Source organism: Streptomyces sp. NRRL F-6676, assembly GCF_000725625.1.
Taxonomy (GTDB): Bacteria; Actinomycetota; Actinomycetes; order Streptomycetales; family Streptomycetaceae; genus Streptomyces.
The window spans coordinates 56,744-114,414 of the sequence record NZ_JOHS01000001.1; the positions used below are offsets into that span (position 1 = coordinate 56,744).

At 73.2% G+C, this 57,671-nt stretch carries 42 protein-coding genes and 2 pseudogenes (2 of these 44 running past the window's edge); 17 read left to right on the forward strand and 27 right to left on the reverse strand.

Annotated features, from left to right (window positions below):
* On the forward strand, positions 1–225 hold the 3' end of the coding sequence (locus tag IO29_RS00255; RefSeq protein ID WP_030381178.1) for an SOS response-associated peptidase. 513 nt of this gene lie to the left of the window's left edge; the window shows 225 of its 738 coding nt (coding positions 514–738); its start codon lies beyond the left edge, outside the window; the stop codon is at positions 223–225.
* A gap of 13 nt (positions 226–238) precedes the next feature.
* Here the strand turns inward: IO29_RS00255 and IO29_RS00260 are convergent, their stop codons facing one another.
* Positions 239–496 carry a hypothetical protein gene (locus IO29_RS00260; protein WP_033226161.1) on the reverse strand — a complete coding sequence of 86 codons (258 nt, stop codon included), beginning with the start codon at positions 494–496 and terminating at the stop codon, positions 239–241.
* Positions 497–695: 199 nt separating this feature from the next.
* On the opposite strand from IO29_RS00260, the gene IO29_RS00265 reads away from it, so the two are divergent.
* Positions 696–989, forward strand: a complete 294-nt coding sequence (locus tag IO29_RS00265; protein ID WP_030381180.1) for a hypothetical protein — start codon at positions 696–698, stop codon at positions 987–989.
* A 23-nt stretch (positions 990–1,012) separates the two neighbouring features.
* On the opposite strand, the gene IO29_RS00270 is transcribed toward IO29_RS00265, so the two are convergent.
* A complete protein-coding gene (locus tag IO29_RS00270) occupies positions 1,013–1,882 on the reverse strand; it encodes a helix-turn-helix transcriptional regulator (RefSeq protein ID WP_051707837.1) in 870 nt (289 codons plus the stop codon).
* A gap of 78 nt (positions 1,883–1,960) precedes the next feature.
* Between IO29_RS00270 and IO29_RS00275 the strand changes: the two genes are divergently transcribed.
* The gene (locus IO29_RS00275) at positions 1,961–2,680 is read left to right on the forward strand and encodes an SDR family NAD(P)-dependent oxidoreductase (RefSeq protein ID WP_030381182.1); all 720 of its coding nucleotides are present in this window, start codon (positions 1,961–1,963) and stop codon (positions 2,678–2,680) included.
* Positions 2,681–2,693: 13 nt separating this feature from the next.
* Here the strand turns inward: IO29_RS00275 and IO29_RS00280 are convergent, their stop codons facing one another.
* From IO29_RS00280 to IO29_RS00290, 3 genes are all read right to left on the reverse strand, one after another.
* Positions 2,694–2,972: a hypothetical protein gene (locus tag IO29_RS00280; RefSeq protein WP_030381183.1), complete on the reverse strand. Its 279-nt coding sequence runs from the start codon at positions 2,970–2,972 to the stop codon at positions 2,694–2,696.
* 151 nt (positions 2,973–3,123) lie between these two features.
* Entirely contained in the window at positions 3,124–4,692 is a 1,569-nt protein-coding gene (locus tag IO29_RS00285) for a glycerol-3-phosphate dehydrogenase/oxidase (RefSeq protein WP_037840510.1), read from the reverse strand.
* Positions 4,689–5,324, reverse strand: a complete 636-nt coding sequence (locus IO29_RS00290; RefSeq protein ID WP_030378097.1) for a TetR/AcrR family transcriptional regulator — start codon at positions 5,322–5,324, stop codon at positions 4,689–4,691. The genes IO29_RS00285 and IO29_RS00290 overlap by 4 nt, the downstream gene beginning before the upstream one ends.
* A gap of 118 nt (positions 5,325–5,442) precedes the next feature.
* On the opposite strand from IO29_RS00290, the gene IO29_RS00295 reads away from it, so the two are divergent.
* The 3 genes from IO29_RS00295 to IO29_RS00305 are packed head-to-tail and all read left to right on the forward strand — an operon-like array spanning position 5,443 to position 8,540.
* Positions 5,443–7,113, forward strand: coding sequence for an FAD-binding oxidoreductase (locus IO29_RS00295; protein ID WP_234307421.1), 1,671 nt, complete (start codon positions 5,443–5,445; stop codon positions 7,111–7,113).
* A 12-nt stretch (positions 7,114–7,125) separates the two neighbouring features.
* Positions 7,126–8,019, forward strand: a complete 894-nt coding sequence (locus IO29_RS00300) for a diacylglycerol kinase family protein (protein ID WP_030378099.1) — start codon at positions 7,126–7,128, stop codon at positions 8,017–8,019.
* Positions 8,020–8,072: 53 nt separating this feature from the next.
* Entirely contained in the window at positions 8,073–8,540 is a 468-nt protein-coding gene (locus tag IO29_RS00305; RefSeq protein WP_030378100.1) for a hypothetical protein, read from the forward strand.
* 77 nt (positions 8,541–8,617) lie between these two features.
* Here the strand turns inward: IO29_RS00305 and IO29_RS00310 are convergent, their stop codons facing one another.
* Both IO29_RS00310 and asnB read right to left on the reverse strand, forming a co-directional pair.
* Entirely contained in the window at positions 8,618–9,763 is a 1,146-nt protein-coding gene (locus tag IO29_RS00310) for a serine hydrolase domain-containing protein (protein WP_030378101.1), read from the reverse strand.
* Positions 9,764–10,028: 265 nt separating this feature from the next.
* Positions 10,029–11,873 carry an asparagine synthase (glutamine-hydrolyzing) gene (asnB, locus tag IO29_RS00315; RefSeq protein ID WP_030378102.1) on the reverse strand — a complete coding sequence of 615 codons (1,845 nt, stop codon included), beginning with the start codon at positions 11,871–11,873 and terminating at the stop codon, positions 10,029–10,031.
* A gap of 333 nt (positions 11,874–12,206) precedes the next feature.
* On the opposite strand from asnB, the gene IO29_RS00320 reads away from it, so the two are divergent.
* Positions 12,207–12,668 carry a hypothetical protein gene (locus IO29_RS00320; protein ID WP_030378103.1) on the forward strand — a complete coding sequence of 154 codons (462 nt, stop codon included), beginning with the start codon at positions 12,207–12,209 and terminating at the stop codon, positions 12,666–12,668.
* A 54-nt stretch (positions 12,669–12,722) separates the two neighbouring features.
* Here the strand turns inward: IO29_RS00320 and IO29_RS00325 are convergent, their stop codons facing one another.
* Positions 12,723–14,960 carry a beta-glucosidase gene (locus IO29_RS00325; protein ID WP_051707065.1) on the reverse strand — a complete coding sequence of 746 codons (2,238 nt, stop codon included), beginning with the start codon at positions 14,958–14,960 and terminating at the stop codon, positions 12,723–12,725.
* Between the two features lie 288 nt (positions 14,961–15,248).
* On the opposite strand from IO29_RS00325, the gene IO29_RS00330 reads away from it, so the two are divergent.
* On the forward strand, positions 15,249–16,283 hold the full coding sequence (locus tag IO29_RS00330; protein ID WP_030378105.1) for a LacI family DNA-binding transcriptional regulator: 1,035 nt from the start codon (positions 15,249–15,251) through the stop codon (positions 16,281–16,283).
* Between the two features lie 62 nt (positions 16,284–16,345).
* On the opposite strand, the gene IO29_RS00335 is transcribed toward IO29_RS00330, so the two are convergent.
* The gene (locus IO29_RS00335) at positions 16,346–17,383 is read right to left on the reverse strand and encodes a LacI family DNA-binding transcriptional regulator (protein WP_234307415.1); all 1,038 of its coding nucleotides are present in this window, start codon (positions 17,381–17,383) and stop codon (positions 16,346–16,348) included.
* Positions 17,384–17,409: 26 nt separating this feature from the next.
* Entirely contained in the window at positions 17,410–20,049 is a 2,640-nt protein-coding gene (locus IO29_RS00340; protein ID WP_051707066.1) for a glycoside hydrolase family 78 protein, read from the reverse strand.
* Positions 20,050–20,415: 366 nt separating this feature from the next.
* Here IO29_RS00340 and IO29_RS00345 point away from each other — a divergent pair, with 366 nt between their 5' ends.
* The 3 genes from IO29_RS00345 to IO29_RS00355 all read left to right on the forward strand — a co-directional run bounded on the left by IO29_RS00345 (position 20,416) and on the right by IO29_RS00355 (position 23,563).
* Positions 20,416–21,372, forward strand: coding sequence for a carbohydrate ABC transporter permease (locus IO29_RS00345; protein WP_051707068.1), 957 nt, complete (start codon positions 20,416–20,418; stop codon positions 21,370–21,372).
* Positions 21,369–22,190 carry a carbohydrate ABC transporter permease gene (locus IO29_RS00350; protein WP_030378109.1) on the forward strand — a complete coding sequence of 274 codons (822 nt, stop codon included), beginning with the start codon at positions 21,369–21,371 and terminating at the stop codon, positions 22,188–22,190. Before IO29_RS00345 ends, IO29_RS00350 begins: the two co-directional genes overlap by 4 nt.
* 104 nt (positions 22,191–22,294) lie before the next feature.
* The gene (locus tag IO29_RS00355; RefSeq protein WP_030378110.1) at positions 22,295–23,563 is read left to right on the forward strand and encodes an ABC transporter substrate-binding protein; all 1,269 of its coding nucleotides are present in this window, start codon (positions 22,295–22,297) and stop codon (positions 23,561–23,563) included.
* 48 nt (positions 23,564–23,611) lie between these two features.
* On the opposite strand, the gene IO29_RS35400 is transcribed toward IO29_RS00355, so the two are convergent.
* The 4 genes from IO29_RS35400 to IO29_RS00375 all read right to left on the reverse strand — a co-directional run bounded on the left by IO29_RS35400 (position 23,612) and on the right by IO29_RS00375 (position 26,887).
* Positions 23,612–24,721 (reverse strand): LysR family transcriptional regulator, encoded by a 1,110-nt coding sequence (locus IO29_RS35400; RefSeq protein ID WP_051707070.1) that lies wholly within the window; start codon positions 24,719–24,721, stop codon positions 23,612–23,614.
* Positions 24,722–24,862: 141 nt separating this feature from the next.
* On the reverse strand, positions 24,863–25,624 hold the full coding sequence (locus tag IO29_RS00365) for a GNAT family N-acetyltransferase (RefSeq protein ID WP_234307416.1): 762 nt from the start codon (positions 25,622–25,624) through the stop codon (positions 24,863–24,865).
* A 138-nt stretch (positions 25,625–25,762) separates the two neighbouring features.
* Entirely contained in the window at positions 25,763–26,134 is a 372-nt protein-coding gene (locus IO29_RS00370) for a transglycosylase family protein (RefSeq protein ID WP_030378113.1), read from the reverse strand.
* Positions 26,135–26,206: 72 nt separating this feature from the next.
* Positions 26,207–26,887, reverse strand: coding sequence for a hypothetical protein (locus tag IO29_RS00375; RefSeq protein WP_033224388.1), 681 nt, complete (start codon positions 26,885–26,887; stop codon positions 26,207–26,209).
* Positions 26,888–27,455: 568 nt separating this feature from the next.
* Between IO29_RS00375 and IO29_RS00380 the strand changes: the two genes are divergently transcribed.
* Genes IO29_RS00380 through IO29_RS00390 form a run of 3 tightly spaced genes read left to right on the forward strand, consistent with a single transcriptional unit; the run spans position 27,456 to position 36,904 of the window.
* On the forward strand, positions 27,456–30,101 hold the full coding sequence (locus tag IO29_RS00380) for a beta-L-arabinofuranosidase domain-containing protein (protein ID WP_030378115.1): 2,646 nt from the start codon (positions 27,456–27,458) through the stop codon (positions 30,099–30,101).
* A gap of 60 nt (positions 30,102–30,161) precedes the next feature.
* On the forward strand, positions 30,162–33,605 hold the full coding sequence (locus IO29_RS00385; RefSeq protein WP_078618107.1) for a glycosyl hydrolase: 3,444 nt from the start codon (positions 30,162–30,164) through the stop codon (positions 33,603–33,605).
* 50 nt (positions 33,606–33,655) lie between these two features.
* The gene (locus IO29_RS00390; protein ID WP_030378117.1) at positions 33,656–36,904 is read left to right on the forward strand and encodes a family 78 glycoside hydrolase catalytic domain; all 3,249 of its coding nucleotides are present in this window, start codon (positions 33,656–33,658) and stop codon (positions 36,902–36,904) included.
* A gap of 132 nt (positions 36,905–37,036) precedes the next feature.
* Here the strand turns inward: IO29_RS00390 and IO29_RS00395 are convergent, their stop codons facing one another.
* Positions 37,037–37,828 carry an SAM-dependent methyltransferase gene (locus IO29_RS00395; RefSeq protein ID WP_030378118.1) on the reverse strand — a complete coding sequence of 264 codons (792 nt, stop codon included), beginning with the start codon at positions 37,826–37,828 and terminating at the stop codon, positions 37,037–37,039.
* 166 nt (positions 37,829–37,994) lie between these two features.
* Here IO29_RS00395 and IO29_RS39190 point away from each other — a divergent pair.
* From IO29_RS39190 to IO29_RS00405, 3 genes and pseudogenes are all read left to right on the forward strand, one after another.
* A pseudogene (locus IO29_RS39190) lies at positions 37,995–38,111 on the forward strand (lipoate--protein ligase family protein); the annotation flags it as partial.
* Between the two features lie 212 nt (positions 38,112–38,323).
* Positions 38,324–38,629, forward strand: a pseudogene (locus IO29_RS36090) (chitinase); the annotation flags it as partial.
* 131 nt (positions 38,630–38,760) lie between these two features.
* Positions 38,761–39,825, forward strand: a complete 1,065-nt coding sequence (locus IO29_RS00405) for a lipoate-protein ligase LplAB (protein ID WP_030378120.1) — start codon at positions 38,761–38,763, stop codon at positions 39,823–39,825.
* A gap of 196 nt (positions 39,826–40,021) precedes the next feature.
* Here the strand turns inward: IO29_RS00405 and IO29_RS39955 are convergent, their stop codons facing one another.
* The 12 genes from IO29_RS39955 to IO29_RS00455 all read right to left on the reverse strand — a co-directional run.
* Positions 40,022–40,147: a hypothetical protein gene (locus IO29_RS39955; RefSeq protein WP_267881964.1), complete on the reverse strand. Its 126-nt coding sequence runs from the start codon at positions 40,145–40,147 to the stop codon at positions 40,022–40,024.
* A 197-nt stretch (positions 40,148–40,344) separates the two neighbouring features.
* Positions 40,345–42,093 (reverse strand): non-ribosomal peptide synthetase, encoded by a 1,749-nt coding sequence (locus tag IO29_RS35405; protein ID WP_051707071.1) that lies wholly within the window; start codon positions 42,091–42,093, stop codon positions 40,345–40,347.
* A gap of 21 nt (positions 42,094–42,114) precedes the next feature.
* Positions 42,115–43,458: a condensation domain-containing protein gene (locus IO29_RS35410; protein ID WP_030378122.1), complete on the reverse strand. Its 1,344-nt coding sequence runs from the start codon at positions 43,456–43,458 to the stop codon at positions 42,115–42,117.
* 12 nt (positions 43,459–43,470) lie between these two features.
* Positions 43,471–45,159, reverse strand: a complete 1,689-nt coding sequence (locus tag IO29_RS00415) for an acyl-CoA dehydrogenase family protein (protein WP_051707073.1) — start codon at positions 45,157–45,159, stop codon at positions 43,471–43,473.
* Complete coding sequence (locus IO29_RS00420; protein ID WP_051707074.1) at positions 45,156–45,932, reverse strand: thioesterase II family protein; 777 nt, start codon at positions 45,930–45,932, stop codon at positions 45,156–45,158. Before IO29_RS00420 ends, IO29_RS00415 begins: the two co-directional genes overlap by 4 nt.
* A complete protein-coding gene (locus tag IO29_RS00425; RefSeq protein WP_051707076.1) occupies positions 45,925–47,205 on the reverse strand; it encodes an MFS transporter in 1,281 nt (426 codons plus the stop codon). Before IO29_RS00425 ends, IO29_RS00420 begins: the two co-directional genes overlap by 8 nt.
* On the reverse strand, positions 47,202–50,066 hold the full coding sequence (locus IO29_RS00430) for a type I polyketide synthase (RefSeq protein ID WP_051707078.1): 2,865 nt from the start codon (positions 50,064–50,066) through the stop codon (positions 47,202–47,204). The genes IO29_RS00425 and IO29_RS00430 overlap by 4 nt, the downstream gene beginning before the upstream one ends.
* Complete coding sequence (locus IO29_RS00435) at positions 50,063–51,904, reverse strand: non-ribosomal peptide synthetase (RefSeq protein WP_158709263.1); 1,842 nt, start codon at positions 51,902–51,904, stop codon at positions 50,063–50,065. Before IO29_RS00435 ends, IO29_RS00430 begins: the two co-directional genes overlap by 4 nt.
* Before the next feature lie 606 nt (positions 51,905–52,510).
* Positions 52,511–54,409 (reverse strand): AfsR/SARP family transcriptional regulator, encoded by a 1,899-nt coding sequence (locus tag IO29_RS00440; protein ID WP_051707081.1) that lies wholly within the window; start codon positions 54,407–54,409, stop codon positions 52,511–52,513.
* 568 nt (positions 54,410–54,977) lie between these two features.
* The gene (locus IO29_RS00445) at positions 54,978–56,174 is read right to left on the reverse strand and encodes an FAD-dependent monooxygenase (protein ID WP_030378129.1); all 1,197 of its coding nucleotides are present in this window, start codon (positions 56,172–56,174) and stop codon (positions 54,978–54,980) included.
* 5 nt (positions 56,175–56,179) lie between these two features.
* Entirely contained in the window at positions 56,180–57,397 is a 1,218-nt protein-coding gene (locus IO29_RS00450) for an FAD-dependent monooxygenase (RefSeq protein WP_030378130.1), read from the reverse strand.
* An 18-nt stretch (positions 57,398–57,415) separates the two neighbouring features.
* Positions 57,416–57,671, reverse strand: the 3' portion of a protein-coding gene (locus IO29_RS00455) for a hypothetical protein (RefSeq protein ID WP_030378131.1). It continues 59 nt past the right edge of the window; 256 of the gene's 315 nt are visible here — the last part of the coding sequence; the start codon falls outside the window, past its right edge; the stop codon is at positions 57,416–57,418.

Genomic DNA, 57,671 nt, shown 5'->3' on the forward strand with positions numbered 1-57,671 from the left:
ACCGAGGCGACCGACGAGGCCGGCCGGGTCCACCCACGCATGCCGCTCGCCCTGACCCCCGAGCACTACGACGCCTGGCTCGACCCCGCCCACCAGGACCCCGACGCCCTGCGCGCCCTGCTCTCCCGGCCCGCCGAGGGCCGGCTCGACGCCCGCGAGGTCTCCACCGCCGTCAACAACGTCCGCAACAACGGACCGCACCTGCTGGACGCGGTGGGCCGGTGACTGGGGCCCGCCGTCAGCGCCCCCGGCGCCGCAGCGCCGCCGCCCGCAGGACCGCGGTCACCGCCAGCAGGACGCACGCGACGGAGCAGTAGCTCCACGCGGCCGTGCCGCGCACCGCGCCGACCGCGCTCCAGACCGTCCACAGCACCAGCACGGTGAACAGCGCCGTCCAGGCGATGTCGGTGAGACGGGCGCGCAGTTGCGACCGCTGCCGGGTGCCGGGCCCGAGTGTGCCGAGCCGCGCACCCCGCACCGCCGGCCCCGAACGCACCGCCGGCCCCGAACGCGCCGTTGACCTCGAAGACCCCGGGATGTCACGAGCGGGCCCCTTCCATGGAGGGAATGTCCGGCGGGCGCCGGTGCGGCGCCCTGTCGCCGGACCGGGTTCCCGCCCGCTGGTCGTACATGCGTGCGGGGCGGCGGGGTCGGGGGAGGGGTCACTGTCAGTGGTGGATGCGAAGCTGCCCGGTATGGATGAGCTGGAGTTCATGCGCGGCAGGGTCTACGGCGCCGACCCCGAGGACGGCGGGCCGCGACCGGGGCGGTCCTACGCCCAGCTGGTGGGCGGCCCGCTGGACGGCCTGCTCCTCGACGTCACCGACGTCACCGACGTCGAGGACGCCGCAGGCGGCCCCGGGGCCGGACCGGGGCGCGGCGTCGCCCTGCCCACGGAGATAGGCCGCTTCGGCCCGGGCGGCCGCGCCCAGTACGCCCCACGGACCGACGACCCGCGCCGCTTCGACTGGCACGGTGACATCCCATGAGGACCGGGCCCACGGCCCCCGGATCAGCCGGTCCCGTTCGCGCCCCCGCCCGCGCTGGCGGAAGCGGCTGCCTGCCCGGCCGTCTCCGCCGTGAGGGCCGCGAGCCGGTGGAACGAGCGCGCGGTGGACGATCCGGCGTCCGCCGTGATCAGCACGACCTCCTGGTCCTCCTCCGGCACCAGCAGCACATCGCAGTTGAGGCGCAGCCGCCCCGCCGTGGGATGGTCGAGTGTCTTCGCACGGTGCCCGGGGGCATGGACGGGCCGCTCCTCCCACAGCTGCCGGAACTCCTCGCTGCCGGCGTGCAGTTCGGCCAGCAGGGCGGCCAGCGCCGGGTCGCGGGGATACCGGTCCGCCGACCGGCGCAGCCGGGCCACCGCGATCCGCCCGAACTCCTCGGCGCCGGTGCTGAAGTGGCCCTGCCCCCGGCCGAGGAAGCGGCGCCGGGCCAGGTTGCTCTCCCGGCCGAGGTCCTCCCCGACCAGCGCGCGGGCCAGGGGGTTGCAGGCGACGACGTCGTAGGCGGCGTCGGTGACGACCGCGCCCGTGTCCGGCAGCCGGCGCAGCATGTCGGCCACGTGCGGGCGCACCCGCCGCACCGCGCGGGTGCCCGGCGGCGCGCTCGTTCCCGCGAGCCGGAACAGGTGGCTGCGCTCGGCCGGGGCCAGCCGCAGTGCCCCGGCCAGTCCGTCCAGGATGCGCGGTGACGGGCGCGGCCCGCGGGCCTGTTCGAGCCGGACGTAGTAGTCGACGGACATATGGGCGAGCTCCGCCACCTCCTCGCGGCGCAGCCCGGGGGTGCGGCGGTGGTCGTCGGCGGGCAGCCCCAGCTCCTCGGGGCGCAGTCGTGCGCGGCGGTCCCGCAGAAAGCGGGCCAGTTCCTGCCTCGGCATGCTCTCTCCTGGGGCGTTCGGCTGCCTGGTACAGGTTGTCCCTGGCGGGCCGCACGCGGTCGGGGAATCGTCGATGCCATGAACGATCGCACAGCACTGGTCACCGGTGCCAACAAGGGAATCGGCAAAGAGATCGCACGCCTTCTGGCCGCCGAGGGCTGCACCGTGTACGTGGGCTCGCGGGACGCCGAACGGGGCGAGAAGGCGGTCCAGGACATCGGCGGCACCGCCCGGCTCCTCGTCCTCGACGTCACCGACGCCGACGGCATCGCCGCCGCGGCGGAGCAGGTCGACCGGCTGGACGTCCTGGTCAACAACGCGGGTGTCGTCGTGGACGACAGCCGGCCGCCCGAGCTGAGCCTGGAGGGCATGCGCCGCACCTACGAGACCAACCTGTTCGGCGTCCTCGCCGTCACCAACGCCTTCCTGCCCGCGCTGCGCCGCTCCCCGGCGCCCCGGATCGTCAACATCTCCAGCGGCACCGGCTCCCTGGACTGGAGCGCCGACCCGGAGCGGGAGTTCGCCGCCTTCCGGGGCCAGGGCGCGGCCTACCGTTCCGGCAAGGCGGCGCTCAACGCGCTGACCCTGTACTACGGGCAGGCCCTGGCGGACGAGGGCTTCAAGGTCAACGCCATGGCCCCCGGGCTGCGGGCGACGGATCTGCACCCCCGGGCGGCCCTGGCGGCGGCCGGGGACCCGGCGGAGGCGGCGGCGGGCGCGGTCCGGCTCGCCCTGCTCCCGGAGGACGGCCCCACCGGCGGCTTCTTCTCCTGGGACGGCACGCCGATGCCGTGGTGAGCGGGGGACGGCCCTACTGATCCGCCGGCGGGTGCCGGGCCGTCCGCTTGACGTCCTCCTCGACGGAGTTGCGCGGCTTCTCCTCGTCCTTGGCGTACTGGGTCACCGCGGCCTGTACGTCCCGGGCGAGGTCCCGCCAGGCCCGCCAGGCGGTTTCGTAGGTGTCCGTCTGGACGTCGGTCCACGCGGCGTGCGCGGGCGGCCCGAAGGAGTCGCGCAACTCCTCGACGCGGTTGCGCGCCTGATCGGCGGCGCGCTGCATCGCCACGAGTTCTTCGAGCGTGTGTGCCACATTCGGATCGTAAGCAGCGAAGGAGCGGCGCGCGCGCCGAGACAAAGCCGGGACAAAAGGGGCGCGGGGCCGTGTCGGTATGCGGCTGCGCCGCCGGCGCGAAAAACCAGGCCGTCACCCCCCCGTCCGGCTCAGCCCCCACCCGCCCCGCTCAGCCCCCCACCCCGCTCAACACCTCCCGCGCCACCCCCACCGCGACCTCCCGGTCCCCGGCGACGAGCCCGACCCGGCAACGCCGGTCCAACAGATCCCCCACGTCCAGCGCCCCCTCGTGCCGCACCCCCCACCACAACTCCGCCCGCGTCACGGGATACCCGGGAACCACCGGTTCCCGCAGCTCCTCATCCGCCGCCCCCAGCGCGTGCACGGCCGCCGCCTCCGCCCCGTACCGCCGCACCAGCCGCTCCGGCACCCCGGCCTCCGCAGGCGCCACCGCACCCGCTCCCACCAACGGCACCCCCACCGTCCGGGAGGGCCCCGCCACGACCCGCCCCCCGGCCACCACCGCGTCGACCGCGTCCTGCGCCATCCGCCGGTACGTCGTCAGCTTGCCGCCGACCACCGTGACCACCCCCTCCGGCGACGTGAGCACCGCGTGCCGCCGCGAAAGATCGGCGGTGCCGCCCCCGGGGCCCGCCCCGCCGTCCAGCAACGGCCGCAGTCCCGCGAACGCCCCCACCACGTCCGCCCGCCGCACCGGCACCTCCAGCGCGCTCCCCACCACGTCCAGCAGGAACCCGATGTCGGTCTCCGGCACCTCGGGCACGTCCGGGACGGCGTCCCCCGCCACGGGTTCGTCGGTGAGGCCCACGTAGACGCGCCCGTCGCCCTGCGGCAGGACGAGCACGAACCGGTTGGTCTCGCCGGGGACCGGGATGTGCAGCCCGGCCGGCAGCGGGCCGAGGTGCTCCCCGCGCAGGACGAGATGGGTGCCGCGCGAGGGCCGGATGCGTACGCCGTCGACGAGGCCGCCCGCCCACACCCCGGCGGCGTTGACCACGGCCCGGGCCCGGATCACGCCCTCCTCGCCGGTGAGTTCGTCGCGCACCCGGGCGCCGGAGCCGTCGAGCTCCAGCGCCCTGACGCGGGTGAGGACCCGTGCGCCGTGGCCCGCCGCGGTGCGCGCGAGCGCGGTCACCAGGCGGGCGTCGTCGACCAGCCGGCCGTCCCAGGACAGCAGCCCGCCACGCAGCCCGGCAGTCCGCAGCGCGGGCGCCGCGTGCCGCGTCTCGACGGCGGTCAGCCGGCGCGGGGCCGGCAGGGTGGCGCGGGCGGTGCGCGCGGCGGCCCGCAGCGCGTCACCGGCGCGGAACCCCGCCCACGCCAGGGCGGCGCCGCCGCGCGACACCAGCGGGGTCAGCGGCAGCACGAACGGCTGGGCGCGGACCAGATGCGGCGCGGTCCGCTCCATCAGCACCCCGCGCTCCACCGCGCTCTCGTACGCCACGTCGAACTGCCCGGCGGCGAGGTAGCGCAGTCCGCCGTGGACCAGCTTGGAGCTCCAGCGGGAGGTGCCGAAGGCGAGGTCGTGGGCGTCGATCGCGGCCACCGAGAGCCCCCGGGAAGCGGCGTCCAGGGCGACCCCGGCGCCGGTGACGCCGAGGCCCACGACCAGGACGTCGACGGCCGGGCCGCCGACGGTCGCGGCCAGTTCGCGGGTACGGCGGGCGGCGGACAGGGAGGTCGGGGCGGCCGGGGGCGGGACGGTCGGGGCGGTCACGGGGCGAGGGTCCTCTCCAGCAGGGTGCGCAGCTCGGCGGTGAGGGCCACGGCGGTCAGCTCCGGGTCGTCCTCGTCGGTCATCGTGCGCAGCGACAGCGTGAACGACTGCACGACCAGCAGCAATGCCCGCGCCTGCCGTGCGGCGTGCCCGGGGCGTACGGAGCCGTCCGCGTGGCCCTCGCGCACGGCCGCGGTGAGCAGTTCGAGGAGGGCGTCCTGGCTCGCCCCGCGCCGGTCCAGTACGTAGGGCAGCAGCAGTTCCGGATCGACGTCGACGATCTTGCGGAAGAGGGGGTGCGCCCGGAAGGCGCCGACCCCGTCCACCAGCGAGGCGACGATCCGGTCGCGTGCGGAGAGGTCCGCCGCCGGTGCGGGCATCGCCGCGGTGGCCACCGCGATCCACTCCCGGGTCATCAGATCGCCGACCAGGCTCCGTACGTCGGGCCAGCGCCGGTACAGCGTCATCCGGGACACGCCCGCACGGCGGGCCACGTCGGTGAGGGTGGTGCGGCGGACCCCGACGGCCAGGACACGGTCCCGCACCGCGTCGAGCACCGGATCGCTGTCCGCACCCCCGCGACCGTCCGCGCCGGCAGTACCGTCCGAACCATTGTGACGAATAGGCGTCATGTGTCACAGTGTAACGCCGGGTGGCGGGCCGCACACAAGACGGGTCGTACGACAGGACCCCGCCTGACCGGACGACGTACGGACGACGACGCACCAACGACCGGTGAGGACACCCACGATGGACATGCTGTGGAGCGGCTGGGGCGACCCGGCCCGGGCGACCGCGCTGCCCGAGCCGGTCACCGGCCTGCTGCGCGACCTGCTCGGCGTCACCCCGCGCACCGACCCGCCGCTCACCCTGGACGACCTCACCGTCCCCGCGTCGCCGCTGACCCCGGCCGCCCGTGCCGCCCTGGCCGCCGCCGTCGGCGACGAGCCGGCGCACGTCCGCACCGACACCGAGAGCCGCGTCCGGCACACCCGCGGCAAGTCCACCCCCGACCTGCTGCGCCTCCGGCGGGGCGACACCGCCGCGGCCCCGGCCGCCGTCGTCCTCCCGGCGAGCCACGACGAGGTGCTCGCCGTCCTGCGGGCCTGCGCGGAACACGGCCTGGCCTGCGTCCCGTTCGGCGGCGGCACCTCCGTCGTCGGCGGCCTCGCCCCCGACGGCCGCGGCCCCTTCGTCGCCCTGGACCTGCGCCGCATGGACCGGCTGCTCGACCTCGACCCCGTCTCCCGCACCGCCACCCTCCAGCCCGGCCTGCGCGCCCCGGACGCCGAGGCGCTCCTCGCCGCGCACGGCTTCACCCTCGGGCACTTCCCGCAGTCCTACGAGTGGGCCACGATCGGCGGCTTCGCCGCGGCCCGCTCCAGCGGGCAGGCCTCCGCCGGGTACGGCCGCTTCGACGAGATGGTGCTTGGCCTCACCCTCGCCACCCCCGAGGGCACCCTGGAAGCAGGCCGCGCCCCCCGCTCCGCCGCCGGGCCCGACCTGCGCCAGCTCGTCCTCGGCTCCGAGGGCGCGTTCGGCGTGATCACCTCCGTGACGGTGCGGATCCGCCCCGTGCCGCCCACGCGTGTCTACGAGGGCTGGCGGTTCGCGTCCTTCGAGGAGGGCGCCGCCGCCCTGCGCCGGCTCGCCCAGGACGGGCCCCGGCCCACCGTGCTGCGGCTCTCCGACGAGACGGAGACCCTCGTCGGCCTCGCCCGGCCCGGGCACCTCGGCTCCCCGGACGCGCTCAAGGGCACCGGCTGCCTCGCCGTCACGGGATACGAGGGCACCGAGGAGGACACCGCCCACCGCCGCCAGCGCGCCGCCGCCGTCCTGCGCGACTGCGGCGGAACGTACCTCGGCGAGGAACCCGGCGCCCACTGGGCCGAGGGCCGCTACGCGGCGCCGTACCTGCGCGACTCCCTGCTCGACGCGGGCGCGTTCGCCGAGACGTTGGAGACCGCCGCGTTCTGGTCCCGGCTGCCGGGCCTCTACGCCGCCGTCCGCGAGGCGCTCACCGCCACGCTCACCGGGGCCGGGACGCCGCCGCTGGTCATGTGCCACATCTCCCACGTGTACGAGAACGGCGCCTCGCTCTACTTCACCGTCGTCTCGGCCCAGGGCGCGGACCCGGTGGCGCACTGGACGCCGGCCAAGCGGGCCGCGAGCGAGGCGATCCTCGCCGCGGGCGGCACGATCAGCCACCATCACGGGATCGGCACCGACCACCGGGACGGATACGCGCACGAGGCCGGCCCCCTCGGCATCGAGGCGCTGCGCGCCGTCAAACGCCGACTGGACCCCGGCGGGGTCCTCAACCCGGGCGTCCTGCTCCCCGGCGACCGGCCCGGCGGCGGGTTCGACGACCGGCCCGACGACCGGCCCGCCGGTTCGCCCGTCCCCCCGTCCGCCGGCTGAGGAGGCGCCCCGATGCCCCACCCCACGCGACGGTTCACCGCCGTCGTCAACCCCACCGCGGGCGGCTCCACCGCGGCCGCGGCCCTGCTGAAGCTGGCCCGCCCGCTGCGCGAGGCGGGCGCCGAGCTGGAGACCGCGTACAGCCGCAGCCTGCCGCACGCCCAGGAGCTCGCCCGGCGCGCCGGGGAGGACGGCCGGGTGGTGCTCGCCGTCGGCGGGGACGGCATCGCCGGCGGCATCGGCGGAGCCCTCAGCGGCACCGGCACCGTGCTCGGCCTGGTGCCCGCCGGCCGCGGCAACGACTTCGCCCGCGCCCTCCACCTGCCCGCCGACCCCGCCGCGCTCGCCCGGGTCCTGCTCCACCACGCACCGCGCCCCGTCGACGCCGTAGAGGTCGAGTCCGCCGTCCACCACCGCACCGTCGTCCTGGGCAGCGTCTACGCGGGCGTCGACGCGCTGGCCAACCGGCACGCCAACCACGCGGCACTGCTGCGCGGCGCCGTCTCCTACTACGCCGGGGGCCTGCGCGCGGTCACCACATGGCGGCCCGCCCGGTACCGCGTCACGGTCGACGGCGAGGAGCACGCCCACCGCGGTTACACCGTCGTCGCCGCCAACTCGCCGTACTACGGCTCCGGCCGGCTCATCGCGCCCGGCGCCCGCGTCGACGACGGCCTGCTGGAGGTGGTGCTGATCAGCCACGCACCGCGGCGGCTCTTCTTCACCCTCATGCGCGAGCTGCGGACCGGCGCCCACGTCGACCGCCGCGAGGTGCGCGTGCTGCGCGGCCGGGAGATCCGCATCGAGGCCGACCGCGTGGTTCCCTACGGGGCGGACGGCGAGGTCGAGGCCGTCCTGCCCGTCACCGCACGGGTGCTGCCGGGCGCGCTCGGCATGCTGTACTGACGCCGACGGCGCCCCGCCGGTTTCGGCGGGGGTGGCGGGGAACCCGTCGGGGCATGTTCCAGACCCTCGCGCGGGGCTGCGCAGCGGGAGCTGCCGGCACGACCGCGCTCAACGCCGTCACCTACGCCGACATGGCGCTGCGCGGCAGGCCCACCAGCAGCGCCCCGGAGGACGTGGTCGACAAGGTCACCACGGACACCGGGCACCCGGTCCCCGGCGCCGGGGACCAGCGGGACAACCGGCTCTCCGGCCTCGGCGCCCTGTCCGGCATCGCCGTCGGCGTCGCGGCCGGGGTCGCCGTCTCGCTCGTCCACCGCGCGGGCGTCCGCGTCCCGGTGTGGCTGGGCGGGCCGGTCACCGGTGCCCTGGCCATGGCCGCGACCGACCTGCCGATGGCCCGCATGGGGGTCAGCGACCCCCGCGAGTGGTCGGCCAAGGACTGGCTCTCCGACGTCGTCCCGCACGTCGCCTACGGGCTCGTCACCTACGGCATCGTGTCCGCCGACGGCCACCGGGGCTGAGCGCACCCCGCACCGCACTCCGCACAGGACCCGTACCGCACCCCGTACCGGACCTCACGCGCACCCCGTACCGGACCTCACGCCCGGGCCGCGTACCGCCAGAAGTCCCGCATGATCTCCTCCGGGACCGGGCCGCCCATGGCCCGCTGGGTCATCAGGAGGGCGACCGTGCCGGTGGCGGGGTCGAGATGGGCCGTGGTGCCCGTGCCGCCGACCCAGCCGTAGCGGCCGGGGGAGTTCCACGGGTCGCGCTCCGCGATGTCCACCGAGCCGCCGAAGCCCCAGCCCTGCCCCTGGAGGAACAGCTCGCTCGCGGCACGCTGGCCGGCGCTCGTGTGATCGGTGCGCATCAGCCGTACCGAGGCCGCCGAGAGCACCCGTCGCCCGTCGGGTGCCGCACCGTCGGCCAGCAGCATCCGGGCGAAGGCCAGATAGTCGTCCACGGTCGAGACGAGCCCGCCGGCGCCGGAGGCGAACACCGGCTCCTCGCTCCACATGCCGTCGGGACCGTCGGCCGCCGTCAGACCGCCGTCCGGAGTGGGCTGGTAGTACGTGGCGAACCGGCCACGCCTGCCCGGCGGCACGGAGAAGCCGGTGTCCGCCATGCCGAGCGGTGCGAGGATCCGCTCGGCCAGGAACTCCGGCAGCGGCCGTCCGGTCACCCGCTCGACGAGCATCCCCTGCACATCGGAGCAGGTGTTGTACAGCCAGGCGTCGCCCGGGTGGTGGAGCAGCGGCAGCGCCCCGAGGCCGGCCAGCCAGTCGTCGGGGGCGGGGTAACCGGCCGGCTCCCACCCCTTCTGGAGCGCGAACAGCCCGCGCAGCTGCGGCAGCGAGAAGTCCGCCGGGAACCCGTAGCCCGCCTGCGAGGCGAGCAGATGGAACACGGTGATCGGGCGGGCCGCCGGCACCGTGTCGTCGATCTCGCTCCCCGGCGTCCGTACGACGCGCGGCTCCGCCAGCTCCGGCAGCCAGGTGGCGACCGGGTCGTCCAGGGCGATGCGGCCGTCGTCGACCAGCAGCAGCACCGCAGCGGCGGTGACCGGCTTGGTGAGCGAGGCGAGCCGGAACAGGGTGTCCCGGGTCATCGGATCGGGACCGTCGACGGCCCGCGTGCCGACGGCCGCGGTCTCGACCCGGTCGCCCCGGGCCACCAGCGCCACCGCCCCCGGCACCCAGCCCTTGCCGACGTGCTCCGCCAGCAGGTCCTCCAGCGTCGTCATGCTCCCGCCTCCGCTTCTCTCCGGTCGTCCCGTCCGGGACACCACCGGCCGTGCGGCGGCGTCCGGACAAGTAGACCGGTTCCGCGCCCCGGACTCATCGGTCATGGCGGAGAAAAAAACCGGCGGCCGCGGGCAGGGAGACCGGCGGCCGTCCGCAAGGCAACCGGCGGCCGTCCGCAAGGCAACCGGCGACCGCCCGCAAGGCAACCGGCCGCCGTGCGCAGGGGAGCCGAACGGCCGGCCCGGGCGCGGAGCCCTCGTCCCCTCACTCGTCCAGGACGAGTTCCGGTCCGTACAGGTCCATCCACACCGCCAGGTCCAGCGTCTTCTCCAGACCGCGGCGGGCCGCCTGCGTGCCGACCGGGGTGTCACGGTGGGCCAGTTCGCGCAGCCGCTCCCGGTCCACGAGGTCGAAGACCGGGTGCGAGGGCCTGGAGAGCAGATCCTTGGCGTGGTCCTGGAGGGCGAGGCCGTACTTCGGGTCCTGCGTGGACGGATACGGGCTCTTGACCCTGTCGTACACCGACTTGGGCAGCACGTCCGCCGTCGCCTCCCGCAGCAGGCTCTTCTCGCGGCCGTCGAACGACTTCAGTGCCCAGGGCGCGTTGTACACGTACTCGACGAGCCGGTGGTCGCAGAACGGCACCCGGACCTCGAGCCCGACGGCCATGCTCATCCGGTCCTTGCGGTCGAGCAGCACCCGCACGAACCGGGTCAGGTGCAGATGGCAGATCTTCCGCATCCGCCACTCGAAGTCGCTCTCCCCGTCCAGGCGTTGGATGCCCGAGACGGCGGTGCGGTAGCTGTCGGCGACGTATCCCTCCAGATCGAGGGAGCGCGTCAGCTCCGGACGCAGGACGCCGCTGTCGTCACCGAAGTGACGGCCGAACTGCACGAGCCAGGGGAAGGCGTCCGCGCGCCGGGCCTCCTCGTCGAAGAATTGCAGATAGCCGCCGAACACCTCGTCCGCCGACTCCCCGGACAGCGCGACCGTGGACTGCGCGCGGACCGCCTTGAACAGCAGATACAGCGAGGCGTCCATGTCGCCGAAGCCCGCGGGCAGATCGCGGGCGCGCACGACCCGCGCGCGTACCTCGGGGTCGGCGAGGGTCTGCGCGTCCAGGACGATGTCCTGGTGCTCGGTGCCCGAGGTGCGGGCCACGTCGTGCACGAACGGGGTGTCGGGGGTGCCGCGCAGTTCGTCGGCGACGAAGTTGTCGGTCTGCCCGGCGAAGTCGACGGCGAAGCTGCGCACCTTCTCCCCGTGCTCGCCGAGCTGCCGGGCCGCGAGCGCCGTCATCGCGGAGGAGTCCAGGCCGCCGGAGAGCAGGGTGCAGCGGGGCACGTCGGCGACGAGCTGGCGGCGCACGATGTCGTCGAGCAGCGTGCGGACGGTGGCGATCGTGGTGTCCCGGTCGTCGGTGTGCGGGCGGGTCCGAAGCTCCCAGTAGACGCGGGTGCGCACCCCGTCGCGGTCGACGGTGACGACCGTGCCCGGCTCGACCTCGTGGATGCCGTCCCACACGGCGTGCCCCGGCGTCTTGACGAATGTGAACAGCTCGCGCAGGCCGTCCAGGCGGACCCGGCGGGAGGACAGCGGGTTGGCGAGGATCGCCTTGGGCTCCGAGCCGAACAGGACGCCGTCGGCGGTGGGGGAGTAGTAGAAGGGCTTGATGCCCATGCGGTCGCGGACCATGACGAGCCGCTGCCGGCGGCCGTCCCAGAGCGCGAAGGCGTACATGCCGTTGAGCCGCTCGGCCAGCGCGTCGCCCCACTCCAGATAGCCGCGCAGGACGACCTCGGTGTCGGAGTCGGTGGTGAACCGGTGCCCGCGGTCGGTGAGTTCGCGGCGCAGCTCGGTGAAGTTGTAGGTCTCCCCGGAGTAGACCAGCGCCACCGTCCCCTGCGGGGTCTCGGCGGTCATGGGCTGCCGGCCGCCGGGCAGGTCGATGATGGCGAGCCTGCGGTGGCCGAGGGCCGCGGGGCCCTCGGCCCAGACGCCCCGGTCGTCGGGGCCGCGGCAGGCCATCGTCTCGGTCATCGCGCGCAGCGTCGCCTCCTCGGCGCGCAGCTCGCGGTCGAAGGAGACCCAGCCGGTGATGCCGCACATGTGTTACCTCCCGCTGGCCGAACCAGTTGTATGAAGCACCTATGTGGTGTGCTCCGAGCCTGTGGCACCTCCCGGACATGGTCAACGCGACCGGCCCGGCGGGCGGCGGGGCGACCCCGCACTTTCGGCCGCACTTTGCGTACGGGAAAACTCCGGCGGCGCACGGGAGGGGCCCGGCAGCGGCCCGCGTCCGGCGGTTCCCGGGCGGGAATCGGCCAACCGCAAAGACTTCCTCAACTCGACCCGACGGCCCCGCCCGTCCCGCCACCCGAACGGCCCCCCTCACCCGACCGCACGCGTGCCCGCGCCGTCCCGGTGGCAGGGATGGAACCCATGGGAGCCACGCACACGCACGACGACGGCCCGGACCGCGCCCACCGGCGCCCCGACGGGGTCACGGACACCACCGTGGAAGCCCTGGGCGCCCTGTCCAAGGCACTGGAGACGACCGAACGGGCCCGCGGCCACCTCTACACGCTGCACCAGCTCACCGGCACCGCGGACTTCGAACTCGACCAGGCGGTGGAGCTGCTGCGCGCGGCGGGGCACGACGGATGGGCCGACCGGGTGCGGCGGGAGATCCTCGGCCGCAACGTCATCCCCGGACACTGGACCTTCCAGATCGTCGAGGCCTACAACGCCACCTACTACGAACCCTTCAAGGCCCTGGAGGCGGCGGCCCGCGACGAACTGGCGGACGGCCGCGACCACCTCTACGAGGCCGAACTCAAGGAGACCCGCCGCACCGGCGGCCACCCCGACCACACGGCCCGCCCGGACACACCGCCGCGCTGACGGGGCCCGGGGCGCGGGGGTGAGCCTGCTCCCACCCCCGTCCCCCGCCTCCCGTCAGCGCCGGCCGAGGGTGAAGCTCTGCTGGAGCACCGTGTCCGAAGAGGGGCCCACCAGTGCCGTGAACCGGCCGGACGGCGTGCGCCAGGCGTTCCGCCCGGTGTCCCAGTACTGCGTCAGATGCCGGTCGGCGACCGCCCTGCCCGTCAGCCTCACCGTGACGGTCCGGCTCTCTCCCGGCTTCAGCGTGACCCGGTCCCAGGAGACCAGCCGCGGGCTCGGCTCACCGGCCGCGTCGGGCAGCCGCAGATACACCTGCGGTACCTCGGTGCCCGTCCGCTTGCCGGTGTTGGTGACCCGGAACCGTACGGTCGTACCGGACCCGCCGCCGCGCGTCCCCGTCACGTCGAGCGTGGAGTACGCGAACTTCGTGTACGACAGCCCGTGGCCGAACTCGAACAGCGGCTTCTCGCCCTGCGCCCGGTACCACCGGTAGCCGACCTGGAGCCCCTCGCTGTAGTCGACCTGACGGATCGTCGCGCCGTCGGCGAGGACACCGGGGTACTGCTCGGCGGTGGCGGCCGGCTGCTGCGACTCCGACACCGGGAAGGTCATCGGCAGCTTGCCCGACGGGTTGACGTCACCGAACAGCAGTGCGGCGATGGCCGGTCCCTGCTGTTCACCCGGGTACCAGGTCTCCAGCACCGAGTCGACCTTCTTCAGCCACGGCATGGTGACCGCGGTCCCGGTCTCCAGCACGGCCACGGTCGAGGAATTCCGCGCGGCCACCGCGCTGATCAGCGCGTCACCGCCACCGTCCAGGGAGAGGTCCGCCGGGTCGGCGAACTCGCCGACCTGCTTGTAGCCGAACACGAGCGCGACATCCGCACCGGCGGCGACGGCCGCCGCCCGCGCCGGGTCACTGCCGTCGTCGAAGACGACCTCGGCACCTGCCTTACGAGCCCGCTCCCGGATGGCGTCCAGCGGGGCGACGACGTCCTCGCAGGCCATGGTGTTGCCCTTGGTGCCGCCGAAGTTCAGCGGCAGGCTGCACAGCGACGTGGCGCTGATCCCGTCCGTCGCCTCGCTCGACGCGGAGGCGCCGATGACGGCGATCCGCTGCCCACGGCGCGGGCTGAGCGGCAGCGTGCCGCCGCTGTTCTTCAGCAGCACCGAGCCCTCCTCGGCGATCCGCCGGGCCAGCCGCTTGTGCGCGGCGGTCGACGCGTCCGCGACCGGCGTGCTCGGTACAGGGTGGTCGAACAGCCCGCCGCGGATGTACGAGCGGACCACGCGGAACGCGGCGCCGTCGATGTCGGACTGGCTGATCTCCCCGGCGGCGAGCGCGGCGTCCAGCTTCTCGGGGGTGAAGTGGATCGGCCGGTTCAGCTCCTGGTCGAGGCCGGCCTTCAGGGCGGCGGCCGTGGAGTGCACCGCGCCGAAGTCGGACATCACATAGCCGTCCAGCCCGAGGTCGCTCTTGAGACTGGTCTTCAGCAGCGGGTTCTCGCAGGCGTAGACGCCGTTGATCTGGTTGTACGAGCACATCACGCTCTCGGGCTCGCCCTCCTTCAGGGCGATCCCGTACGGCAGCTCGTAGATCTCCTTCAGCGTGCGCGCGTCGACGTTGGAGGAACTGGTCTGCCGGTCGGTCTCCTGCTCGTTGGCCACGTAGTGCTTGAGGTCGGCCAGGACGGGCTTGTCGTCACTGCTCTCGACACCGCGCGCCATGGCGCCGGCCAGGACGCCGTTGACCACCGGGTCCTCGCCGAGGTATTCCGGCGTCCGCCCGGCCAGCGGGGTGCGTCCGCCGCTCACGCCGGGGCCGAGGATGACGTTCTTGCCCTTGTCGAAGGCTTCGCGGCCCATCGCCCGGCCCTTGTCGTACGCGGTGTCGGTGTCGAAGCCGGCCGCCAGGGCGATCTGGGCCGGGAAGGCGGTGACCCCCTCGACGGACCGCACGCCCTCCGGCCCGTCGGTGTAGACGACGGTGGGCGTGCAGGACAGCTGGGCGGGGTACGTCACCCCGCCGAACGTGGTCTGGGCGGGGCTGTTGGCGGGCTGTTCGACCAGCCAGCGGTACTTCTGGTGCGGGCTGCTGACCGCCAGCAGTGCCTCGGCCCGGGCGTCGGCGGACTTGTGGGTGTCCATCCACGGGACGGTGGAGCACTCCGAGTCGGCGGACCGGGCCGTGGCGGTGGTGGGCGCGAGGGTGAACAGCACGGCGGTGGCGATGCCGGTCGCCGCGCGGCGGACGGTGGGGCAGCGGGGTGAGCGGGGTCTCGTGCCGGGCATGAGGCCTCCTTGTAACGTTTCAATCGGAGGGGGACGTATGAGACGGCGCGGTGGCAGCGTGCGGCCGGTCCTTTGCGTGTCCGGTCGTTCTGCGGCGCCGCGTAGATCGGTCTACGTCGCGATGCGAGGCACAACGTAGACCGATCTACGCGGCGGCACAATGGACCGGATGAAAAACGCTTCAACCTCTCCCGTCAGCCCGTCGGCGCGGTTTCCACGTCCCTGCCCGGGCCGCCACCGCGTACGATCGCCCGGCGGGACGGCCCGCGCGAGGGTGAGGGAGTGGTCGTGGGGCAGGGTGGGCGTCGGCGGGGGGTCACGATCCAGGATGTCGCCCGTGTCGCCGGGGTGTCCCGGGCCGCCGTGTCCAAGGTCATCCGCGATGCCGCGGGGGTCAGTCCCGCCATGCGTGCGCGCGTCCGGGCGGCCATCGAGGAACTCGACTACCGGCCCAGCGTGGCCGCCCGCGCGTTGCGCGGTGCCAGTTACACCCTGGGCCTGGAGGTCCCGCATCCGGGCAACCGCTTCCTCACCCAGATCATCGACGGCGCCACGCAGGCGCTGGAGGGCAGTCCCTTCCAGCTCATCATCGCGCCGGCCGACGGTGGGCGCGGCTACGGCGCCATCGAGGCCCTCGCTGACCGCCAGGCCGACGGGATCGTGGTCGTCTCCCCCCGGGTGGAGCCCGCCTGGCTGGAGCGGCTCGCCGAACGGCTCCCCGTGGTGATGCTCGGTCGGCACGACCGGGCCGCGCACTACGACACCGTCGTCGGCGACGACGTCAAGGGCACCCGGGACGTGATGGACCACCTCCTCGCGCTGGGCCACCGCCGCATCACCCACCTCACCGAGGACGAGGAGCTGACCGCGCCCGGCTCGGGCACCCCCCACGCCCTCCGTCTGGAGACCTACCGGGCGTGCATGGCCGCCGCCGGACTCGCCGCGCACATCCGGGTGGCGCGCACCGGGCAGACCGAGCGGAGCGCCTACGACACCACGCGCGCCCTGCTCGACGGGCCCGACCGCCCCACGGCCCTGTTCGCCGCCCATGACCAGCTCGCCGTCGGCGCCCTGGCCGCTCTCGCCGACATGGGTCTGACCAGCGACGACGTCTCACTCGTCGGCTACGACGACACCGACTTCGCCGCCCACCCGGCCGTCTCCCTCACCTCCGTGGACCAGTCGGGCGCCGAGATGGGACGGCAGGCGGTCACCATGCTGCTGGACCGGGTCGAGGGAGGACGGACCCAGGCGCGGCAGCACCGCATCATCCCGGAACTGCGCGTACGCCGCTCGACGGCCCCGCCGCCCGCCGGGGACTGACCCCGCCCGGGCACGTCTTCACGCCTGCCCCGTCCGTGCGCGTACCCGCCCGCCCCCGCCTCCTACGTCGAGCTGCGCTCCACCAGCCGAGGCGGGAAGACCAGCCGCTGGTGGACGTGCCCGGGACCGTCCTCGTCGAGCAGCAGCCGGGCCGCGGCCTGGCCGAGGTCGTAGCCGCCGACGTGGACCGAGGTGAGCGGGACCCCGGCGGTGGCGGCCGAGTGGATGTCGTCGTAGCCGACGATCGCCAGGTCCCGCGGGACCCGCAGCCCCGCGCGGAACGCCGTCTGCATCAGGCCGAGCGCCAGCAGGTCGTTGGCGCAGAACACCGCCGACACCCGCTCCCCGGCCGTCAGCAACTGCTCACCGGCCCGCCGCCCCTGGTCCACGGTGAACGCGGAGACCTCCACCACCTCCAGTGTCTCGGCGGGACGGCCCGCCCGGGCCAGGGCCTGCCGGGAGCCGGCGAGCCGGTCCTGCGACTGGCGCATGTGCGCCGGGCCGGTCACGAACGCGATCCGCTCGTGACCGCGGGCGAGCAGGTGCGTGACGGCCGCGTCGGCGCCCGCCACGTCGTCGACGGCGACGGAGCACACGTCCGGGTAGGCGTCGGAGTTGTGCAGCAGCACCACCCGCAGCCCCCGGTCCCGCAGCCCGTCCAGCCAGGCGCGGTTGAGGTCGGCCGGGGTGATCAGCACGCCCACGGCGTTGTGCTGGGCGAGCTGCCGCAGATAGCGCTCCTCCTTGTCGGGCAGCACATCGGTGTTGCACAGGGTGACGGTCTGCCCGGTGGTGTGCAGGAAGTCCTCGGCGCCCCGCGCCAGATCGGTCAGGAAGGGGTTGCGCACGTCGAAGACGACCAGTCCGACGATGCTGCCCCGGCTCCCGCTGAGCTGCCGGGCGGCCGGATTGGGCACGTACCCCAGGACGCCGATGGCCTCCTCGACCCGCTCGCGGGTGGCCGGGGCGACCTTCTCCGGACGGTTGATCACATTGGAGACGGTGGCGATCGAGACTCCGGCGCGTGACGCGACGTCCTTGATGCCGACGGTGTTCATCTCCCGCGCCCTTCGTGCGGCCGCTCGCGAGCGGTGCTGCATCTCACGTTTCACCTTGTTGTAACGCTTCAATCGTGCACGGCGATGGTATCGGCCACCACGTGCGCGCTCGCGTGACGCGGCCGGGCGCACGTGAACTCGTGGCTCCCGCTGCCCACTTGGGTGCGCAGCCCGGGCAGATCGATCTCGGCGGTGGTGTTCGGCGGCACCGTGGCCCGCACGCTGAGCACCTCGCCGACGAGCCGCCACGCGACCCGGGCCGGCCCGTACGGCGTGTGCAGTTCGGCCTCGGCGTGGGAGAGGCCGCCGCCGGGGCGCGGGGCGATGCGCAGCCGCCGGTAGCCGGGGGCGGCGGGGGCGAGGCCGGCCACCGTGCGGTGCAGGAAGTCGGCGACCGCGCCCAGCGCGTAGTGGTTGAACGAGGTCATCTCGCCGGGGTTGACCCTGCCGTCCGGCAGCATGCTGTCCCAGCGCTCCCACACGGTGGTCGCCCCCTGGGTGACCGGGTAGAGCCAGGACGGGCAGGCCCGCTGGAGCAGCAGCCGGTAGGCGGTGGCGTGGTGGCCGCCGTCGGCCAGCGCGTCGCACACCTCCGGGGTGCCGGCGAACCCGGTGGCGATGCGGTGCCCGTCCCGGGCGACCAGCTCCGCCAGACGCCGGCCCGCCGTCGCCTCGCTCTCCGCGTCGGGCAGCAGTCCGAAGCGCAGCGCCAGCGCGTAGGCGGTCTGCGTGTCCGAGGCGAGCCGCCCGTCCGGACCGGTGTACGCGCGCCGGAACGCGTCGCGGGCCCGGTCCGCGACCCCCGTGTAGTGGGCGTGGTCCGCCGCCTCGCCCAGTTCCCGCGCGATCCGCGCGAGGATGCGAGAGGAGTGCGCGAAGTACGCCTGCGCGACCAGGTGCGGGTCGGTGCGGGACTGCCAGGGGTCGTCGGGCGGTGCCGCCGGGTCCAGCCAGTCGCCGAGCTGCTTGCCCTGCCGCCACAGCCCGTCCGGGCCGCACTGCGAGGCGACGAGGTCGATCCAGGCCCGCGCGCCGGCGTACTGGGCGCGCAGCACGCCCCGGTCGCCGAAGCGCTGGAACAGGGTCCACGGGACCAGCACCGCCGCGTCCCCCCACACCGCGGCCGCCCAGGCCGGGGTCCACTCCGGCACCGGGATCGCCGGGACGATGAAGGGGACCGTGCCGTCCTCGTACTGGTCGTGCGCGAGGTCGGCCAGCCAGGAGGTCAGCATCCCCGAGCAGTCGTAGAGGAAGGAGGCGGTGGGGGCGAAGACCTGGATGTCACCGGTCCAGCCGAGCCGCTCGTCGCGCTGCGGGCAGTCGGTGGGCACGTCGACGAAGTTGCCGCGCATGCTCCACAGCACATTGTCGTGCAGCCGGTTCAGCAGGGCGTCGGAGGAGCGGAACCAGCCGGTGCGGCGCATGTCGGTGTGCAGTACCTGCGCGGTCACGTCCGCCGGGTCGAGCGGTCCCGGCCAGCCGGTGACCTCGACGTAGCGGAAGCCGTGGATCGTGAACCGCGGCTCCCACTCCTCGGTGCCGTCGCCCTTGAGGACGTAGCTGTCGGTGGCGGTGGCGTGCCGCAGCGGGCGGGTGTACAGCTCGCCGTCCTGGAGCACTTCGGCGTGGCGCAGGGTGACGGTGCTCCCGGCGGGCCCGGAGACCCGGACGCGCACCCGGCCCGCGATGTTCTGCCCGAAGTCCAGGACCGTACGCCCGCCGGGCGTGGTGAGCACGTCCACCGGGGCCAGGCTCTCCACCCGGCGGACCGGTGGCCCGGTGGGCGCGGCCAGGACGGAGGTGTCGAACGGGACCGCGCGCACGGAGTCCCACCCGGAGGCGTCGTAGCCGGCGCGCGACCAGCCGACCCGCTCGGCGCGGGCGTCGTACCGCTCGCCCTCGTAGAGCCCGGCGGTGAGGATCGGCCCGTGCGCGGACCGCCACCGCTCGTCGGTGCCGACGGTGACCGTGCTGCCGTCGGCGCACTCCACCTCCAGTTGCAGCAGCAGCGCGGTGTCGTCGCCGTACAGCTTGGTGCGCCCGCCGTGGATGCCGAACCGGCCACTGAACCAGCCCTCGCCCAGCCATGCCCCGACCGCGTTGGCGCCCTCGGTGACCAGCTCGGTCACGTCGTGCGTGGCGTACCGAAGCCGGTGGTGATAGCTGCTCCAGCCCGGGGCCAGCACCTCGTCGCCCACCCGTACGCCGTTGAGCTCCACCTCGTACAGGCCGTGCGCGGTGACATACAGCCGGGCGCGGACGACGGGGGCGGGCAGATCGAAGGAGGTGCGCAGCAGGGCGGGGCGCTGCAATTCGGGAACCGCGGGGGCGATCATCGTCGCGCTCACGTCGTCCGGCGACAACAGACCTGCCTCGACGGTGAGTTCGGGGCTCCAGTCGGAGCGGCTGCCGTCCTCGCCCCAGACCCGGACGCTCACCGTGCGCTGCTCGCGGGAGGCGAGCGGCGGGATGTCGGGCCAGGGTACGAGCACGGAGTCGCCCCCGGTGACCCGTCCGCTGCTCCACGGGGGGCCGCCGGCCGGCTGGATCCGGATTTCGTAGGCGGCCTGCGTCCAGCCGTCGGGGGCGGATTCGACGATCCAGGACAGTCGCGGCCTGGCTTCTCCGATGCCCAGGGCGCGGCCGTGGCGCTCGGCGGTGGGGGCGGCCACCGTCACCACCGCGGGGACCGGGGGCGTTGCGGGCATGGAGTGGCTCCTGTTCGTGGAAATAAAAACGCTTCAATCGCTGAGCTGGCCACACCGTAGGAAGCGGCCGGTCGTTCCGTCAAGGAGTGACCTGTGGCAGGCGGCCGCGGGGCGTGTGGCGCACGCCTCTCGTCGGGACACCTCTGAACTGCTGTGATGCGCGCGCCAGTCGGCCTGCGGCCGGTGTCGCGGACGCCCCCGCATGCCGCCCGCCGTGGCACGCGGCGGGAAGAAATTGGTCGGGAACCTCTTGACAGTCCCGCTCGGCGATCCTAGTTTCTGGCCGAGCTTTGAAGCGTTTCATCGCATGGAGCGCACGACACCGCGGGGCCTAGGGCCGACGCGTGGATTGATGGAGAGCCGACCATGGCCACAGTGGCGACCCGCCCCTTCCGCAAGCACCGACAGCGTGCGCCGCACGACCCGGCCCCGCCCCCGACCGGCGCCCGCCGGGCCGGAAGCTGGGCCCCTTGGTGGTTCGTGCTGCCGGCGCTGGCGTTCTTCGTCTTCGCGGTTCTCGTGCCCAGCGTGCAGGGCGGCTGGTTCGCCTTCACCGACTGGGACGGCATCAGCCAGGTCAAGCACTTCGTCGGACTCGACCAGTTCCGCGCGCTGTGGAAGGACACGGCGGCCCGCGACGCGGTCGGCACCACCCTGCTGGCGGCCGCCGCCCTCACGGTCGTCCAGAACGCGATCGGCCTGCTCCTCGCGCTGGGGGTCGACTCCCGCATCAAGTCCCGCAACGTGCTGCGCGTGTTCTTCTTCGCCCCGGCGGTCATCACCCCCGTGGTCACCGCCTACCTGTGGAAGTACCTGTACGCCCCCGAGGGCGCGATCAACGCGCTGCTCGGCGCGGTCGGACTCGACGCGCTGAAGCAGGACTGGCTGGGCGATCCGGACCTCGCGCTGTGGTCGGTGGTCGCGGTCGTCGTCTGGCAGTTCTCCGGCTACTCCATGGTGATCTTCCTGGCCGGCCTCCAGTCGATCCCCCGGGAGATCCACGAGGCGGCCGCCATGGACGGGGCGGGGCCGGTGCGCCGCTTCTGGTACGTCATCCGCCCCATGCTGGCCCCGGCCATCACCATCAACCTGATGCTGTCGGTCATCGGCGGGCTGAAACTCTTCGACCAGGTCTGGGTGATGACACAGGGCGGCCCCGGCGGCGCCACGGACACCTTGTCCACCGTCATCTACAAGCAGGCGTTCCAGTTCAACCAGTACGGCTACAGCACCGCCATGGCGGTCGTCCTCACGCTCTTCGTGATCGTCATCAGCGGGGTGCAGTACCGCTACCTCAGCCGCCAGGAGAGGAAGAGCTCGTGAACCGCTACACCTGGCGCACCGGCGTACTCGAAGCGGTCATGATCGCCGCCGGGCTGCTCTTCGCCTTCCCGGTCTATGTCCTCGTCTCCATGGCACTGCGCAAGGAGGGCGACCACTCCTCGCCCATCGCGCTGCCGGACAGCCCCACCCTGGCCAACTTCGGCGACGCCTGGCGGCAGGCCGGGCTGGGGGCGGCGATCACCAACAGCGTGCTGGTCACCGTCGGCAGCGTCGTCCTGATCGTGGCACTGGCCGCGATGGCGGCCTACCCGATCGCCCGCTCCACCCGCCGCTGGTCGAAGTCGGTGTTCGCCGTCTTCATGCTGGGCCTGCTGCTGCCCTTCCAGCTCGCCCTCATCCCGCTGTACCAGACCATGCGCGACCTGGGGCTGCTGGGCAATCCGCTGGCCCTGATCATCTTCTACACCGGTCTGCAACTGCCGTTCTCGATCTTCATGTACACCGGCTTCCTGCGCTCCCTCGACCAGGGCTACGAGGAGGCCGCGCTGATGGACGGCTGCGGACCCGTCCGGGCCTTCTTCAGCGTCGTCTTCCCGCTCATGCGCCCGATCACGGGCACCGTGATCATCCTCAACGTGATCTTCGTCTGGAACGACTTCCTCACCCCGCTGCTGTACCTCAGCGGCTCGGGCCGCCAGACGATCCCCGTCGCGCTGTTCGGCTTCGTCGGGCAGTACGTCTCCCAGTGGCCGCTGGTCTTCGCCGGTCTGATCATCGGCATCGTCCCGGTCCTGGCCGCCTACTTCGTGATGCAGAAGCGCATCATCCAGGGCTTCGCCGGGGGCCTGAAGGGCTGACCCCGCGCCTTTCCCGCCGCCCTCTTCGGCACACCTTCCGCTCCTTTCCTCCGTACGCCTTCCCGTTGCCGTTCCCCCTGCCCGCACCCTCTTCTGGAGCCGTCATGAGATCCACACGCCTGCTCGCCGCCGCCCTCGCCACCGTCTCGGTGGGCACCTTCGCCGTGGCGTGCAGTTCCGACACCGCCGGCGGCGGGGGCGGTGGCGACGCCCTGCGGGTCGCCGCGAACTCCACCGACCGGGTGCCGATGGACGCCGTCGTCGCCGCCTTCCGGAAGAAGAACCCGGACACCGAGGTCGACGTCACCTACGCCGACACCGACCAGCTCCAGTCCACCCTGCGCACCCAGCTCTCCTCCGGCACCGCCCCCGACGTCTTCACCGTCTGGCCCGGCAACGGCAACCCGGCCGCGCTCCAGGTACTGCAAAAGGCCGGCTACCTCACCGACCTCAGCGACTCCTCGTTCGCCTCGAAGATCGCCGCCGGGGACAAGAGCGTCACCCAGGTCGACGGCAAGACGTACATCGTCCCCGTCACCTTCAACGGCATCGGCGCCATCTACAACAAGAAGACGCTGACCGACATCGGCGGCAGCGAGCCCAAGACCTGGGACGACGTGCTGAGCCTGTGCGAGAAGGCCAAGGACAAGGGCAAGGTCCTGCTGGCGCTCGGCAACCAGACCCCGTGGGTCACCCAGCTCGTCGACTACGCGCTCGCCGCCACCACCGTGTACACCAAGACGCCCGACTTCGACGCGCGGCTCAGCGCGGGCAAGGCCACCTTCGCCGACTCCGAGTGGAGCGAGGCCCTGCGGCAGTACCTGGACCTGAACAAGGCCGGCTGCTTCACCAAGAACCCGCTCGGCACCAGCTACGAGACGTCGATCTCCGACGTCGCCCAGGGCAAGGCCGTCGGCCTCGTCCAGGTCACGACGAGCATCCCGCAGGTGCAGAAGGAGGCCGGCGCCGACACCGAGCTGGGCATGTTCGCGCTGCCCGCCACGGACAACGCGGACGACACCCGCATCCCGGGCGCGGTCTCGGCCGCGTACGGCGTCAACGCCAAGAGCAAGCACATGGACGACGCCCGCAAGTTCGCCGACTTCCTGGGCTCGGCCGAGGGCCAGAAGATCTACGCGGAGCAGGGCGGCACCCTCCCCGCCCTGCCCAACGACTCCTTCGACGCCGATCCGGCGCTCGACGTGCTGATCTCGATGCAGAAGGACGGCAGGACCGTTCCGTTCATGGACCAGCGCTGGCCCAACCCGAAGGTCCAGCAGGCTCACTTCACGGCGGTGCAGAAACTGTTCTCCGGGGACGCGTCGATCAAGGACGCGCTGAAGAGCATGGACCAGGCGGCGCAGTCGGACTGACGGGGGCGGGGTGCCGCACCCCGCTGTGGTCCGGCCGGTGGGCGCGCGTCACCTCGCGTGCCCACCGGCCGCCGTCGTGGACGCCCCACGGTGCTCCTCGCGGTACAGGGCGGTGGCGAGCCGCACGAAGGCGCGGATCAGCGGGGTGTCGCGGCCGGTGTTCCAGGCGAGGACCAGCCGGCTGGGCTCCATGCCGTCCAGCGGGACGGCGGTGAGTCCGGCGGGGAGCGTGTGGCCGAGCGGCATCAGCCCGACGGCTCCGTCCCACAGCACGGACTGCACGCACTCGTGGACCGTCCGCACGACCGGGCCGTCATCCGCGGCCGACTGCGCGGGCCCGGCCCGGCGTGTGGCGCCGGCCGACTGCGCGGGGCCGGTCACCCGTCCGGTGCCGGACGGGCCGGGGGACTGCCCCGTGCCGGGCGACCGGTCGGTGCCGGTCGTCCGTCCGGTGCCGGACGACTGCCCCTTGCCGGCCGTTCGCCGCCTCCCGGCACCGGTCGACTGCCCCGTACCGCTCGGCCGGCCGGCGTCCGCGGGGCGGACCCAGTAGGCCCGCCATACCGGGTCCGTTCCGTCGGGGAGCCGGAACCAGCGGCGTCCGGCCAGCTCGGACGGGGTCAGACGGTCGCGGCCGGCCAGCGGATCGTCCGTGCGCAGGACCACCCCGACCGGGTCGGACCGCAGGACACGGGTGCTGACGCCGGCGTCGTCGAACGGCATCCGGGTCAGCGCCACGTCGACGCGGCCCGCGCGCAGGCCCGCCGTCGGATCGGCCAGGTCCGCCTCGCGGATGCGGACGCGCACCTCGGGCCGGCGCCGCCGGTACGCCTCGGCCAGCCGGGGGCCCATCTGCTCGACGCTGTCGGCGAGGATGCCGACGGTCAGGGCGGGGGCGCCCGCGGCCGCCGCGACCCGGGCCCGGATCCCGTCCGCCCGCGCGAGCAGCGCGCACGCCTCCTCGTACAGCACGGCACCGGCGGGCGTGAGCGAGACGCCGGCGGGGGAGCGCAGCAGCAGGGCGCACCCGAGGTCCGCCTCCAACTGCCGGATCGCCCGGCTCAACGGCGGCTGGGTCATACGCAGCCGCGCGGCCGCCCGCCCGAAGTGCAACTCCTCGGCGACGGCCACGAAGTAGCGCAGCGTACGTACCTCCATGCCGGGCACGATACCGGGACGGTACCGGGGCCCGACGAGGGCGCGGACCTGATCGTCTTCCTCCCCGGGGCCCGTCCCCGGCCGTCACCCGACGAGGGCGCGGACCTGATCGTCTTCCTTCCCGGGGCCCATCCCCGGCCGTCACCCGACGAGGAACGAGTGGCTGCGGCCGATCTCGGCGAACCCGCGCCGCACGTACCACTCGCGCGGCCGGTCGGCCCCGTCCGCGACGAGGAAGAGCCGCGGGACACCGGCAGCGGCGGCCAACGCCAGACCGGTGGCGAGAAGTGTGCCGCCGTGTCCCTGCCCCCGGTACGGCGTGGCCGTGACCAGGTCCTCGAGCTGAGCCAGTCCGGCGACCCGGTCGAGGTAGAGGTCGGCCCAGGCGGCGATCTTCCCCCGCGGCGTCCGCGTGACCAGGAACAGCACCTCCTCCGCGCCGCGCAGACGGGCGGCGCGACGGTCGGTGAGCTGCCGGGCGAGGCACTCGTCCGAGGTCCAGCTCAGCTGCTGCCGGAGCACGGCCGTCCGCAGCTCGGCCAGTCCGACCGGGCGCGCGGCTGTGCCGGGCAGCGCGCAACCGGCGGTTGCCCTGGCCAGCACCAGTTCGGTGCCGTGGTCGTGGCCGGCCGCCGCCCACACCGCAGCGGCCCGCTCGCCGAGCGCCCCGTCCAGCACCGTGATCCGGTACGGCCCGCGAGGCCCGAGGCTTCGCGCGGCCAGTCCGGGCAGCGCGACCGGATCGGCGTCCGGGGCGTCGACGATCAGTTGGTTGTGCTCCTGGGAGAGGGGGAAGTCCGGGTCGCGGACGACGAAGGCGCCGGGGAACTCGACGAGGTCGGCAGCCTGGCGCCGGGCGAAAGAGGCACGGAACGCGGTCGCGCGCTCATACAGGTCCGACACCACGCCATGATCGCCGCACTCGTCGCCCTGGGCAACAGGCTTCTCCGCTCGCGAGACCCTTCCCGCACCGCACCTTCAGGGCAGAGCGCCCGCGTCGGCCTCCGCTTCGCGGCTCGAGCCCGGGGGCCGGTGTGCCGCTCAGGCGCAGGTCCACGCCGACATGCCCTGGAGCGCGGCCAGTTTGCGGGCGACGGCGATCTGTTCGGCGCGGGTGGCGAGGTCGGCGCGGGCGGCGTACTTCAGGCCGCCGGCCGCGACCCAGCTCGACTGCTTGAACTGCAATCCGCCGTAGTGGCCATTGCCCGTGTTGGCCTGCCAGTTGCCGCTGGACTCGCAGGCGGCGATGGCGTCCCAGTCGGGGCCCCGCAGCCCGGCGGGGGCGGCTGCCGCTGCCGCCGTCGGGACGGTGAGCAGGGCCGCGGCGGTCGTCAGGAGCGTGAGCGCCGTACGGAGTCCGGCGGGGCGGAGGCCACGGCGGAGGACCGAGTCAGAGTTCTGATGACCAATCATGCACAAACTGTTACATGATACGAATAAAGGATGGGGGATTGGATGCCGCCATCCGTGGGGCGGCCCCCGGGCTCACGGCACGTCGTCGAGGCCGTGCAGTTCGTTCAGCGGCGTGCCCGCCGCCCAACGCCTCAGCCGCGGCCCGTCGATGAGATGCACTCCGCCCTGCCGGTGCGCCCACAGCGCGTCCCGCCGGCTGAAGGCGCCCCGGTGCACCACCATCAGCAACGGCTGCCGCGCGCGCGGCCCCGCCGCCGCGCACAGCGGGTCCTCGCCGGGGAGCGGTTCGGCGACGGGGCGGAACGCCACCTCCAGCAACCGGCCCCCGGCGTCCCGCGCCACCAGTCGCGGAAGATCCGGCTGTGACGGCCGCCGCACCCGCCACCCCTCCCGTCGCAGCATCCTCGCCACCGCCTTGACCAGTCCCGCCACGTCCAACTCCGCCAGTTCCTCGGGGGTGTAGTAACCGCGCCGACGGCGGGCGAGCGGACGGCGGTACAGGAAGAGCATGAGGAGCGCCAGGGCCACCACGACCGCGATCGCCGTCGGGGCGACGGCGCCGCCGGCCCGGTACAGCAGGGCGAACCCGGCCACCAGCGCGCACGCGAGCACCACCAGCGCGGCGAACGCGGGCAGCACGTCCCGCAGTTCGGGACCGTAGCGCCCCTGCGCCCGCAATGTGTCGACCGTGCGCCGGCGGCGGGCGCGCCACGGGCCGCCCGTCGTCTCCCACGGCCCCCTCCGTGTCTCCACGGCCGGCACCCCCCACCCGCGCTCACCCGAGCGGACGTTCGCATGGCTACCCGGGCGGGAGGGGCGAACCGCGGGGCAAGAGGACAACCGGCCATCAATCTGGCCGAACCGTTGCGCAGGGGCGGTGGGAGAGGGGAGCAGTCGAGGGTGCGGGCGGTGTGCGCCGGTGTCGCCCCTCCGGGCGGGGACGCCTGCTGGTATTGAACGATTCAATTCCTGGGGTGGGTCCCGGTCGCGGCTCTGGTGCGGCGTCCCGGCCGACGGATCGCCGTGCTGCGTTCTGATGCCGACAGGTCAAACAACAGGCGAGGTCAGGGGATTGGGCTCGCACAAATCGCCCCGCCGCGGACGGTGCGGCCCAACATCGTCCGCTGTGAGAAGTCTTGACGCTCGCCGTGTGCCCACTTACCGTCTCCGCCGGACGACATAAAACGATTCAACACCTCGCGGCGTCATGTCACGCCGTCGGCCGCCCCTGCCCTCGACCGCTCGCGCCCCACTCGCCCCACCCAGGTTCACCTCCGGTCCCGCGCACCGCCCGCACCACCCGCGCCCGGGCCCGGAGGCGATGCCGCACGCCCGAAAGGAGCACGGCACCTTGCCGCAACCGTCCCGCAGACAGGTCCTGTTCGCCGCCACCGCCACCACGGCCGCCGTCGCCGTGTCGGCACCCACGGCCGCAGCCGCACCCCCGTCGGCCACCGCACCCCCGTCGGCCACCGCACCCCCGTCGGCCACCGCGCCGACGGCGGCCGGGCCCGGCGTCCCGGCGCGCACCCCACCGCGCGCCGCCCTGGCCCCGTTCCCGCTCTCCTCCGTACGCCTGCTGGAGAGCCCGTTCCTCGCCAACATGCGCCGCACCTGCGCGTATCTGCTCTTCGTCGACACCGACCGGCTGCTGCACACCTTCCGTCTCAACGTCGGGCTGCCCTCGACCGCCGAGCCCTGCGGCGGCTGGGAGGCGCCCACCGTCCAGCTCCGCGGCCACACCACCGGCCATCTGCTCAGCGGGCTCGCGCAGGCGCACGCCAACACCGGCGACGACGCCTACGCGGCCAAGGGACGCGCCCTGGTCGCCGCGCTCGCCGAGTGCCAGGAGGCCGCCCCGGCCGCCGGGTTCCACCGCGGCTACCTGTCGGCGTTCCCCGAGTCGGTCTTCGACCAGCTGGAGGCCGGCGGCAAGCCCTGGGCCCCGTACTACACCCTGCACAAGATCATGGCCGGGCTGCTCGACCAGTACCGACTCAGCGGCAACAAGCAGGCGTTGGAGGTGCTCCGGGCGATGGCGGCCTGGACCGACGCCCGCACCGCCCCGCTCTCCCGCGAGCTGATGCAGACGGTGCTCAAGGTCGAGTTCGGCGGCATGAACGACGTCCTCACCCGCCTCTACCAGGTCACCGGTGACACGACTCATCTGCGCACCGCCCAGCGCTTCGACCACGAGGACCTGTACGCCCCGCTCGCCGCCGGCCGCGACGAACTCGACGGACGGCACGCCAACACCGAGATCGCCAAGGTGGTCGGCGCCGTGCCCAGTTACGAGGCCACCGGCGACGCGCGCTACCTCACCATCGCCGACACCTTCTGGACCACCGTCGTCCGCCACCACTCGTACGCCATCGGCGGCAACTCCAACAAGGAACTCTTCGGCCCGCCCGACGAGATCGTCAGCCGGCTCTCCGAGGTCACCTGCGAGAACTGCAACAGCTACAACATGCTCAAGCTCGGCCGCCACCTCTTCCAGCACCGGCCCGAGCGCACCGACTTCATGGACCACTACGAGTGGACCCTGCACAACCAGATGCTCGGCGAGCAGGACCCCGACTCCGCCCACGGCTTCGTCACCTACTACACCGGGCTGTGGGCCGGCTCGCAGCGCGAGGGCAAGGGCGGCCTCGGCGCCGCGTCCGGCAGTTACAGCAGCGACTACGACAACTTCTCCTGCGACCACGGCACCGGCCTGGAGACGCACACCAAGTTCGCCGACACCATCTACTTCCGCTCCCGCGACACCCGCCACCCGGCGCTCTACGTCAACCTGTTCATCCCCTCCCTGCTGCACTGGGACGAGCAGGACGTGACGATCCGCCAGGACGCCGGCGAGCCGAGCGGCGGCCGCACCAGGCTCACCGTCACCGACGGCGACGCACGCTTCGCGCTGAAGATCCGCATCCCCTCCTGGGTGGCCGACACCGGCCGGCAGGCCGTGCTCGAGGTCAACGGCCGCCGCGCCCCCGGCCCCCGTCCGCGCCCCGGCACGTACGCCACGGTCGAACGGCACTGGCGCACCGGCGACACCGTCGAACTGCGCCTGCCGCGCACCCCGGTGTGGCGGGCCGCGCCCGACAACCCGCAGGTGCGGTCGGTGTCGTACGGTCCCCTCGTGCTCGCCGGTGAGTACGGCGGCACCGCGCTCGCCACCGTGCCGACCATCCGCCCCGACACCCTGCGCGCCACCTCCGGCGGGAGCGGCGCCACGTTCACCGCGCTCGCCGACGGCAAGCGTGTCTCGCTGCGCCCGTTCCACGAGGTCCAGCACCAGCGCTACAACGTCTACTGGGCGGTGACCCCGGAACCCGGCCGCGTGCGGGACGTCGCCCGCTACCCGCTCGACGAGGGCACCGGCACCTCCGCCACCGACCGCACCCGCGCCTTCGGCCCGGCCCTCCTGGCGGGCGGTGCCTCGTGGTCCGCGGACGGCGGCGCCACCGCCGTGGCCCTCGACGGACGGGACGGCCATGTCGTCCTCCCCGCCGGACTGCCCAGCGGGCTCGCCGAGTTGACCGTCAGCGTCCGGGTGCGCGTCGACGCCCTCGCCAACTCCGCCCGCGTCTTCGACCTCGGCTACCACAAGGAGACCTACCTCTTCCTCGCCGCCACCACCGGCGCCGGACGCGCCCGCGCCGCCTGCAAGATCGCCGGAATGGAGGGCGAGGACGTCATCGACGCCGCCGGCCCGCTGCCCGTCGGCCGGTGGACCCATGTCGCACTCACCCTCGGCGGCGGCACCGGCGTGCTGTACCTCGACGGCGAGGAGTCCGGACGCAACACCGCCATGGTGGTGTCACCGCTGCTGCTCGGCGCCAGTACCCGCAACTACCTGGGCCGCTCCCAGAACAGCACGCACCCGTATCTGCACGGCGCGGTACGGGACTTCCGGCTCCACAACCGGGCGCTCACCGCCACCGAGGTGGCCCGGCTCGCCACCGGCTGATCCGCCGCCGTACCCCTTCCCACCCGCAGGAACGCACCCGCACCCCGCAGGAGTACCACCATGCCCGACATCCCCGACACCCCCGACAGCCCCGTCACCCCCGGGACGCACGACGGCGACGGTCTGTCCAGACGCACGTTCGTCGCCGCGACCGGCGCCACCGGCGCCCTGCTCGCCCTCGGCGTCCCCGCGACGGCCGCGCACGCCGCCCCCGCCGAGGCGGCCACCGGAACCGCCCCGGGCACCTTCCGCGCCAAGGACTTCGCCGACCCCCGCAAGGACAGCCGGCCCACCGTCTACTGGTACTGGAACGGCCCCGTCACCCCCGAGCTCGTCGACCGGCAACTCGCCGAGCTGCGGTCCAAGGGCATGTACGAGGTCATCCTCTTCTCCTTCGACAACGACCAGATGCGGCCGGTGTTCTTCACCGAGGAGTGGTTCGACATCGTCGGCCACACCCTGGAGGAGGCCAGGCGCACCGGCATGCGGGTGTGGCTGTTCAACGACGACCACTTCCCGAGCGGCCGCGCGGGCGAGTACATCGTCAAGGGCGGCACGGTCGGCTCCCGCACCTACAGGCCCCGCCCCGACCTCCGCCTCAAGGCCCTGTGGCGCTCCACCACCGTCGTCGAGGGCCCCGCCCGCGTCGACCTGCGCCGCAGTACGGGCGTCGGGGTGGAGGCCGGGCACCTGGTGGCCGACGCGGGCATCCTCGACGGGGCGGCCGTCCTGCGCGGCGGCGACACCTGGACCGACTGCACCGTCACCGCGAGCGCCAAGGCCGAGTACACCGGCGCCGGACTCCTCGTCCGCGCCTCGGCCGACGGGCGGGACGGCTACGGCGTCACCTTCGACCAGACCGGTGTCGTCACCGTCCAGCGCCTCGCCGGTGGCAAGGACCCCGTCGAACTGCTCCGCAGCACCCGCACCGACGGCTTCAACAAGACCAAGTACCACACCCTCGCCGTCACCCTGCGCGGCGACAGCCTGTCCGTCACCCTCGACGGCAGGGACAAGGGCACCGCCACCGACACCGCGTACGCCGCCGGCGGGGCGGGTGTGCGGGCGGTGTCCGCGCAGCGGTCGCTGTGGGACAGCCTCACCGTCACCGCCGCCGACGGCTCCACGCTCTACACCTCCACCTTCGACACCTCCGCCGCCGCGGGCGACTTCCCCGACCGCGCCCCCGTGGACGGCACCCCCGCCCCGGTCGCCGCCGCGGCCCGGCCGGTCGGCTCCACCGACGCGGACGACGTCGTCGACCTGACCGGCACGCTCGACGGCGGCCACATCTGGCAGGCGCCGAAGGGCCGTTGGCAGATCGACCTGTTCGGCGGCATCCCGCTCGTCGACGACTCCCAGGGCTACAGCCGCAGTTACGTCGACCTCCTCGACGACGAGCCGGTGGAGCTGTTCCTCGACATCGTGCCGGGGGAGTACCACCGCCGCTTCCACCGCTACTTCGGCACCGTCGTCCCCGGGTTCTGGGACGACGAGCCGTTCTTCGCCTCCGCCCAGGCCCACTTCAACCGTCTGCCCTGGTCGCCCACCCTGGAGCGGGCACTCACCGAGGTCGGCACCACCCCCGGCCTCGCCTACGCCAGCGCCTTCGACGACCTGGGCCGCGACGGCCGGATCGCGCGGGGCCGTTACTGGCAGGCCGTCTCCAACCGCTTCGCGAAGTACTTCGAGAGGCAGTCCCGCTGGTACGACGAGCGGGGCGTCGCCCTCATCACCAACCCGCTCTACGACGAGACCTCCCCGGCCAAGCGCATCCCCTCCACCGGCGACCTGCACAAGGTCCACCAATGGGCGCAGGTGCCCGGCGGTGACATCATCACCGCCGAGTACGTCCTCGGCGAGCAGAACATGATCGCCCGCAGCCCCTCCTCCGTCGCCCACCAGATGGGCCGGGAGCGGGCGCTGCTGGAGATGTTCGGCAACATGGGCTGGCAGGTCACCCCGTCGTTCGTGCACGCGACCGTCGGCGCGCAGGCCACCCGGGGCATCAACCTCACCGTGCTGCACGCACTGTGGACCGACGAGACCCTCGTCTACTTCCCGCCGCCGTTCGGCCCGCGCGCCCCCTGGTGGTGGGCGATGCGCCCGCTCGCCGAGTGGATCGGCCGCGTCATGGAGGTCTCGCGCGGCACCTCCGGCGTCCGCACCGCGCTGCTCCAGCCGCAGCGGGCCGCCGAGCAGACCACCGGCACCGACGCGCAGGGCCCCGTCGACTCCGCGCTCACCGACGCCGCGTACGCCCTGGAGCGCGCCCAGGTCGACTTCGACCTGCTGCACGAGGGCGCCCTCACCGGCGACAGGGCCCTGCTCGCCCATGCCAGGGTGAGCGGCGGCCGACTCGCCGTGGGCGACGCCCGCTACGACCTGGTGGTGCTGCCGACGACACCCGTCCTGGACGTCGCCGGAGTGTCCGTACTGCGCGACTTCGTGCGGGCCGGCGGTACGGTCGTCGCCGTCGGCTCCCTTCAGGACGAGGACGCGAACGGCAAGGACCGCTCCCTCACCCACGCCCTCGCCGACCTGTTCGGCGACGGCCTGCCCGGCAGCCGTACCCTCGGCCGCGGGCGCGCGGTCCGCGTCACCGGCACCGACGCGCTGGGCGCCGCCGCGCAGGCCGCCGGTGCCGCCGTCGCCGTACTGGACCCGGCGCGGGAGGCCGTACGGGCGGTGCGCGTGCACCGAGGCAAGGACACCGCGTTCCTGTTCAACAACGAGAGCGGCGAGCGCGTCGAGACCGTCGCCACACTGCCCGTCACCGGGGCACCCGAACTGTGGGACCCGGCGACCGGCGAGACCCGCCCGGCACCGGTGTACCGCGACGGCGGAAGCGGCCTGAAGGTGCCGCTCGCCCTGGAGGCGTACCAGACGGCCGTCGTGGTCGTCCCGCACACCGGGCACACCGTGCCCCACCTCACCGACTCCCCGCTGCCCGTCCTCGGCGTCCAACGGCACGGCACGATGCTGCGGGCGACCGTCGAGGCGACGGCACCGGGGGAGCACCGGCTCACCGGCACCGACGGCCACCGCACCTACCGGGGCACCGTCCGCGTATACGACACGCTCGACCCGGTCACCGTCGAGGGCGACTGGACGTTCACCTTCGAGAAGAACGGCGCCACTTCGGTCACCGCGCCGCTCGGCACCTGGACCGACCACGACCGGCTGTTCTCCGGCAGCGGCACCTACAGCAAGGACATCGACCTCACGGCCGCGCAGCTCGCCGGACGCCGGGTCCTGCTCGACCTCGGCGACGTGCGCGAGGTCGCCGCCGTCACCGTCAACGGCGAGGAACTGCCCGCGCTGCTGTGGGCGCCGTTCACCGTCGACATCACCGGCCAGGTGAAGCCGGGCCGCAACACGGTCACCGTCCGCGTCGCCAACACCCTCTCCAACGAGCGCAACAAGCCGATCCCGTCCGGACTGCTCGGCCCCGTGGCCGTCCGGTTCGCCCGCCGTGTCACGGCCGAACTGCGGCGCGACTGACCGCGGTCCACTCCCCCCAAGCCCTGCACACATCACTTCCGAGGAGCACCATGCGCAGACCACGCCGCCTGCGAGGACACCACCCCGCGGCCCTGCTCGCCGCCACCACCGCCTTCGCCACCGTGCTGGCCGGCGCGGTCACCGCCGACGCCGCGGCCGCCGGAGCCATCGCTCCGGCCGCGCTCCGCACCCAGCACCTCACCCGGGCGCTCGGCATCGACGACACGACACCCGAGCTGAGCTGGGAGACCACCGCCCGCGCCACCGGCGTCCTCCAGGGCGCCTACCGCGTCCAGGCCGCCACCTCCGAGCGGCTGCTGCGCAGCGGCCGGCCCGACCTGTGGGACTCCGGCAAGGTCCGCTCGGCCACGCCCGGGACCACGTACGCGGGCAAGAAGCTCGGCTCCCGCACCCGCGTGTACTGGCGGGTCATGCTCTGGTCGGGGCACGGCAGCGTCACCTCCGACTGGAGCGACACCGCCGTCTTCGAGACCGGTCTGACCGAGCAGTCGGACTGGGGCGCCGACTGGATCACCCACCCCGACTGGCGCTTGAGCAAGAAGACACTCCAGCCGGTCGTCGTCAAGGTCCCGCGCACCACGCACCGTTACCTCCGTCTCGACGTCACCAGGCTGGGACTGCCGCTCGCGGAGAACTTCCCCGGCCTCACCTGGCGGCTGCAACTCGGCGAGATCGACGTCCGTGACTCCGCGACCCCCGCCGCCGGACTGGCGAAGGGCGCCGCGGTCACCGCCTCCGAGACCAACACCCTGCGCAAGACATGGGAGCCCGCCCTCGCCGTCGACGGGCTGCCCAACAGCGCCCTCCAGACCGCCGCCGGCTACTCCAGCGCCGCGCACACCTCCGCCGACGTCTCCGGGGCGCCGGTCACCCTCACCCTGGACCTGAAGTCGGCCAAGACGTTCGACGAGATCGCGCTCTACCCGCGCGCCGACGTCCTCACCGACGACGGCAAGGTCCCCGACTTCCCCGTCGACTACGCGCTGTCCAGCGGCGACGCCGCCACCGGCCCGTTCACCCGACTCGCCGCCGTCACCGGGCAGCAGCCGCCCGAGCCGTATCTGCCGTCCGGACTCCCGCTGCTCACCGACGACTTCGCGCTGCCGAAGCACGTGCGCAGCGCCCGCCTCTACATCGCCGGGCTCGGCATCTACGACGCCACGATCAACGGCGAGGCGGTCGGCGACGCCGTCCTGGAACCCGCCAACACCACCTACGGCGACCGTGTCCAGTACGCCACCTACGACGTCACCGACCGGCTCCGCACCGGCGCCAACACGATCGGCGTCGCCCTCGGCAACGGCATGTCCAACGTGGTCAGCACCGCCGACCGCTACCGCAAGCTGTACGGCAACCTCAGCGACCCCAAGCTGATCGCCCGCCTGGAGGTCACCCTGGCCGACGGCACCACCCGCACCGTCACCAGCGGCGACGACTGGCGCACCACGCTCGGCCCCACCACCTCCTCCAACTGGTACGGCGGCGAGGACTACGACGCCCGCCGCGAGATCCCGCACTGGGACGAACCCAGCGGCGACCACCGGAAGTGGCAGCACGCGGTCTCCGTCGGCGCCCCCGGCAGCACCGCACAACCCGCCGAGCTGAGCGCCCGCGAGACCGAGCCGATCCGTGTCGTTCAGACCCTCACCGGCAAGGAGGTCGACGGCGCCGAGGGCAGCCGCGTCTTCGACCTCGGCCGCAACATCGCCGGCTGGCCCGAGATCACGGTGACCGCGCCCAAGGGCACCACTCTCCGCGCCTACCCGGCCGAGAGCCTCAAGGACGGCCACGCCTTCCAGTCCATCAGCAACGTGGGCGCACCGCTGTGGGACAGCTACACCAGCGGCGGCGGCCGGAACGAGACCTGGCACCCCACCTTCAGCTACCACGGCTTCCGTTACCTGGAGCTGAAGGGTGTGCCCGAGGGCGCGAAGATCACCGTACGGGGCAAGGCGCTGCGCACGGACAACACCTCCGCCGGCACCTTCGAGAGCTCGGACTCCCTCATCAACGGCATCCACTCGCTCATCCGCGGGGCGATCGAGGGCAACATGATGAGCGTCCTCACCGACTGCCCCAGCCGCGAGAAACTGGGCTGGCTCGAGCAGGACCAGCTGGTGTTCCCCGCCCTGGCCGCCAACTACGACATGCAGTCCCAACTCCGCAAGATCGTGCGGGACATGGCCGACGCGCAGACCGCGGAGGGGCTGGTCCCCTCCACCGTCCCCGAGTACACCAGCCTGCCCGGTGCCTACCGCAACGACTCCAACTGGGGCGGCGCGTTCGTCCTCGTCCCCTGGCAGCTGTACACCACGTACGGCGACAAGGAGACCCTGAAGACGTACTACCCGAAGATGAGGCAGTACGCCGACTTCCTGAAGACCCAGGTCTCCGGCGGCATCCTCGACTACGGCCTCGGCGACTGGTTCACCCCCGACCGCACCTTCCCGCGCGCGGTGGCCGGCACCTTCGGCTACTGGCGGGTGGTCGACGCGCTCAGCCGCATCGCCGGTGTGCTCGGCGACGACGACGCGGCCGCCGCGTACCGGGCGCAGGCCGACGAGAGCGCCCGGGCGCTCGCCGCGAAGTACTACGACGACGCCACCGGCACCTTCGGCGGGGGCGGCCAGGGCGCGGAGGCGCTCGCGCTGGACATGGGCGCCTACCCGGCGGGGGAGAAGGACAGGCTGCTCGCCCACTTCACCACGTCCGTCAAGGACGCGGGTTACCACCTGCAACTGGGCGAGATCTCCCTGCCGTCCGCCTTCCGGGTGCTGTCGGGCGCGGGCCGCGACGACATCGTCGAGAAGATCGCCACGCAGACGACCAGCCCCAGCTACGGCTACCAGGTACTGGCCGGCAACACCACGCTCGGCGAGTCCTGGGACGGCGGCGCGGGCCAGTCGCAGAACCACTTCATGCTCGGCGCCATCGACTCCTGGTTCACCACCCGGGTCGCCGGCCTCGACCAGACGGCGGGATCGGTGGGCTACCGGGAGTTGTTGATCGACCCGGCCGTCGAGGGCGGCCTGACGTCCGCGTCCGGCTCGTACCGCACCCCGTACGGCCTCGCCCGCACCGACTGGAAGCGCGACGCGGACGAGTTCCGGCTCACGGTGGACGTCCCGGCGGGCAGCACGGCCGAGGTCCACGTTCCGCTCCTCGGCGGTCGCGCCCATGCGCCCGAGGACGCGCACCTGGTGCGCACGGGGGACGGCGAGGCGGTGTACCGGATCGGCTCCGGGCACTGGACGTTCCGTGCGACGGGGCTGAGCTAGGAGCGAGCGCGTCCGGGGAGCGTGGGACGCGGTCGGCCTCCGGGCACGGTCGGGCTTGAGACGCGGTCGGGCCCGCTCGGCTTCTGCCGAGCGGGCCCGACCGCCATCGCCCGTACCGCTTCCGCTTCCGCGTCAGGAAACGCGGGCCACGGCCGCGTAGATACCGCTGCCCTCCGGGTCGGCCGGGGGAGTGGGGGAGCCCGTCCACTCGGTGGCGGTGACCAGGCCCGGGGGGACCATCTCGAGCCCGTCGAAGAAGCGGGCCACCTCGTCACGGGTGCGGAAGGCGAGACGGATGCCGCCCTTCGCGTACTGGTCGATCACCTGCTGCGCCAGCTCCGGGAACACGTCGATCCCGGCGTGCGAGAGGACCAGGTAGCTGCCGGAGGGCAGGACGTCCACCAGCCTGCGGATGATGCCGTGGGCGTCCTGCTCGTCGGAGATGAAGTGCATCAGGGCGATCACCGAGAGCGCGATCGGGCGGTCGAAGTCGAGGACGCCGCGCGCGTGCTCGACTATCTCCTCCGGGTTGCGCACATCGGCCTGGATGTAATCGGTCGCGCCCGCGGGGTCACTGATGAGCAGCGCCTCGGCGTGCCGGAGCACGATCGGGTCGTTGTCGGCGTAGACGATGCGGGCGGACGGTACCGTCCGCTGCACGATCTGGTGCAGGTTGGGCGCGGTGGGGATGCCGGTGCCGATGTCGAGGAACTGGTCGATGCCCTGGGCGGCGAGGTAGGCCGCCGCGCGGTGCATGAACTCACGGTTCTGCCGCGCCCCGTCCCGGGCCTCGGGCGGCAGGGTGTTGCCCACGGCCTCGTCGACGGGGTAGTTGTCCTTGCCGCCCAGCAGCCAGTCGTAGACCCGTGCCGGATGGGCCTTGCTGGTGTCGATCCGGGGCGGCTGGGGGGTGTCGCTGGTCATGGCAGGCTCCGTCGTCCGCGGGGTGGTCCCCCACCGTATCTTTTCGGTGATCGTACTCTCATCTGCCCTCTCCGAGACGTGAGTTGTCGCCGGGCCACCCAGGCCGTGGGACGGCCGGGCGACGGCACCCGGCGTCCGTCCCCACCTGCGCATACGGTGGACGAACGGCATCACGGCGGAGGGGGTGGCCGTGGCGGTCCGCCGGGCCCCGGCGAGGGCTGCGGACCACTCCGACCACGAGTGGCAGCTCATCCGCGACGAGCGGCAGTCGCCCGCTCCGCATGGCCCCGGACGAGGTTCTCATCAGGAGTTCCGACACGTACGCCGGGCGGGAGGGCGACGCATCCCACGACCGCTGAGGGAACCTGCGGGGACTCGGTGGGGCCACCGCCACCGCGGCCCGCACTCCTGCCCGTGCCCTGCCGGGGAGGCACGTGGCCATGGCGGAGGCGGGAAGTGCCGCGCAACCGCTGCCCGGTCACCGCGTCGCCCGGGTGGGACGGCCAGGACCCGCGCTGCGGCGCCTGTCTCCCCGTCATTCACGCCCTGCGCGACGACCTGACCCTGCTGCACGTCCGGGACTACGACTCGGGCCCGGTCACGGGCCTGGGCAACCAGTACCACTCCATGGGCGCAGCAGACTTCCACATCGCCATGACCGACATGCTGCTCACCGGCTTCCCGGTGGCCGGCGCCCCGGACAACGTCTTCCCGCCGCTGCGCCCCGACCAGGTCGCGAGCGGCATGCCGGCCTCCACGAACGCGGGCAACGGCTACGTCTCCCCGGCCGAGGTCACGAGGGGGACGCCGCGCTTCGGCCGTGCTCGGAGTGAAGTGCTACACGTCCCCTTCGCCGCCCACTCCGGCGCGGAAGGGAAATGCCCTGGTGAGCGTTGGCGTTCCACGAGGCGACAGCGATGGAGGCGGATACGGTGCACGGCGAGTACAAGATCCCCGGTGGCAAGCTGGTGGTCGTCGACCTGGACGTGATCGACGGGGCACTGCGCAATGTGCGGGTGGCGGGCGACTTCTTCCTCGAACCGGACGAGGCCCTGCCGGCCATCGACGCGGCGCTGGAGGGTGCCCCCGCCGAGACCGACGCCGCCGGACTCACCGCCCGAGTGAAGGGCGGGCTGCCGGAGGGCACGGTGATGTACGGCCTCACGGCGGAGGGGGTGGCGGTCGCGGTCCGCCGGGCTTTGGCGCGGGCGACGGACTGGTCGGACTACGAGTGGCAGCTCATCCGCGACGAGCCCCAGTCGCCGGCTCTCCACATGGCCCTGGACGAGATCCTGACCGCCGAGGTCGCCGCCGGCCGCCGCGCACCGACCCTGCGCGTGTGGGAGTGGGCGGCACCGTCGGTCATCATCGGCAGCTTCCAGTCCCTGCGCAACGAGGTCGACCCGGAGGGCGCCGCCCGTCATGGCGTGACGGTGGTCCGACGCATCTCGGGCGGCGGCGCCATGTTCGTCGAACCGGGCAACACGGTCACCTACTCCCTGTCGGTCCCGGCCCCGCTGGTCTCGGGCCTGTCGTTCGCCGAGTCCTACGCGTATCTCGACGAGTGGGTGATTGCCGCGCTCGGTGACATGGGTATCAAGGCGTGGTACCAGCCGCTGAACGACATCGCCACCGAGGTCGGCAAGATCGGCGGCGTCGCGCAGAAGCGCATGGTGGCCACGGACGGTGGGCCGGGTGCGGTGCTGCATCACGTGACGATGAGCTACGACATCGACGCGGACAAGATGCTGGAGGTGCTGCGGATCGGCAAGGAGAAGATGTCGGACAAGGGCACGACCAGCGCGAAGAAGCGCGTGGACCCGCTGCGCCGCCAGACGGGCCTGCCCCGCGAGACGGTCATCGACCGCATGCTCGCCTCCTTCCGCGCCCGCCACGGCCTGACATCCGGCCGGGTCATCCCGGAGGAGATGGCCCGGGCGGAGCACCTGGCCGCGACCAAGTTCAGCGATCCGGAGTGGACGGCGCGGGTGCCGTGACGGGGTCCCGCGCACTGCACGGTCGAGCAGACGTACGGTACCTACCGTCTTTGATGCCGGGAAGCGTCATCAAGGCCGCGCGGGTTCCGGATGCCGGCGGTAGGAGGCGGCCTGAAGCTGTAGCGGATCACGGTGCCGGTCCACTCGCCGCGGCCACTCGCGACCCGTGCGCCGTCACGCAGCCGGCGCGCGGCGCTCACCCCCGGGACAGGCCGTCGGCGGCCAGGGTGGCGAGGGCGTCGCCGGTCTCCTCGGGTTCGCCGACGCGGCCGAGTGCGGGCTGTCCGGCCAGGACCTGCCGTATCCCGGCGTCGTCCCGCATCGCCCCATCGTCGAAATCGGTGGTGGTCGACCGGATCCCGGCGTGCACCGCGACTCCGAGGGACGCGTGGCACGGTCGACGTCACCGAGTCGACCGCCCCCACCGTCCTGGGCCTTCGCGGCGGCACGCGCCGTTGGGCATGGTGCCCCGGCGGGGCCGGGGCCGGCCGGGGCACCATGCCCAACGGGAGCGCGGCGTCAGCCCAGAGCGGGCAGGATGTCGGCCACCGTCTCCGCCCTGATGACGTCGACCGCGCGCACCCGGAGGCCGAACTCCTCACGTATCCGGCTGATCAGCCGGGCCGTGGTGAGGGAGTTCACGCCGGCGTCGGCCAGTGAGTCGTTCAGCCCCAGATCCTGTCCCACGAGGTCGCGGACCATCGTCAGCAGCACGGCGGCGGGTGAGTGGTCCTTCTCCTCGTCGCCCCGCCCGTTCCGCAGCAGTTCGGCCAGGGCGGCACGGTCGATCTTGCCGTTGTCGTTGGTCGGCAGGTCGTCGAGGAAGAGGGCGGCCCGGGGGACGGCGGGGCCGGGCAGACGGGCCGCGGCGTGGGCCAGCAGGGCCTGCTCGGAGCGGGTCGCGCCGGCGGAGGTGGTGAGCGCCGCACCGACCTGGCGGACGCCTCCGCCGGTGGTGAAGGGAAAGGCCGCCGCGCTCACCACGCCGGGGAAGGACAGCAGCGCCGCCTCGATCTCGGCGGGCTCCAGACGGACACCGTCGATCTTGAACTGGTCGTCGAGACGGCCGTGGAACTCGAGCACTCCGTCGGGCCTCATCAGGACGCGGTCGCCGGTCCGGTAGGTCCGCTCCTCGCCGTCGGCGGCGGGGACGAAGCCCCCGAGGTGGCCGCCCGCGTAGCCGAGGGCGACCCCGGCACCGGTGACCCGCAGTTCGCCGGGCGTCCCCCGGGGCACCATCTCGCCGGCCTCGTCCGTCACCGTCACCGTACGTCCGCTCAGCGGCACACCGATGGGGATCGCCAGCGGGTCCTCGTCGGCCCCGACGACGTGGGTGGTGGTGAGGACGCCGGCCTCGGTCGGGCCGTACACGTTGAGCACCCTGGCCGGGAAGTCCGGGGCGGGGGCGGCCCTCAGACGGTCGCCGCCGACCAGGAGCCACCGCAGCGCCAGGTGCGCGGGCCGGGCCGCTCCCATCACCAGTTCACCGAGGGGGGTGGGCAGGAACATCGAGTCGATCCGCTGGTCGGCGCACCATTCGAGGAGGCCCTCGGCGGAGCTGAGAGCCCCCTCGGGGGGCACGACCAGTGTGGCCCCGGTGCCGAGGGCGAGCCAGAGGTCGAGGAGGTGCGCGTCGAAGCCGGGACTCGCCGCCATGGCGACCCGGTCCTCGTGCGTGGTGGCCAGCCGGGTCGCCAGCCAGCCGATGAGGGTGGTCAGCGATTCCTCGCTGCCGAGCACGACCTTGGGACGGCCGGTCGACCCGGAGGTGGCGATGGCGTACGGCGCCGGCCCGGCGGCTCCGGCCGTCCCTGCGGCGCGGCCGGTCACGGCCAGGGCCACCTTCGTGTCGGCGACACCGTGCCGGACGACGCGGTCGCCATGGACGTCCGGGTGGTCGTCGAAGGCGATGAGGTGGCGCGCCGCGGCGGTGTCGACGATGCTCTCGCGGCGGTGTTCCGGGGGGTTCTGACCGAGGGGCAGGTAGGTCGCGCCCACCTTCGCGAGGGCGAGTGCGGTGACGACGAGCGTGACCGAGCGCGGCAGGAGCACCCCGACGATGTCGCCGGGGGACAGGTGCTCGCGCAGGCGGGCCGCCAGTTCCGAGGACAGGCTGTCGACGGTGGCGTAGTCCCAGACGGCCTCCGGTGTGAGCACGGCGGGTGCCTGCGGGCGGACGCGCGCCCAGTGGGAGAACCAGTCGAGTACGGTCCCGCCCGGTGCCGGAGGCCGCGGGGTGGCGGGCGCGGGAAGGTGGCTGAGGAGCATGGCAGTCTCTTCCGTCGTCAGTTACAGCTGGGCGAGCGGGGCGCCGGGGTGACGCAGGTACGAGGCGAGGAGCGCGAGGTGGTCCTTGGCGAACGTCTCGACGTCGTCGTGGTCGAAGAAGGCGAGCTGGTAGTCCCACATGATCAGCATTCCCGGTGCGTGATCACGGTGGGTGAGGCTCCGGCGGTGGTCGGGCATGAGGACGGCGTCCAGTGCGAACCGTGACGTGCCGTTCGGCATGCCCTCGACGAGATCGACGCGTAGTCCGCCCAGGTCGAGTGCGGGGAGCGAGGCGTCGTGTGCGCTGAACATCAGGCTGAACAGCGGGTTGTCCAGTCCGGAGGCGGATCTGCGGCCGAGGTCGCGGGTGAGCCGCTGGATCGGTGCCTGATGGTGCGCGAGGCTGTCCATGAGCTGCTCGGTCAGGTCGTCGAGCAGGTCCCGCGCGGGCCCGGGATGCCGCAGGTCGAGCCGGAGCGGCAGGGTGTTGACGAACATGCCGACGCAGTCGGTGAACCCCTCCGGGCGGTTGCCGACCGCGGTGCCGACCGTGAAGTCCGGCCTGCCGGTCCACCGTTTGACGGTCTCTCCGAACAGGGCGAGCAGCACGGTGAACGGGGTGTGGCCGTCCCGCTTCGCCCGCTCGCGCAGCGCGGCGGCCAGGTCGGCGGGTACCGAGGTGCGCAGTTGCCCGCCGGCGATGCCTTCCGACGTGGAGGGTGCGCCGAAGGGACCGGTGAAGTCGGCTCCGTCGAGCACCGAGCGGAAGTGGCCGAGCGCCCTGGCGTAGGCGTCCTCGTCGGTGTGGGAGGGATGCCCGAGGTAGTCCACGTAGGAGCGGGAGGCGAGGCGCCGCGGCGGGTTCCCGCGCACGAGGTCGGCGTAGGTGCCGAAGAGGTCGCGCAGGGTGAGCGCGAAGGACATCCCGTCGTGCACCAGATGGTGCTCCGTTTGCAGCAGCCGGTGCCGTCCGGGGCCGAGCACGACGAGGAGCCATCGGATCAGGGGCCCCCGGTTCAGTTCGAAGGGCCTGTTGTGCAGTGCGTCCCGGAGGTTCTCCAGCGCGGCCTCCGGTTCCCGCTCCCCGCTGAGGTCGACGACCTCGATGTCGGGGTCCTCCGGTGCGCCGACCCGCTGCCGGGGCGGGAAACTCCCGGGGACGAGGTGCAGACGGAGACCGTCGTGCCCGGCGATCACGTGCCGCATGGCGGAGCGCAGTGCCTCGTGGTCGAGGGGGCCGTACAGGTCGAGCGCGGCGGTGAACGTGTAGGCACGGCTGTCGGGGAACAGGTCCTCGTGCAGCCACACGATCTGCTGCGAGGGGGTCAGCGGATGGTCGGTGGTCGAGGTTGACGAGAGGGTCACCGTTTTCTCCTCCTACTCGCCGGCGAGCGCGAGGCGGCTGAGTGCCGCGGCCGCCCCGGGGTCGCGGGGATGGTCCAGTCGGTGCGCCAGGCCGGCCAGCCTGGTGTCCGCCGCCGTGCAGTACACGTCCGCGGCGAGTTGGTCCCGCTCGGTGCCGGACTTCGCCGCCCGGCCGAGGGTGAGGGCGGCGGTGAGGAGTTCGCAGGAGAACCGGCCGGCGGCGATCGTGAGGTCCTGCCGCCTCTCCAGGTCGGCGCGCCGGGGGTGGGCGGCCACCAGGGTGCGGCAGCGTTCGGCGAACCACGCGGAGTGTGCGCCGATGTCCGCCCAGTGCCGCTCGTTGGACGGGGACAGGCCCCGCGGGGTGGCCGCTTCGGGCAGGGGCGCGGGGGTGGCGGGAGCGGAGTCCTCGTACCAGGGGCCGAACACATTGCTCACGGCGTAGAAGTGATCGACGAAGAAGTCCACGCCTCCGGAGACGCGCAGCATGCGCGCGTCCCGCCAGACCCGTTCCATCCCGTGGCCCGGCCGGCCGCGCGAGGCGAGGCCCTCGTCCGTCTCCAGTCCTCGCGCGGCCAGCAGCGACAGGGTGCGCTCGACGACACGCCAGCAGGTGAGGGAGGTGATGTTCTTGGCCGCCATCTGTTCGCGGCGCACCCGCGCCGGATCGCCCGGGGTGAGCAGGCACCAGCGGGCCACGGCCTCCTGCGCCATCATGTCCGCGGCGTTGCGGGCCACGATGTCCTGGATCCCGCCGTAGGCGGCGAGCTCGAGTCCGTCGACGCGGCGGCCACGCAGGAAGTCGCGCGCGATGTCCTGGCACAGCGCCGTCAGCGCGGCGGCGGGTGCCGCGATGGCGTACATCCGGGCACGGACGCTGACGTCGTTGAGCTGGTTCTGCAACCGCCACTCCTGTTCGGTGCTCAGGGCGGGGTCGACCACGAAGCGGAACGCGCGGGGCACCCGCACCCCGGTGAGGGACAGCGGGGCGTTGGGCACACCCCGCAGGCCCACGAAGGAGTGCGGCTCGCCGACGGCGATGCCCGGCAGGTCGGTGGGCACGAAGAAGAGGCCGACGCGTCCGTCGTCCTCGCCTCCCACGATGGTCGCGGAGACCCGCAGCAGGCCCGCCACGGGGGCGTTCTGGATGTAGACCTTCTGCCCGTCCAGGACGTAGTGCGTGCCCTGTTCGTCCAGCCGCGCGGTGGTGGCGCGCCGCCTGTTCGCCGCGCCGGTGGGTTCGGTGTCGGCGTCGCCGGAGATCATCTGCGCCGCGTCCGCTTCGGCGATGGTGTCCTTGAGCGGGCCGTCCGGCAGGAGGGGGAGGTAGGCGGAGGAACCGAAGCCCGTGTGCACGGCGACCGACACGGCGGGTGGGACGCTGTGCCGGGCGAGGGCGCTGATGACGCGGTAGGCGTTGTACGGGGACAGACCGCGGCCGCCGCGGCTCTCGGGCGTGGTGAGCGCGTAGAGTCCGGCGTCCCGCAGGGGTTTGACCCAGTCGGGGGGCAGGGAGCGCGTCCGCTCGACCTCCGCCACGTCCACGAGGCCGCGCAGCACCTCCGCGGCGTCGTGGACGGCGGCGGTGCCCCTCGCGGCGTCCTCCTCGTCCTGTTCGGGGAAGTCCGCGAGCAGGGGCCAGGCCGGCCTGCCGCGGTTCAGTTCCTCCAGCAGGCTGCTCGCGTGGTGCACGTCGGTCATCGTTTCCGTCCCTCTTGGTAGTCGTGCACTGCTTCGGTCACCAGGGCGTCGACGGCCGCGCGGTAGGCCTCGGCGTCGTCGCGGAAGGGGAAGTGGCCGCCGGGCACCTGTCGGTGGGTGAAGCGGGCGGTGTGGGCGGCCCACTGGCGGGCGTGCTCCTCGGGCACGTAGTCGTCCCGGCCGCGCAGGGCGGTGACGGGCACCGGCCACGGTGTGTCCGGGACGGGGGAGGGCATCCGTGTCTCCAGGACGGTGAGATCGGCACGGAACGCCCGCAACGACAGGCGCAGTACCTCCGGATCGGCGAGGATCTCCGCCGGCAGCGGGCTGTGCTGCCGGCCGAGCAGGGCCGCCAGTTCCCGGTCGGGCAGGTGCCGGGCGGGCTCCTTGAGAGGGGGCAGGTGGGGGGCGGGGGAGCCGGAGGCGATGAGGCGGAGGGGCGCGGGTGCGCCCCGGTCGAGGAGCCGGCCGGTCACCTCGTGGGCGGTCAGTGCCCCCAGGCTGTGCCCGAGGAACACGTACGGTGCGGTGAAGTCGTGCCCGTCCGCCACGGCGGCCGCCAGGGTCTTCATGTCGAGGAGTTCCGGCTCGTCCAGCCGCACCCCCCGGCCCGGGAGCTGGAGCACGCGGACGGCGAAGCGCGTGCGCAGTGGGTGGAACAGACGGATGTACTCGCCGGCGGAACTGCCGCTGTGCGGGAAGCAGTACAGGGTGCACGGGTGGTCCTCGCCCGTGCGTCCGGTGAACCAGGGAATGCGGGTGTCGTCACTCATCTCGTGCCTCTTCCGGCTCGGTCGCGGCGGGCACGTCGTCCACCGAGCGCAGTTTCCGTACCGGGGACAGAGCGATCGGCAGGGCGGACAGCACACTGCCCAGGGCTGCGAGCAGCAGTGTCGGGCGCAGGCCGAGGGTCTCCCCGAGCAGGCCGCCGACGAGTGTGCCGGCGGGGATCGTGCCCCACACGAGGAAGCGGATGGAAGCGTTCATCCTGCCCTGCATCGCCAGGGGGGTGACGTGTTGGCGCAGGCTGACCTGGCTGATGTTGTACACCGCGACGGCGAATCCGGAGATCGCCAGGCTCAGCACCAGCAGGGGTACGGCGCCGGACGGTGTGGCCATCGGCAGGAGCAGCAGCGCCGCTCCCGGCAGGACGGCGGCGAGCAGCAGGGACGTCCCGAAGCCCAGCCGGCGCACCAGTCCCGGGGTCAGGACCGATCCCGTCACCATCGCCAGGCTCGCCGAGCCGACCACCAGGCCGAAGGTGCCGGGGGACAGCCCGAGCTCGCGCACGGCGAACAGCACCAGGACGGCCTGGATCATGCCGAACAGGTCGAAGAAGTTGGCGATCGCGGTGCACAGCACGATGGGCCGCAGCAGCGGATGGTTCCACACGTGGCGCAGCCCCTCCAGGCCGGCGCTCCACGTCGACCGGCCGTCCAGGGCGGCGGGTTCCGGCTCGGCACCGGGCAGCCGCCGCACCAGGACCGCCGAGACCAGGAACGACACGCAGTCGGCGAGCAGGGCGAGGGGAGCGCTCAGCACCTGCACCAGCAGCCCTCCCAGGGACGGCCCGGCGAACTGTGAGGCGCTCGACGAGGCCGTGAGGGTGGAGTTGCCCTCGGTGAGCTGCGAGACCGGCAGCAGCTCGGGCAGGACGGACTGGTGGGCGACGTCGCCGAGCACCGTCAGCGCCCCGAGAGCGAAGGCGAGGAGGAGCAGGACGGCCAGGTGGGGGCGGAGCCACATGAGGAGCGGGACCAGGCCGAGGACGACCGCCCGCGCCACGTCGGTGAACACCATGACGTCGCGCCGGCGGTAGCGGTCGACCCAGACGCCGGCGGGCAGTCCGATCAGCAGGAACGGCAGGTACTGCACCGACATCAGCAGACCCAGCTCGAAGGCTCCGGCATGGAGCACCAGGACCGCCGTGAGCGGGAGGGCGATGACACTCACCTGGGAACCCACCGTCGTGACGGTGTACGCCGACCACAGCAGGCGGAAGTCCCTGTTCCGTCTGAGGGGCAGCAGGGCGGGGGCAGCGGTCATGCGGACGCCCTCGTCGTCTCGCGCAGCCGCGCGGCGAGCGCGCCGACGGTGCGCGTGCCGAAGAGGGTGCGCACGGTCAGTTCCGCGCGGGGGCCCAGTGCCTCGGTGAGCAGGGCGACCGCCCGGGTCGCGATGAGCGAATCGCCCCCCAGCTCGAAGAAGTTGTCCTCGGCCGTGAGGCCGTCGATGCCCAGCACACGCGAGAACGCCTCCGCGACGACCGCCTCGACGTCGTCCCGGCGTTTCCCGGTCGCCCTCGGGGCGGGTTCGGCACGGTGCGGGACCACGGGCGACGAGGGTCCGAACTCCCTGCCCTCGAAGGGGTAGCCGGGAAGCGGCACGCGGCGCCGGGGCGAGGAGTGCCAGGCGCTCCAGTCCACCTCGATGCCGGTGCTCCACAGGGCGGCGACGGCCTCGGCGAAATGCAGGTCGGACGGCTTGTCGTCCACGGGATGCGGGAGGCTCGTGCGCACGGTGCGCCCGTCGTAGTCCGGGTGCTGCCGGACGAGCGCGCTCGCGGTGTGGCCGGGACCGACCTCCAGTACCAGGGTGTCGGGCGAGGCCAGGAGCGTGCCCACGGCGTCGGCGAAGCGGACGGTGCCGCGGGCGTGTGCCACCCAGTACTGCGGGTCCGCCGCCTGCGCCGCCGACAGGTCGGTCCCCGTGTGGTCGGAGATCCAGCGGATGGCCGGCGGACGCGGGCTCAGGTGTGCGACGGCGGCGGCGAGTTCCCCGGCCACGGTGTCGATCTGGCGGGAGTGGGCGGGGGCGGCCACGCGCAGGGTCCTGACGTCGACACCGGCCCCGGTCAGCGCGGCCGCGGCCGCCTCGACATGGTGGGCCGGACCGGAGAGCACGCGGTTGCGCGGGGAGTTGACCACCGCGACGTCCAGTTCGCGGAGGGTCGCGGCGGGGACGGTCGCGGCGATCTCCTCGTCGTCGGCGGCCACGGCGAGCATGGTGCCGGCGGGCAGGGAGGCGAGCAGGCGCGCCCGGTCCACCACGTACCCCATGCCGTCGTCGAGGGACAGGTTGCCCGCCACGCAGGCGGCGGTGACGGCGCCGAGGCTGTGTCCGAGGACGATGTCCGGTTCCACGCCCAGCGACCGCCACAGGGAGGCGGTGGCCCACTCGACCGCGAAGAGGCCGATCTGACTGGCGACCATGTCCGAGGACAGCCCGGGCGAGGAGATCATCCGCCGCAGATCGGCGTCCGGGAGACGCCGGCGGAGCGCCGCGGCGCACTCGTCGAGCGCGGCCGTGTAGGCGGGCCGGCCGCGGTCCAGGTCCGTACCCATCCCGGGGTGCTGGCATCCCTGACCGGGGAAGACGAACGCCACCGAGGACGCGGGCGGCGGCACGGCCCCGGCCTGCCGGGAAAGGGCGGCCGAGGCCGCCTCCGCGGTCAGCGCGGCGACCGCACGGCGGTGGGGCAAGCGCGCACGGCCCGTCTGTAGCGTGAAGGCGATGTCGGCGAGCCGCCCGCCGGTGTCCTGGCGCAGGTGCTCGGCCATCCGGGAGGCGGCGGTGCGCACGGCGCTGTCGGTGGCCGCCGAGAGGACGAGCACCTCGGGTTCCGGGGAGGCGGACCCGGGCCGCTCCTCGGCGATGTGCTGTTCGACGAGGACGTGCGCGTTGGTGCCGCCCAGTCCCAGCGAGTTGACCGCGGCGCGCCGGGGTCCGTGGCCGGCGGGCCACGGCACGGCCTCGGCGTTGACCTCGAAGGGCACGGCGGTGAGGTCGAGTTCGGGGTTCGGGTCGGTGAAGTGGGCCGTGGGCGGGATCATTCCCTCCCGCACCGCCAGGATCGCGGTGATCAGTCCGGCCACGCCCGCCGCGGCGTCGGTGTGGCCGATCACGCTCTTCACCGAGCCGAGCACGCAGGGCGCCGCGCGAGGCACGTCACCGGCGTACACGCGGTTGAGCGCGGCGACCTCGATGGGGTCGCCCAGGGGTGTCGCGGTGCCGTGCGCCTGGACGTAGCCGATGTCCTGCGGCCGCAGCCCCGAGGCGCCGAACGCGGCCCGGATCGTCCGCTCCTGTCCCTGCACGCTCGGTGCCGTGAAGCCGATCTTGTCACCGCCGTCGTTGCCGATGGCGGAGCCCGTGATGACCGCGTGCACGGGGTCCCCGGCGGCGAGCGCGTCGTCGAGCATCCGCAGCACGACGAAGCCGGCGCCGTTGCCGGGCACCGTCCCCTCGGCCTTCGCGTCGAACGGACGGCACTGTCCGGAGGGGGCGACCAGGCCGGCCTCGTCCTGGCCGCTCAGCTCGGGGTCGATCCGTACGGTGGCGCCGCCCGCCAGGGCGAGGTCGCAGTCCCCGGCGAGCAGGCCCTGGATCGCGGTGTGGACGGCGACGAGCGAGGTCGAGCAGGCCGTCTGGACGGTGACGGCGGGGCCCGTCAGCCGCAGTCGGTGGCTGATGCGGCTGGTCGCGAAGTCGACGGCGGAGCCCAGCCTGATCACGTAGTCGCTGCCCAGTTCGTGCCGTGCGGGGGCGCTGTCGCGATGGGCGATCAGTTTCTCCGGATAGTCGGTCTGGCCCGTGCCCGCGTAGACACCGACCCGGCCCGGCACCGAGCGGGGGTCGTGGCCGGCGTTCTCCAGTGCGTGCCAGGCGCACTCCAGCAGGATGCGGTGCTGGGGGTCGAGGGTGGTCGCCTCGGCGGGTGAGTAGCCGAAGAACGCGGCGTCGAAGCGGGCGGGGGAGTCGAGCATGCCGAAGGCCCCGCGCCCGTCCCGGGTGATGGTGTCGGTTCCGGCCAGCAGGTTGCGCCACAGCTCGTCCACGTCCGCGGCGCCGGGGAAGCGTCCCGCCAGCCCGACGACGGCGACGGCGTCCGGTCCGGGTCCGGTCATCGCTTGCCTCCCGAGGCGCGGCGGGCACGCAGCCGGTTGGGTGCGGCGGGCCGTGCGGCGGAGGGGCCGGGGGCGGCCTCGCCCTCGTGCAGGAAGCGGGCGAGCGCCCGCGGCGTGGTGTGGGTGAAGAGGGCGACGCTCGGGACCTCGCGTCCCAGGTCGGCGCTGAGCCGGCGCCTGACCCCGGCGAGCATCAGCGAGTGGGCGCCGAGGTCGAACACGTTGTCGTCCACGCCCACGGCACCGTCCAGCTCGGCCGACCACAACCCCGCGATGTGGCCGGCGAGTTCCTCCGCGGTCATGAGCGCGCTCGGGTCCGCGGAGGTCGCCGGCGCGACGGCGGGCGTGGGCGACACCTCCCGGGGCCGGGGGAGCGACGTCTCGTCGACCTTGCCGTTGGCGGTGACGGGCAGCGCGTCCAGCACCATCACCTCGCCCGGCAGGAGATGGCCGGGCAGCAGCCCTCCCAGCCGCTCGCGCAGCGCCGGACCGTCCTGGCGCGTGGTCATGACGGCGTAGGCCGTCAGCCTGTCCTCACCACGGCCGTCGCGGCGCACGACGGTGTGGGCCGCGGACACGCCGTCCAGCCTCAGCAGCGCCGCGCTGACCTCGGACGGGTTGACCCGGTGGCCGCGGATGTTGACCTCGCCGTCGATCCTGCCGAGCACGGTGATCACACCGTCGGCGTCGCGGCGCGCCCGGTCCCGGGTCCGGTAGAGCCGCAGCGCGGGGTCCGAGGGATGCGGGACGAAGGCCGCGCCGGTGCGCTCGGCGTCGCCGAGGTACCCCTCGGCCAGGCACCAGCCGCCGATGTACAGCTCACCGGTGTCGGGCGCCGTGGCCTCCGAGCCGTCCTCGGTCAGCACGAACGCCTTCACACCGGGCAGCGGACGGCCGACGGGCAGCGCCCCGGCGCGCTCCTCCTCCCGTGTGTACTCCCACACCGCGCAGGTGACCGTCGTCTCCGACGCGCCATAGGCGTTCACCAGCCGTGCCCCGCTGTGGCCGCGCCACCGGCGGACGGTGTCCCAGTCACCCATGTCGCTGCCGATGACGACGAGCCGCACCGCTTCGGGCACCCGCCGGCCGCCGCAGTCCAGTTCCGCCACCCACTCGCGCCAGTAGGGCGTCGGCAGGTTGAGCACGGTGACCCCGTGGTGTGCGAGGAACTCCGTCAACTCCGAGGGCGCGGGCACCGGGTGGGGCGCGGCCACGACGGTCGCGCCGGCGGCCAGGGTGGGGAACACCTCCTCGATGACGACGTCGAAGGCCGGGTTCGCGAGCTGTAGGACCCGGTCCTGCGGCTTGATCCCGTAGACCTCGCCCATCGTCCGGGCATGCCGTTCCAGCGAGGAGCCGGACACCTCGACGAGCTTGGGCGCGCCGGTGGAACCGGAGGTCCGCACCAGATAGCCGGCCGGTCCTGTGCCGCCGGCAGCGGTAGCCGTCGCCCCGGGACCGGCGTCCGGGCCGGAGGCAGGGCCGGGTCCCGAGCCGGAGCGGGGCGGGACCGTGAGGAAGTCCGCGAGTTCCGCCGGAACCGGCCCCGCGGTCACCAGGGCGCGCACGCCCGCCCCGGCCAGTGCGGAACGGGTGTGCTCCGCCGGTGCCTCGGGGTCGACGGCGAGGAAGGGCACTCCGGTCGCGGTCGCCGCGAGGAGCGCGGTCACCAGGTCCGCACCGCGGCGGAGACGGATCGCCACCGGGCGGCCCCCGCAGGTGTCCCTGAGGGAGTCCGACAACGCGCCCGCCGCGGCGAGGAGTTCGCCGTAACTCAGGGACCGCCCGCCGTCGACCACGGCGGTGCGCCCGGGATCGGCGCGCGCGTGATCCGTCACGGCGTCGAGAAAGGAAAGCCTGGACGACCGGAATTGATCGTCGTACCGGTCGGGAACCACATCGGCGGAAGCAAACATGAGGAGACACACCTCGACTACTTCTTGTTCACGGTGAACGAAGTGATGGATACGTCTGTCGCGTTCAGGGGCCGCTGTCGAAAGTCGAGCCGTCGCACGCCGAGCCCATGCTCTTGTCGTCCGTTCCGTCGGACACAACTCGGCCGCGGGACCGACGGCTTCACCCTGATGCGTGATTACCCGTACGGCCTCGCGGAGGACTGTTCATGACTCCGGCTCATCTCGATGACCCGTGCCGGTGGTCCGGCACGAGTAGCGGCTGTGGAATCCGGTTCGGGCGCGGACGGGGAGAAGGAAGGGACGGGGGGCGGCGCTCCGTTCCGAGGGACCGTACGGAGCCGCGGGACGGGGGCGCGGTACTCGGAAGCGGAACGCCCGCTGCCTCTTCTACGGTACGCACGGTGCGCCGACGGCGATAAGCGGTCGATAATCGGGCCGTCGCAGAGGGTGAACGGGCGGGCGACGGGACCGCTCGGGCCGGGGGGCGAGCGGTCCCGCGAGGGCTCCGGCCGGCTGCGGGACGCGGACTCAGGCGACCAGGGGAGGGTGCGGCACGGTCTGCGGAAGGGGGTACTTGTGGTGGGCGAACTGCCGCAGCAGGGCCGAGAAGACGTAACCGCGGTGGGCTTGCCGCTCCAGCATCGAGGCGTCCGCGAGCCGTTCGAGCAGCATCTCGGCACCGGCGTGCGGCACCCCGAGGGTCCGGGCGGCCGAGGCCGCCGTGAGGCAGCCGGTGGACCAGGACAACCGGGTCCAGGCCCAGGCCAGTCCCGGGTCGAGCTGCCGGAAGTTCTTCTCGAAGCAGGCGCGCACCGTCTCGCAGTGCGACAGGAGGTAACCCGGGTCGTCGTGGATCTGGCGCACCAGCGTCTCCAATGACAGATCCGGATGGATCGCGAGCCAGTCGCCCACCGCGTGCACCACGAGCGGCAGTCGTTCGCACACCTCGACCAGCTCCGAGGCGGCGGCCCGTTCCTCGCGCAGGCGTTCATGTCCCATGACGGAGGCGAGGATGTCGAGCGACTCCTCCACCGAGACCGGCCGGAGCCGGACCCGCCGGGTCACCGGCAGCCCAGGAAACAGACGGGTGCCGGCCACCAGGACGGCGCACTGCGGGCTGCCGGGCAGCAACGGCCGCACCTGCGCCGCGTCGTGCGCGTCGTCGAGCACGATGAGCAGTCGGCGTCCGTCGGTCATCGAACGGAACAACGCGGACAGGTCGCTCAGTCCGTCGGGCAGGGCGGCCCGCGGCAGACCCAGTGACACGAGGAAGCCGTGCAGCACGGACGAGGGCGCCACCCGCTTCCCCTCGTCCATCAGATCGGCGTGGAGCACCCCGTCGGGAAAGGCGCGCTGGACCTGATGGGCGGCCCGTACCGCGAGCGAGGACTTTCCGCTGCCCGGCACACCGGTCACCGTGACGATCGCCGGGCCCGTGCGGCGGAGCTGGAGCAGGGTCTCGGTGACCCAGGAGAACGCCTGCTCGTTGCCGACGAAATCCTCGACAGCGTGCGGCAGTTGATGCGGCACCGGCCAACTGGGCAGCGCCTGGGGCGGCCAGGGCGCCGGTTTTGTCGTGGTGCCCCGGGAGGGTGCTTCCGCCAGTCCTTCCCCTGCCAGTATCCGCTGGTGCATCCGGACCAGCTCGGGTTCGGGATCGATGCCGTGCTCCTCGGCCAGCGCCCGGCGGATCCGGTCGAAGACCGCGAGTGCCTCGTGCTGCCGTCCCGTGTCGCGCAGGGCCTGCATCAGCAGGCGGTGCGCCCGCTGCCGCAGCGGATGTGCCGCGGTCAGCACCATGAGGTCCGGGACGGCGAACGAGGCCCGGCCGAGCGCCAGCCGGATGTCGCAGCGTTCCTCGCTCAGAGCCGTGGACAACTCGGTGAGCCGGGCCCGCTGGCGGGCGGCGAAGTCACCGGGGACGCGGTTGAGCGGCTCGCCGTACCAGCGGCCGAGCGCCACCTTCAGCAGGGTGTCGGCCTCTTCGAGGCACCCGCGCGTGCGGGCCTCGGCGGCCGAGGTGGAGAGCCCCTCGACCTCCTCCACGTCCGTCAGGGGCCCGGTGAGCGTCAGCCGGTAACCGTCCCCCCTGGACACCAGGGCGTCCCGTCCGACACCGGAGGTCTCGAGGAAACGGCGCCACTTCCAGGCGTGGGTGCGGACGGCGGCCACCGCGGTGTCCGGCGGCTCGTCGCCCCAGATGCCGTGGACCAGTTCGGCCAGCGTCGCGGTCCGTCCGGGCTGGAGCAGCAGGACGGCGAGGAACGCCTGCGCCTGCGGGGAGCCGACGTCCCGCACCGCGCCGTCGACGCGTACGTGAACGGGCCCGAGCAGATCGAAACGCAGTTCCTTCGCCGGGCGGGCGGACGACGGTAATCGGTGTTCGGAGTCGATGCGGGTGCTGGCGACGGACTTTGCTGTCTCCACCGAACCTCCTGTAGCGCTGGAGCTTTCGGCAGGAAGCCCGGAGGACGGTGGCGTGCGCTTCGGGTAACGATGTCCCACCGAATGGAAAGGTCCGGTCCATTGAATACGGACCTTTCCGCTCCAGCGAGCATGCATCCTGGATCCGTGGAGATCCACTGGGGTCTGATGTATGGCGAAAAATGATCACCCGCATATCCGGAAGGTGAACACCAGGGCTGAGCCGACGGCCTCGCGGTGGCAATTCTTCACATCTTTGTCACAGGATGCGGCGGATGAAGACGGCGTCCCGCTGTGTTTGCCAGTGCGGGCCGGCCGGCGGGCCGGCCGGCGCAGCGCCCGCGGTCCCGGAGGACGCGGCGCCAGGTTCCCTGTCCTGCCGCACTCGACCTGCCTGCCTCATGCGCTGGTCGAGCGGGTCACGATGCTCGTCGTCACCGACGCCGCCCGCACCCTGCCGCACACCCACGTTGACTCTCCCCCCACCGAACAGCCGGTGACCTCGATGCACGGCGCACACGCACCGGGCTCCGGCTTCACGCATCCTCCCTCCTCGACGCGGACACCGTCGTCACCGCGACGTGCCGGACCGCGCCAAGGCCTGCGGCCCGCCCACCTCCGTCGCCGGCCGGCGGCCGCGGATCCTGCGGGCCAGACCGAGGAGGACCGAGCGCAGCGCCTCGGCCCGACGGCTGGACGGGACGAACATCTGCTGCTTGAGCCGCGCGGTGCGCTGGTGCTTGGTGATGAACGGACGCAGCCCGGTCTCCCACGCGGCCAGGGCGGCGTCGAGGTCGTCGGGATGCTCCCGCAGGGCCGCGCCCAGTGCGGCGCCGCCGCGCAGCGAGGACGTGGCGCCCATGCCCGAGTAGAGGTTCATGCACCAGGCCGCGTCCCCCACCAGCACGACCCGCCCCGTGCTCCACCGCTCCATCCGCACCTGGTGCACCGAGTCGAACAGGTGGTCAGGGGCCTCTTCCAGGGAGTCCAGGACGTGGCGCACCACGGGGTCGTCCATCCCGGCGAAGACCGCGCGCAGCCGCTCGACCCGCGAGCCGCTGAACTGCTCCTGGGGGTTCCGTGTCCGGTAGGTGAGCAGCGCGGTGGGCGCGTGGTCGGCGAGCCCGAACACCCACACCGCCCGCTTGGCGCGCGCGATGATGACGCTGTCGCTCGCCTCGTACGCGGGCACCTGCTCCTTCAGCTGGAAGGCGCAGATCATCGCGTTCCACGTGGTCAGGTGGTCCTCGTGCGGACCGAACACGATCCGGCGCACGCTGGAGCGCAGCCCGTCCGCGCCGACGACCAGGTCGAAGCTCTCGCGGTACTGCGTACCGGTGTCGGCCTTTTCGAGCAGCACCTGCACCTCGTCAGAACCCTCGGTGATCTCGACCGGAGTGGTCCCGAACCGCACCTCGATGCCGCTGATGTTCTGCCACAGCGCGGCCTCGATGTCCCCGCGCAGCACCGCTGCCGGCTCCCCGGGCTGATCGAGGAATCCCAGAGCCGGCCTGCGCCTGCCCCGGCGGTCCACCGACCACGCCTTCGCGCCGGCCGCCCGTTCCGGGTTGCGGGTGTGCAGGTGGTCGGCGATCCCCAGGTCGGCCGCGGCCTGCACACCCTCCGGGAACAGTCCGACGAAGTAGCCCCCGGTGCGCCGCTCCGGCGCCCGTTCGACGATCACCGGCGTCCAGCCGGCCCGGCGCAGCCCGATCGCCGCCGACATTCCCGCGATCCCGAGCCCGACCACCAACGCCCTCTTCCGCATCGTCGTCACCGCGCCGTGACGGACGGGGCAGCGGACGTCGTCGCGGTGAACTCCGCTGCCAGCCGGCGGTGGACGACCCTTCGGGCCACATCGAGAACGCCCGAGACCACCACCTGGACCGGGCGGCTGGACGGGACGAAGCGCTGTTGCTTGACCCGTGCGGAGCGCCGCTGACTGGTGATGTAGGGACGCAGTCCGGCCTCCCACGCGGCCAGGGCGGCGTCGAGGTCGCCGGGGTGCTCCCGCAGGGCCACGCCCAGTGCGGCGCCGCCGCGCAGCGAGGACGAGGAGCCCATGGCCGAGTAGGTGTTCATGCACCAGGCCGCGTCCCCCACGAGCACGACCCGCCCCGTGCTCCACCGGTCCATCTTCACCTGGTGGATCGAGTCGAACACGTGGTCAGGGGCCTGGTCCAGGGAGTCCAGGACGTGGCGCACCACGGGTTCGTCCTCCATCCCGGAGAAGGCGGCGCGCACCTGCTCGATCGACGGCCCGGCGTTCCGGTTCGGGATGTCCTCGGTGCGGTAGGTCAGCCACGCGCAGGGCGCGTGGTCGGCGAGTCCGAACACCCACATCGCACGCTTGGGGCGCGAGACGATGATGCTGTCGCTCGTCCCGTACGTGGGCACCTGCTCCTTCATCTGGAAGGCGCAGATCATCGCCTTCCAGTTCGTCAGGTAGTCCTCGTCCGGACCGAACACCATCCGGCGCACGGTGGAGCGCATCCCGTCCGCGCCGACCACGAGATCGAAGTCCTCGTGGTACCGCTTCCCGGTGCCCGCGTCCTCGAGCAGGACCCGTACCCCGCCGGCGTCCTCGGTGATCTCGACCGGAGTGGTCGCGAACCGCACCTCGACCGGGTCCTGGGTCCCGTCGCCGGTGATGCCCTGCCACAACGCGGCCTCGATGTCGCTGCGCAGCACCGCTGCCAGCCCGCTGGGCGCGTCCAGCAATCCCAGAGCCGGCTTCCGCTTGCCCCGGCGATCCACCGACCAGGAGTTCCCGCCCGGTCGCCATTCGGGGTTGCGGGTGTGGAGGTGGTCGGCGATTCCCAGGTCGGCCGCGGCCTTCACACCCTCCGGGAACATGAAGATGAAGTAGCCCCCGGTACGTCGCTCGGGTGCCCTTTCGATGATCACCGGCGTCCAGCCGGCCTGGCGCAGCCCGATGGCCGCGGACATCCCCGCGATGCCGAGCCCTACTACTAGTGCCCTCTTCTGCATGGCTTTCCTTTTCTCGGATTACGTTCTGATGAATGGTTCAATCCGGCACAACGACGGCGCGGTTGCCGCCGGGTGTGCCCACGCCTTACCGGCCCGGCTCAACGGGAACGCGGTGCAAGGCAGTTGCAGGGACCCGTCGGCGAAGCGGGCCATGACATCGGGCGCCTCGGCGAGCATCTCCCCGGCCGACCGCGATCCGACGCCGTTGCCCGGAAGCTCCGCCCGGAGGGGAGCGACCAGCCGCTCGGCCATGCCCGGCACCAGCGGATACCTC

Bases quoted from the DNA above. Each gene is read 5' to 3' on its own strand.
- IO29_RS00265 (WP_030381180.1), top strand. From the start codon at position 696: ATGGATGAGCTGGAGTTCATGCGCGGCAGGGTCTACGGCGCCGACCCC.
- IO29_RS00270 (WP_051707837.1), bottom strand. From the start codon at position 1,882: ATGCCGAGGCAGGAACTGGCCCGCTTTCTGCGGGACCGCCGCGCACGA.
- IO29_RS00275 (WP_030381182.1), top strand. From the start codon at position 1,961: ATGAACGATCGCACAGCACTGGTCACCGGTGCCAACAAGGGAATCGGC.
- IO29_RS00290 (WP_030378097.1), bottom strand. From the start codon at position 5,324: ATGACGCCTATTCGTCACAATGGTTCGGACGGTACTGCCGGCGCGGAC.
- IO29_RS00295 (WP_234307421.1), top strand. From the start codon at position 5,443: ATGGACATGCTGTGGAGCGGCTGGGGCGACCCGGCCCGGGCGACCGCG.
- IO29_RS00300 (WP_030378099.1), top strand. From the start codon at position 7,126: ATGCCCCACCCCACGCGACGGTTCACCGCCGTCGTCAACCCCACCGCG.
- IO29_RS00305 (WP_030378100.1), top strand. From the start codon at position 8,073: ATGTTCCAGACCCTCGCGCGGGGCTGCGCAGCGGGAGCTGCCGGCACG.
- IO29_RS00310 (WP_030378101.1), bottom strand. From the start codon at position 9,763: ATGACGACGCTGGAGGACCTGCTGGCGGAGCACGTCGGCAAGGGCTGG.
- asnB (WP_030378102.1), bottom strand. From the start codon at position 11,873: ATGTGCGGCATCACCGGCTGGGTCTCCTTCGACCGCGAGCTGCGCGCC.
- IO29_RS00320 (WP_030378103.1), top strand. From the start codon at position 12,207: ATGGGAGCCACGCACACGCACGACGACGGCCCGGACCGCGCCCACCGG.
- IO29_RS00325 (WP_051707065.1), bottom strand. From the start codon at position 14,960: ATGCCCGGCACGAGACCCCGCTCACCCCGCTGCCCCACCGTCCGCCGC.
- IO29_RS00335 (WP_234307415.1), bottom strand. From the start codon at position 17,383: ATGCAGCACCGCTCGCGAGCGGCCGCACGAAGGGCGCGGGAGATGAAC.
- IO29_RS00340 (WP_051707066.1), bottom strand. From the start codon at position 20,049: ATGCCCGCAACGCCCCCGGTCCCCGCGGTGGTGACGGTGGCCGCCCCC.
- IO29_RS00345 (WP_051707068.1), top strand. From the start codon at position 20,416: ATGGCCACAGTGGCGACCCGCCCCTTCCGCAAGCACCGACAGCGTGCG.
- IO29_RS00355 (WP_030378110.1), top strand. From the start codon at position 22,295: ATGAGATCCACACGCCTGCTCGCCGCCGCCCTCGCCACCGTCTCGGTG.
- IO29_RS35400 (WP_051707070.1), bottom strand. From the start codon at position 24,721: ATGGAGGTACGTACGCTGCGCTACTTCGTGGCCGTCGCCGAGGAGTTG.
- IO29_RS00370 (WP_030378113.1), bottom strand. From the start codon at position 26,134: ATGATTGGTCATCAGAACTCTGACTCGGTCCTCCGCCGTGGCCTCCGC.
- IO29_RS00380 (WP_030378115.1), top strand. From the start codon at position 27,456: ATGCCGCACGCCCGAAAGGAGCACGGCACCTTGCCGCAACCGTCCCGC.
- IO29_RS00385 (WP_078618107.1), top strand. From the start codon at position 30,162: ATGCCCGACATCCCCGACACCCCCGACAGCCCCGTCACCCCCGGGACG.
- IO29_RS00390 (WP_030378117.1), top strand. From the start codon at position 33,656: ATGCGCAGACCACGCCGCCTGCGAGGACACCACCCCGCGGCCCTGCTC.
- IO29_RS00395 (WP_030378118.1), bottom strand. From the start codon at position 37,828: ATGACCAGCGACACCCCCCAGCCGCCCCGGATCGACACCAGCAAGGCC.
- IO29_RS39955 (WP_267881964.1), bottom strand. From the start codon at position 40,147: ATGCGGGACGACGCCGGGATACGGCAGGTCCTGGCCGGACAGCCCGCA.
- IO29_RS35405 (WP_051707071.1), bottom strand. From the start codon at position 42,093: ATGCTCCTCAGCCACCTTCCCGCGCCCGCCACCCCGCGGCCTCCGGCA.
- IO29_RS00415 (WP_051707073.1), bottom strand. From the start codon at position 45,159: ATGACCGACGTGCACCACGCGAGCAGCCTGCTGGAGGAACTGAACCGC.
- IO29_RS00420 (WP_051707074.1), bottom strand. From the start codon at position 45,932: ATGAGTGACGACACCCGCATTCCCTGGTTCACCGGACGCACGGGCGAG.
- IO29_RS00425 (WP_051707076.1), bottom strand. From the start codon at position 47,205: ATGACCGCTGCCCCCGCCCTGCTGCCCCTCAGACGGAACAGGGACTTC.
- IO29_RS00430 (WP_051707078.1), bottom strand. From the start codon at position 50,066: ATGACCGGACCCGGACCGGACGCCGTCGCCGTCGTCGGGCTGGCGGGA.
- IO29_RS00445 (WP_030378129.1), bottom strand. From the start codon at position 56,174: ATGCGGAAGAGGGCGTTGGTGGTCGGGCTCGGGATCGCGGGAATGTCG.
- IO29_RS00450 (WP_030378130.1), bottom strand. From the start codon at position 57,397: ATGCAGAAGAGGGCACTAGTAGTAGGGCTCGGCATCGCGGGGATGTCC.